At 45.9% G+C, this 57,671-nt stretch carries 50 protein-coding genes (2 of these 50 running past the window's edge); 34 read left to right on the plus strand and 16 right to left on the minus strand.

The genetic code is table 11. The annotated features are described in order from the left end of the window. On the plus strand, nucleotides 1-1,455 hold the end of the coding sequence (locus RJ47_RS19565) for an efflux RND transporter permease subunit (protein WP_039486348.1). It extends 1,662 nt beyond the left edge of the window; only the last 1,455 of its 3,117 coding nucleotides appear in the window; the start codon falls outside the window, past its left edge; its stop codon occupies nucleotides 1,453-1,455. 46 nt (nucleotides 1,456-1,501) lie between these two features. Here the strand turns inward: RJ47_RS19565 and RJ47_RS19570 are convergent, their stop codons facing one another. Continuing rightward, nucleotides 1,502-2,788: a peptidoglycan DD-metalloendopeptidase family protein gene (locus RJ47_RS19570; protein ID WP_039486350.1), complete on the minus strand. Its 1,287-nt coding sequence runs from the start codon at nucleotides 2,786-2,788 to the stop codon at nucleotides 1,502-1,504. A 130-nt stretch (nucleotides 2,789-2,918) separates the two neighbouring features. On the opposite strand from RJ47_RS19570, the gene tyrS reads away from it, so the two are divergent. Together tyrS and RJ47_RS19580 are read left to right on the plus strand one after the other, a co-directional pair. After that, a complete protein-coding gene (gene tyrS / locus RJ47_RS19575; protein ID WP_005474244.1) occupies nucleotides 2,919-4,106 on the plus strand; it encodes a tyrosine--tRNA ligase in 1,188 nt (395 codons plus the stop codon). Nucleotides 4,107-4,535: 429 nt separating this feature from the next. Then, a complete protein-coding gene (locus tag RJ47_RS19580) occupies nucleotides 4,536-5,381 on the plus strand; it encodes a magnesium transporter (protein ID WP_038137547.1) in 846 nt (281 codons plus the stop codon). Here RJ47_RS19580 and dacB read toward each other — a convergent pair. Together dacB and RJ47_RS19590 are read right to left on the minus strand one after the other, a co-directional pair. Continuing rightward, nucleotides 5,360-6,781, minus strand: coding sequence for a serine-type D-Ala-D-Ala carboxypeptidase (gene dacB / locus RJ47_RS19585; protein ID WP_039486352.1), 1,422 nt, complete (start codon nucleotides 6,779-6,781; stop codon nucleotides 5,360-5,362). The two genes, RJ47_RS19580 and dacB, sit on opposite strands and share 22 nt — an antisense overlap. A gap of 102 nt (nucleotides 6,782-6,883) precedes the next feature. After that, complete coding sequence (locus RJ47_RS19590) at nucleotides 6,884-7,879, minus strand: porin (RefSeq protein ID WP_038191267.1); 996 nt, start codon at nucleotides 7,877-7,879, stop codon at nucleotides 6,884-6,886. Between the two features lie 537 nt (nucleotides 7,880-8,416). On the opposite strand from RJ47_RS19590, the gene greA reads away from it, so the two are divergent. Continuing rightward, nucleotides 8,417-8,890 (plus strand): transcription elongation factor GreA, encoded by a 474-nt coding sequence (gene greA / locus RJ47_RS19595; RefSeq protein WP_039486354.1) that lies wholly within the window; start codon nucleotides 8,417-8,419, stop codon nucleotides 8,888-8,890. 70 nt (nucleotides 8,891-8,960) lie between these two features. Here greA and yhbY read toward each other — a convergent pair whose 3' ends face one another. After that, a complete protein-coding gene (gene yhbY / locus RJ47_RS19600) occupies nucleotides 8,961-9,257 on the minus strand; it encodes a ribosome assembly RNA-binding protein YhbY (protein ID WP_005474258.1) in 297 nt (98 codons plus the stop codon). Between the two features lie 138 nt (nucleotides 9,258-9,395). Here yhbY and rlmE point away from each other — a divergent pair, with 138 nt between their 5' ends. From rlmE to rimI, 6 genes are all read left to right on the plus strand, one after another. Further along, nucleotides 9,396-10,025, plus strand: a complete 630-nt coding sequence (rlmE, locus tag RJ47_RS19605) for a 23S rRNA (uridine(2552)-2'-O)-methyltransferase RlmE (RefSeq protein WP_005474337.1) — start codon at nucleotides 9,396-9,398, stop codon at nucleotides 10,023-10,025. A gap of 108 nt (nucleotides 10,026-10,133) precedes the next feature. Then, on the plus strand, nucleotides 10,134-12,101 hold the full coding sequence (ftsH, locus tag RJ47_RS19610; RefSeq protein ID WP_005474276.1) for an ATP-dependent zinc metalloprotease FtsH: 1,968 nt from the start codon (nucleotides 10,134-10,136) through the stop codon (nucleotides 12,099-12,101). A gap of 51 nt (nucleotides 12,102-12,152) precedes the next feature. Next, nucleotides 12,153-12,983, plus strand: coding sequence for a dihydropteroate synthase (gene folP, locus RJ47_RS19615; protein ID WP_005474256.1), 831 nt, complete (start codon nucleotides 12,153-12,155; stop codon nucleotides 12,981-12,983). A 30-nt stretch (nucleotides 12,984-13,013) separates the two neighbouring features. After that, nucleotides 13,014-14,354, plus strand: coding sequence for a phosphoglucosamine mutase (gene glmM, locus RJ47_RS19620; RefSeq protein WP_005474251.1), 1,341 nt, complete (start codon nucleotides 13,014-13,016; stop codon nucleotides 14,352-14,354). Nucleotides 14,355-14,494: 140 nt separating this feature from the next. Continuing rightward, nucleotides 14,495-14,893: a DNA polymerase III subunit psi gene (locus RJ47_RS19625; RefSeq protein WP_039486356.1), complete on the plus strand. Its 399-nt coding sequence runs from the start codon at nucleotides 14,495-14,497 to the stop codon at nucleotides 14,891-14,893. A gap of 5 nt (nucleotides 14,894-14,898) precedes the next feature. After that, on the plus strand, nucleotides 14,899-15,345 hold the full coding sequence (gene rimI / locus RJ47_RS19630; protein ID WP_039486358.1) for a ribosomal protein S18-alanine N-acetyltransferase: 447 nt from the start codon (nucleotides 14,899-14,901) through the stop codon (nucleotides 15,343-15,345). A gap of 6 nt (nucleotides 15,346-15,351) precedes the next feature. On the opposite strand, the gene RJ47_RS19635 is transcribed toward rimI, so the two are convergent. Continuing rightward, nucleotides 15,352-17,403, minus strand: a complete 2,052-nt coding sequence (locus RJ47_RS19635; RefSeq protein WP_039486360.1) for a putative bifunctional diguanylate cyclase/phosphodiesterase — start codon at nucleotides 17,401-17,403, stop codon at nucleotides 15,352-15,354. Nucleotides 17,404-17,623: 220 nt separating this feature from the next. On the opposite strand from RJ47_RS19635, the gene prfC reads away from it, so the two are divergent. Beyond that, on the plus strand, nucleotides 17,624-19,213 hold the full coding sequence (gene prfC, locus RJ47_RS19640; RefSeq protein ID WP_039486362.1) for a peptide chain release factor 3: 1,590 nt from the start codon (nucleotides 17,624-17,626) through the stop codon (nucleotides 19,211-19,213). 308 nt (nucleotides 19,214-19,521) lie between these two features. Here the strand turns inward: prfC and srmB are convergent, their stop codons facing one another. Together srmB and RJ47_RS19650 are read right to left on the minus strand one after the other, a co-directional pair. Next, complete coding sequence (srmB, locus tag RJ47_RS19645; protein WP_039486366.1) at nucleotides 19,522-20,754, minus strand: ATP-dependent RNA helicase SrmB; 1,233 nt, start codon at nucleotides 20,752-20,754, stop codon at nucleotides 19,522-19,524. Nucleotides 20,755-20,844: 90 nt separating this feature from the next. After that, nucleotides 20,845-21,552, minus strand: a complete 708-nt coding sequence (locus tag RJ47_RS19650) for a tRNA1(Val) (adenine(37)-N6)-methyltransferase (protein WP_039486367.1) — start codon at nucleotides 21,550-21,552, stop codon at nucleotides 20,845-20,847. Nucleotides 21,553-21,868: 316 nt separating this feature from the next. On the opposite strand from RJ47_RS19650, the gene brnQ reads away from it, so the two are divergent. The 5 genes from brnQ (at nucleotide 21,869) to RJ47_RS19675 (ending at nucleotide 28,469) form a co-directional block, all read left to right on the plus strand. After that, nucleotides 21,869-23,182: a branched-chain amino acid transport system II carrier protein gene (gene brnQ, locus RJ47_RS19655; protein ID WP_038137519.1), complete on the plus strand. Its 1,314-nt coding sequence runs from the start codon at nucleotides 21,869-21,871 to the stop codon at nucleotides 23,180-23,182. A 162-nt stretch (nucleotides 23,183-23,344) separates the two neighbouring features. Beyond that, a protein-coding gene (gene prfB, locus RJ47_RS19660) for a peptide chain release factor 2 (protein WP_126575070.1) occupies nucleotides 23,345-24,443 on the plus strand; the annotation gives its coding sequence in 2 pieces (ribosomal slippage) (nucleotides 23,345-23,419 and nucleotides 23,421-24,443; 1,098 coding nt in all). Nucleotides 24,444-24,481: 38 nt separating this feature from the next. Further along, on the plus strand, nucleotides 24,482-25,999 hold the full coding sequence (gene lysS / locus RJ47_RS19665) for a lysine--tRNA ligase (protein ID WP_038214642.1): 1,518 nt from the start codon (nucleotides 24,482-24,484) through the stop codon (nucleotides 25,997-25,999). Between the two features lie 380 nt (nucleotides 26,000-26,379). Next, the gene (gene vpsR / locus RJ47_RS19670) at nucleotides 26,380-27,714 is read left to right on the plus strand and encodes a cyclic-di-GMP-binding transcriptional regulator VpsR (RefSeq protein WP_038137515.1); all 1,335 of its coding nucleotides are present in this window, start codon (nucleotides 26,380-26,382) and stop codon (nucleotides 27,712-27,714) included. A gap of 503 nt (nucleotides 27,715-28,217) precedes the next feature. Continuing rightward, complete coding sequence (locus RJ47_RS19675; RefSeq protein WP_038137511.1) at nucleotides 28,218-28,469, plus strand: hypothetical protein; 252 nt, start codon at nucleotides 28,218-28,220, stop codon at nucleotides 28,467-28,469. Between the two features lie 65 nt (nucleotides 28,470-28,534). On the opposite strand, the gene RJ47_RS19680 is transcribed toward RJ47_RS19675, so the two are convergent. Beyond that, nucleotides 28,535-29,569 (minus strand): NADP(H)-dependent aldo-keto reductase, encoded by a 1,035-nt coding sequence (locus tag RJ47_RS19680; protein ID WP_039486370.1) that lies wholly within the window; start codon nucleotides 29,567-29,569, stop codon nucleotides 28,535-28,537. A gap of 127 nt (nucleotides 29,570-29,696) precedes the next feature. Here RJ47_RS19680 and RJ47_RS19685 point away from each other — a divergent pair, with 127 nt between their 5' ends. Beyond that, the gene (locus tag RJ47_RS19685; RefSeq protein WP_038137506.1) at nucleotides 29,697-30,008 is read left to right on the plus strand and encodes a DUF6482 family protein; all 312 of its coding nucleotides are present in this window, start codon (nucleotides 29,697-29,699) and stop codon (nucleotides 30,006-30,008) included. Here the strand turns inward: RJ47_RS19685 and mutH are convergent. Further along, nucleotides 30,005-30,670 carry a DNA mismatch repair endonuclease MutH gene (mutH, locus tag RJ47_RS19690; RefSeq protein ID WP_039486372.1) on the minus strand — a complete coding sequence of 222 codons (666 nt, stop codon included), beginning with the start codon at nucleotides 30,668-30,670 and terminating at the stop codon, nucleotides 30,005-30,007. The genes RJ47_RS19685 and mutH overlap by 4 nt on opposite strands. Nucleotides 30,671-31,287: 617 nt before the next feature. Here mutH and rppH point away from each other — a divergent pair. From rppH to RJ47_RS19720, 6 genes are all read left to right on the plus strand, one after another. Then, on the plus strand, nucleotides 31,288-31,806 hold the full coding sequence (gene rppH / locus RJ47_RS19695) for an RNA pyrophosphohydrolase (RefSeq protein WP_005476957.1): 519 nt from the start codon (nucleotides 31,288-31,290) through the stop codon (nucleotides 31,804-31,806). A 2-nt stretch (nucleotides 31,807-31,808) separates the two neighbouring features. Beyond that, complete coding sequence (ptsP, locus tag RJ47_RS19700) at nucleotides 31,809-34,055, plus strand: phosphoenolpyruvate--protein phosphotransferase (RefSeq protein ID WP_039486375.1); 2,247 nt, start codon at nucleotides 31,809-31,811, stop codon at nucleotides 34,053-34,055. A 5-nt stretch (nucleotides 34,056-34,060) separates the two neighbouring features. Continuing rightward, nucleotides 34,061-34,855 carry a sulfite exporter TauE/SafE family protein gene (locus tag RJ47_RS19705; RefSeq protein WP_039486378.1) on the plus strand — a complete coding sequence of 265 codons (795 nt, stop codon included), beginning with the start codon at nucleotides 34,061-34,063 and terminating at the stop codon, nucleotides 34,853-34,855. A 53-nt stretch (nucleotides 34,856-34,908) separates the two neighbouring features. Then, nucleotides 34,909-35,730, plus strand: a complete 822-nt coding sequence (lgt, locus tag RJ47_RS19710) for a prolipoprotein diacylglyceryl transferase (protein WP_038137498.1) — start codon at nucleotides 34,909-34,911, stop codon at nucleotides 35,728-35,730. 9 nt (nucleotides 35,731-35,739) lie between these two features. After that, nucleotides 35,740-36,591, plus strand: coding sequence for a thymidylate synthase (locus RJ47_RS19715; protein WP_039486380.1), 852 nt, complete (start codon nucleotides 35,740-35,742; stop codon nucleotides 36,589-36,591). A 226-nt stretch (nucleotides 36,592-36,817) separates the two neighbouring features. Further along, on the plus strand, nucleotides 36,818-37,603 hold the full coding sequence (locus tag RJ47_RS19720) for an EAL domain-containing protein (RefSeq protein ID WP_039486383.1): 786 nt from the start codon (nucleotides 36,818-36,820) through the stop codon (nucleotides 37,601-37,603). A 98-nt stretch (nucleotides 37,604-37,701) separates the two neighbouring features. Here RJ47_RS19720 and RJ47_RS19725 read toward each other — a convergent pair whose 3' ends face one another. Beyond that, nucleotides 37,702-38,847: a Na/Pi symporter gene (locus tag RJ47_RS19725; protein ID WP_038137494.1), complete on the minus strand. Its 1,146-nt coding sequence runs from the start codon at nucleotides 38,845-38,847 to the stop codon at nucleotides 37,702-37,704. Between the two features lie 407 nt (nucleotides 38,848-39,254). On the opposite strand from RJ47_RS19725, the gene nhaR reads away from it, so the two are divergent. Next, nucleotides 39,255-40,145, plus strand: a complete 891-nt coding sequence (nhaR, locus tag RJ47_RS19730) for a transcriptional activator NhaR (protein ID WP_038137491.1) — start codon at nucleotides 39,255-39,257, stop codon at nucleotides 40,143-40,145. A gap of 172 nt (nucleotides 40,146-40,317) precedes the next feature. Next, a complete protein-coding gene (locus RJ47_RS19735) occupies nucleotides 40,318-40,614 on the plus strand; it encodes an ArsR/SmtB family transcription factor (RefSeq protein WP_038137489.1) in 297 nt (98 codons plus the stop codon). A gap of 107 nt (nucleotides 40,615-40,721) precedes the next feature. Here the strand turns inward: RJ47_RS19735 and rpsT are convergent, their stop codons facing one another. Next, a complete protein-coding gene (gene rpsT / locus RJ47_RS19740) occupies nucleotides 40,722-40,982 on the minus strand; it encodes a 30S ribosomal protein S20 (RefSeq protein WP_008077153.1) in 261 nt (86 codons plus the stop codon). A gap of 259 nt (nucleotides 40,983-41,241) precedes the next feature. Between rpsT and murJ the strand changes: the two genes are divergently transcribed. The 6 genes from murJ to ispH all read left to right on the plus strand — a co-directional run bounded on the left by murJ (nucleotide 41,242) and on the right by ispH (nucleotide 48,847). Continuing rightward, entirely contained in the window at nucleotides 41,242-42,804 is a 1,563-nt protein-coding gene (gene murJ / locus RJ47_RS19745; RefSeq protein WP_039486385.1) for a murein biosynthesis integral membrane protein MurJ, read from the plus strand. Between the two features lie 70 nt (nucleotides 42,805-42,874). Continuing rightward, the gene (gene ribF, locus RJ47_RS19750; RefSeq protein ID WP_038137483.1) at nucleotides 42,875-43,819 is read left to right on the plus strand and encodes a bifunctional riboflavin kinase/FAD synthetase; all 945 of its coding nucleotides are present in this window, start codon (nucleotides 42,875-42,877) and stop codon (nucleotides 43,817-43,819) included. Between the two features lie 55 nt (nucleotides 43,820-43,874). Beyond that, entirely contained in the window at nucleotides 43,875-46,703 is a 2,829-nt protein-coding gene (ileS, locus tag RJ47_RS19755) for an isoleucine--tRNA ligase (RefSeq protein WP_039486388.1), read from the plus strand. Nucleotides 46,704-46,790: 87 nt separating this feature from the next. Continuing rightward, a complete protein-coding gene (gene lspA / locus RJ47_RS19760; RefSeq protein ID WP_039486389.1) occupies nucleotides 46,791-47,294 on the plus strand; it encodes a signal peptidase II in 504 nt (167 codons plus the stop codon). A gap of 129 nt (nucleotides 47,295-47,423) precedes the next feature. Beyond that, the gene (gene fkpB / locus RJ47_RS19765; protein ID WP_038137478.1) at nucleotides 47,424-47,855 is read left to right on the plus strand and encodes an FKBP-type peptidyl-prolyl cis-trans isomerase; all 432 of its coding nucleotides are present in this window, start codon (nucleotides 47,424-47,426) and stop codon (nucleotides 47,853-47,855) included. Between the two features lie 26 nt (nucleotides 47,856-47,881). Continuing rightward, nucleotides 47,882-48,847, plus strand: coding sequence for a 4-hydroxy-3-methylbut-2-enyl diphosphate reductase (gene ispH, locus RJ47_RS19770; RefSeq protein ID WP_038137477.1), 966 nt, complete (start codon nucleotides 47,882-47,884; stop codon nucleotides 48,845-48,847). A 113-nt stretch (nucleotides 48,848-48,960) separates the two neighbouring features. On the opposite strand, the gene RJ47_RS19775 is transcribed toward ispH, so the two are convergent. Continuing rightward, complete coding sequence (locus tag RJ47_RS19775) at nucleotides 48,961-50,445, minus strand: carbon starvation protein A (RefSeq protein ID WP_005475862.1); 1,485 nt, start codon at nucleotides 50,443-50,445, stop codon at nucleotides 48,961-48,963. A 201-nt stretch (nucleotides 50,446-50,646) separates the two neighbouring features. Here RJ47_RS19775 and RJ47_RS19780 point away from each other — a divergent pair, with 201 nt between their 5' ends. Further along, nucleotides 50,647-50,988, plus strand: coding sequence for a DUF2799 domain-containing protein (locus RJ47_RS19780; protein WP_005475877.1), 342 nt, complete (start codon nucleotides 50,647-50,649; stop codon nucleotides 50,986-50,988). A 38-nt stretch (nucleotides 50,989-51,026) separates the two neighbouring features. On the opposite strand, the gene murQ is transcribed toward RJ47_RS19780, so the two are convergent. Both murQ and RJ47_RS19790 read right to left on the minus strand, forming a co-directional pair. Then, nucleotides 51,027-51,956, minus strand: a complete 930-nt coding sequence (gene murQ / locus RJ47_RS19785; RefSeq protein WP_039486393.1) for an N-acetylmuramic acid 6-phosphate etherase — start codon at nucleotides 51,954-51,956, stop codon at nucleotides 51,027-51,029. Between the two features lie 8 nt (nucleotides 51,957-51,964). After that, a complete protein-coding gene (locus RJ47_RS19790; RefSeq protein WP_039486395.1) occupies nucleotides 51,965-53,080 on the minus strand; it encodes an anhydro-N-acetylmuramic acid kinase in 1,116 nt (371 codons plus the stop codon). Between the two features lie 100 nt (nucleotides 53,081-53,180). On the opposite strand from RJ47_RS19790, the gene nagZ reads away from it, so the two are divergent. After that, a complete protein-coding gene (gene nagZ / locus RJ47_RS19795) occupies nucleotides 53,181-54,167 on the plus strand; it encodes a beta-N-acetylhexosaminidase (RefSeq protein WP_039486397.1) in 987 nt (328 codons plus the stop codon). A 45-nt stretch (nucleotides 54,168-54,212) separates the two neighbouring features. Here the strand turns inward: nagZ and btsR are convergent, their stop codons facing one another. After that, on the minus strand, nucleotides 54,213-54,932 hold the full coding sequence (gene btsR, locus RJ47_RS19800; protein ID WP_005475860.1) for a two-component system response regulator BtsR: 720 nt from the start codon (nucleotides 54,930-54,932) through the stop codon (nucleotides 54,213-54,215). Between the two features lie 9 nt (nucleotides 54,933-54,941). Next, nucleotides 54,942-56,618, minus strand: coding sequence for a sensor histidine kinase (locus RJ47_RS19805; RefSeq protein WP_005475849.1), 1,677 nt, complete (start codon nucleotides 56,616-56,618; stop codon nucleotides 54,942-54,944). A 236-nt stretch (nucleotides 56,619-56,854) separates the two neighbouring features. On the opposite strand from RJ47_RS19805, the gene RJ47_RS19810 reads away from it, so the two are divergent. After that, a protein-coding gene (locus RJ47_RS19810) for a 3-deoxy-7-phosphoheptulonate synthase (RefSeq protein ID WP_038137906.1) crosses the window boundary here: on the plus strand, nucleotides 56,855-57,671 show its 5' portion. 254 nt of this gene lie beyond the right edge of the window; only the first 817 of its 1,071 coding nucleotides appear in the window; it begins with the start codon at nucleotides 56,855-56,857; its stop codon lies beyond the right edge, outside the window.

The raw sequence follows: 57,671 nt of genomic DNA on the forward strand, positions 1-57,671 counted from the left end.
TTAGGCGCGGAGTTTTTCCCAGAGGTAGATCCGCCATTTTTCACGGTAAAAGTGCGTTCTTATGGCGATCTCTCTATCCATGAGAAAGACGTCATCATGCGTGATATTGAGTCGGTAATGCTTGGTCACGATGAATTTGAAAGCGTCTACACTCGCACCGGAGGGGATGATCAAATTGGTCAAATACAGATCACTCCTGTGGATTGGCAATATAGACGTAAAGTCAAAACCATCATTGACGAGTTGAAGCTGACAACCGACCAATACGCAGGTGTCGAAATAGAATACAAGTTCCCAGATGCAGGTCCGCCAGTTGAACATGATCTCGTGATTGAGATGTCGACGCGCGTTCCTGGTGAGCTAGATAGTGCCGCGAAACTGGTGCGTCACTGGGCAGACTCTTATGCCGCATTTACCAATATCAGTGATAACTCGAGTAAAGCGGGGATAGATTGGCAAATAGACATTCGTCGTGATGATGCTGCTCGTTTTGCTGCGGACGCGACGTTAGTGGGCAACACGGTCCAGTTTGTCACCAATGGTTTGAAGTTAGGGGATTACTTGCCAGATGATTCAACCGAAGAGGTAGATATCTTGGTGCGTTACCCAGAAGACAAGCGTGATATTGGCCGTTTCGATCAGCTTAAAGTCAAAACAGCCGCAGGCATGGTACCCATCACCAACTTTGCCAGTATTGTGCCTGATCATAAGCAAGATACAATTCGCCGTATTGATGGTCATCGTGTGCTCAACATTTTTGCTGATATCAAAGAAGGGTATAACTTGGCACTTGAGCTGCCGAAGGTTGAGCAAGAGCTTGCCAAGTTAGATCTGCCTGATGGCGTCGAGTTTAAGATTCGAGGTCAGAATGAAGAGCAAGAAAATTCGTCGGCGTTTCTGCAAAATGCGTTCTTGGTTGCTTTAGTGGTTATGGCGCTTATTCTGATTACTCAGTTTAATAGCTTCTACCAAGCGTTTCTTATTCTCTCTGCCGTTCTGTTTTCGACAGTTGGGGTGTTTGTTGGTTTATTGGTATTCCAAAAACCGTTCGGCATTATTATGTCGGGTATCGGTGTGATTGCTCTTGCGGGGATTGTGGTTAACAACAACATCGTCTTAATTGATACCTACAACCAATTGCGTCGCCGAGGGCTAGACAAGCGAGATGCGATTTTGAGAACTGGCGTGCAGCGTTTACGCCCTGTGATGCTAACTACAGTGACGACCATTCTTGGCCTGTTACCTATGGTACTTGAGATGAATATTGACCTGGTTAACCAAAAGATAGAATTTGGTGCGCCAAGTACCCAGTGGTGGTCCCAACTCGCGACGGCTGTAGCGGGAGGCTTGGCATTTGCGACGGTATTAACCCTAGTTTTAACGCCATGTCTATTGATGTTAGGGCGTGAGCACAAGGTGGAAGATGAGGCCAATACGGTAATTGAAGCGAAATAAGCAAGATAAAAACAAAGCCCCGCGAGTATGCGGGGCTTTGTTATTTTTACTCAGTTGCCAGTAGCTTACTGTAACGCTCTAGTTTCGCTAACCTTAATTCGGCATTGGCGATGAAGGTCGTTTTTGCTTTACCCGTCAATGATTTGGATTGCGGTAGCTTCACCGTTCTAGGGTTTTTATGCACCCCATTGACCAAGAACTCATAGTGTAGGTGCGGACCGGTTACACGACCTGTGCCACCCAAGGTACCTATGGTTTGCCCTTGCTTGACCCTTTGACCTGTTTTTACCGTTCGTTTGGTCAAATGAAGGTACTTGGTAATGTACGTATTGCTGTGTTTGATAAACACATAATTACCGTTGAACTGATTGTAGCTAGATTTTAAAACGGTACCATCGCCAGCGGCCCAAATAGGCGTACCAACAGGCGCTGCATAGTCGGTGCCTCTATGAGCACGAACCTTGCCTGTCACTGGATGACGACGCGTTGGGTTAAAGTTGGATGTTACGCGGCGAAAATCGAGTGGTGAGCGCAAAAAGGCCTTCTTCATTGCTCGACCATTTTCGTCGTAGTAGTTCCCCGTTTTGTCATCTAAGATGGCTTTAAATGTATCGCCTTGGTTGGTAAAAATAGCGGCCATGATCTTGCCTCGGCCAACTACTTCACCCTCGACCACTTTCTCTTGATAAAGAATTTCAAACGAGTCATTTTTACGAATATCTAACGCAAAATCGATATCCCAGCCAAAAATCCCCGCCAGTTCCATGATTTGGTTTGCCGTTAGCCCTGCACCAACCCCAGCGTTCCAAAAGTTAGAAGTAATGACATTGCTCGCGTAGTTATATTGGTAGTGAACTTCCTTCTTATCAAGGCTTGAGGTGAATCCATCACTTGATTTGGTTATTAAGAAGGTTTCGTATGCGCTAAGCTGGCGTTTGATTTGAACAAGTTCATTATCACCGTCAAACCCAAACAAAAATGAATCTCCAGGACGAACCTTAGTTAGCTGATTGGCGATTTCTTTGCTGGTTGATGTGAGCTGGTACAGTAGGCGAGATGACAAACCTGCGCGTTGGAATAGCAGCGCCATACTGTCTCCTGACCCGACAGTATGTTTATCCCAACGCAGCACTGCGAGATTGGAGCGGCGCGTTTCTAACGTGAGTGCCGTTGGGTCGATTGAGAGTGGGTACGCTTTGCCAATTTGATATTGGCGCTCATCTTGGCGTAAGTCTTCAGGCTCGGGCAAAAACAAGGCGATGACGATAACAGCGCTAAAAAGAGCGATAAGGGCACGGTGCATCCATGGAAGCCGAGCGAAAATAGACAACATTTTATTGTTCGTTCTAAAAAATTAAGTAAAAAAGCCTAGCTGTTTAGTCTAACTGGTTTCAAAAAGCATCGCTATTCAAGTAATATGGCAAACTATTAAATTTTTGCCAAATCTGTGGGAGTGAACAAGAATGGCGAGCATTGAAGCTGCACTAGCCGAGATTAAGCGCGGTGTTGACGAACTAATTCCAGAAGAAGAACTGATTGCTAAATTGAAAGAGGGGCGTCCTCTTCGCATCAAATTAGGTGCCGATCCAACTGCACCGGACATCCATCTAGGCCACACAGTAATCCTAAACAAACTGCGTGCTTTCCAAGAGCTAGGTCATGATGTGACATTCTTAATCGGTGACTTCACTGGCATGGTTGGTGACCCAACGGGTAAAAACACAACTCGTCCACCATTGACTCGTGAAGACGTACTGCGTAACGCAGAAACGTATAAAGAGCAGGTGTTTAAGATTCTTGACCCAGCAAAGACTAAGATTCAATTCAACTCTGAGTGGCTTTCTGAGTTAGGTGCAGAGGGCATGATTCGTCTTGCTGCCAACCAGACTGTTGCTCGTATGCTTGAGCGTGATGACTTCAAAAAGCGTTACTCAGGCGGCCAGCCGATTGCTATCCACGAGTTTATGTATCCACTCCTACAAGGCTATGACTCGGTGGCAATGGAAACGGATGTTGAGCTTGGTGGGACGGACCAAAAGTTCAACCTGCTAATGGGTCGTGAATTGCAAAAAGCACATGGTCAGAAGCCACAAGTTGTCCTGACAATGCCACTTCTTGTTGGTCTAGATGGCGAGAAGAAAATGTCTAAGTCAGCGCACAACTACATTGGTATTAGTGAAGCGCCTAGCGAAATGTTCGGTAAGATCATGTCGATCTCTGATGACCTAATGTGGAATTACTATGAGTTGCTTTCATTCCGCCCACTAGAGGAAATTGCCGAGCTCAAAGCTGGTGTAGAATCTGGCAAGAACCCACGAGATGTGAAAGTCGCTTTAGCGAAAGAGATCATCGCGCGTTTCCATAGTGAAGCCGATGCTGATGCGGCAGAGCAAGAGTTCGTTAACCGTTTTGCTAAAAACCAGATCCCTGATGAAATGCCAGAATTTGCATTTGATGCGGGTCTTCCAGTCAGCAACCTACTGAAGGAAGCGGGCTTATGTGCCTCGACTTCAGAAGCGATGCGCATGGTTAAGCAAGGTGCTGCGAAGATTGATGGTGAAAAAGTGGCAGACTCTAAGTTTGCCCCAGAAGCGGGCACTTATGTGTTCCAAGTTGGTAAACGCAAGTTTGCACGTATTACCATCAACTAATTGATAATACTTTGAATTGAAGCGCCTTTTAGGCGCTTTTTTTATATTTAAATGCAGAGTTATAACCATCTCAAATGTTAGGCTTTTTGACTTCAAATTGACTGTTTTTTTGCCTAGGTTTTGTTACTATGCTCGCGCTGTCAGTATGGCAGTTTATTTGGAGACTTTTATGAACAATATCGACCATCCTCCTAGTAGCAAGGGAGAAAAATAAACCACGCCGGTATTGTCGTTTCCGCCTCTACCTGTTTGGTAGAGCAATCCTCTTTTCTTTGATTCCTCATGTTTTTCTCCTCGAAAACTAGAAACTAAATACAGAACACATTTACCTTTCAATACGTTTAGGTTGCTTTTCGTTTCTAAACGTCACCGTTTGTTTACCAATCTGTATTTGATGGTCGTTACCTATTGCCAATCGGGAGATTCGCCATGACGGTAATGAGCAATACGTATATCGAAAACAACACACACTTTTCTCAAGAAGAGATTGGTGCGGCTCGTAATGCATTTTTGCAGTACGAACAAAATCAACAAGTGCATCTGCTAACCGTGATGCCAATAGAAGAGGCGGTGGCGATACTGCATCACTGCTCTGTTGGCTATGTTCAGCAATTACTATCTCTGTTGGAAAATGAAGGGCATGACAAGCGCGCTCGCCATTACGCTCATCAACTCGGGTTTATTCATTCAGAAGTTGAGACGGCTAACGGTTATTTGAGTACCTCTGTCGTAGAGCATGTGAAGCAACGAATTGGTTGGATCATTGCTCTAGCGCTGTTGGGTATCGTCTCAGGGCTTATCATTGCTCAATATGAAGATACACTTAGTCAGCTTGTTTTATTAGCGATCTATATGCCCGTGATCGCCGCAGCTGGTGGTAACACTGGGACGCAAGCGGCAACCTTGGTGATTCGCGCGCTGGCGACGGGAGAGCTCAAGAAGCGGCAGTGGGTCAAGGTTTTTTGGAAAGAGAGCCGAGTGGCGCTGTGCTTGGCGTTTGCTATCTCTTTGGTAATGGTCGGTCGCATTCTATTGTTTAGCGACGGATCCACTACGGGAGGCTTTGAGCTCAACACCATTGCAATGGCGATTGCAGTCGCGCTGTTTATTCAAGTCACGATGTCGACAACGTTAGGAGGGCTATTACCTATCCTTGCGAGAGCGTTCAAACTGGACCCTGCGGTGCTTGTGAGTCCAGTGTTGGCGTCTATCGTCGATATTTCGGGTATGTGGATTTACTTCACCGTGGTGAACTATTTCTTGGGTATTGCCTGACTAAATGAGATCACATCCTTGTAAAACAAGGTCTCGAACTGAGTTATTGGAGCGACGGTAGGTTTACCCTCGCTCTTTTCTTTTGCTTGATGGTAATCCGTAATGAATTGGACAAATAGCGTCTTGGGCTCTCCACTGGCATCGGTACCAAAGCCAGCCATATTATAGCTACCATAGAGTGAGCCACTTTTACCGATAATCGCTCCTTTTACAGGACTTTTTCGCATACTTCGACGATATTTCAGCGTTCCGCTTTCACCAGACTTAGGCAGCAATGCAATCAAATTGAGCTGCTCATCATTTTGCCAAATGTAGCGCAGTATTTTCGCCATGTCCTCGCTGCTAAAACGGTTATTGCGTGATAATCCCGAGCCGTCTGCGAGCGGAGTGTCAGACAAGTCGACTCCGGTATGAGCGAAGATGATCTGTTTGATCGCTTTCGTTCCGTTGGAAAAGCTCCCGGGCTGAATAAAGAACTGGCTGCCTATCGTTTTGGTTAGGTTGTCTGCAATCAAGTTGTCGGATCGTTTTAGCATCTCATCCAACATAGGGAGCAGCGACACTGAATGGTGTTCCGCGAGGATTTGGTTATCAAGTTTTGGCTTGCCAACACGAATATTACCCTCAATCTCGAGATTGAGCTGAGTGAGCAAGGTGTGAAGCATTCGCTGAGTATACAATTCAGGATTTTGTACCGCGAACTTAAGTGGTAGAGGTTTACTCCGTTCGACCAAGCAGCCTTGTAATTGGTAGTGATTGTCTGGCGATGAAATAAGACCTAAATCGCATTGGGTTGCCTCTTGCTCAGTTTTAGTGACGCTGATGGCAGAGGTTGAGGCATAAATAGGAAAATGTTCAGGCACGTAAACGCGAGTCTTTTGATTTGCCTCTGTGTAAATAGAGGCTTGAACGCAGTTTTCATCCAAGGTGATAGCACTCGCTGGCGCACTGTAGCAAACCCCTAGTATGTCCCAAGGCCAGCCCACGGCGCGGTCGTAACCAGTAAACGCACTATTATCGACCCACAGATCGCCTTCAATCTTTTTAAGTCCTTGCTGCTGAGCTGAGAGCAATAGTTGTTTGAGATCGGCGGTGGTCAAGGTTGGATCACCAGAAAACCGAATCACGACATCTTTATCCGCTTTACCTATTGTGGTCGTAAAGCGAAAGTTGTCGCCTAGCTCTAATTTCGCCGCGAGCGCTGTGACGATTTTTAACGTGCTTGCCGGAGGAAAGTATTGAGTATTGTTGTTTGTGGTCAATAGCACTTGTGGTTTGTCTAACCGCTCGACCAGTAAGCCTGCCCTATGCCCTTTCGGTAGTGACTCTAGTGGAGAGTAGGCTAGGCAGGAAAAAGTCGTACAGGCGGAGAGTAGAGTGGCAATACACAAGGTTTTCATGATTCAGTTGTCGGCTATTGGATAGGCATGAGTCAGTATAACCAGTAAAAAAAACGCCCGCTATAGAGCGGGCGTCTTAGATTCATGACTGTTAGTCACAAATTAGAAGTCGTAACGTAGACCGATTGCTAGTTCGTCTTCTGCATCCATAGAGGTTGCTGTACCGTTACCACCAGCTTGACCTAGCTTGTCGCCTTTGTCGATAAGGTTGAAGTTGTAAGATACATAGCCACGGAAGTTAGGCTTGAAGTAGTAAGTCGCGTCAATTGCTACGTTGTCAGCTGATGTTTCGCCGTTAGTTTCAGCGTTGTTGTACGTAGTGCTGAACACAGTTTGGTTTAGCGTGTACGCAGCTGCGAATTCGTAACCAGTGTAGTCCGCGTCTTTCTTGTCTAGCTCACCATTAGTGTAAGTTGTTGCAAGGTATAGGTCTTGGATTGAGTAAGACGCTGCAAGCATGTACTCGTTTTGGTCAGCTTGGTCTGCGTAACCCGCACCCAGTTTTAGACCAGTATCAGCTACTGCGAAGATAGCAGATAGAGAGTAACCGTCTGCGCCGTTGTCACCGTATGCACCAGCGTCAGAAGTTGTACCTTCAGTGCGGTCAGCGAAGCGGTAGCTTGCTTTTAGGCTTAGGTCGTTGAACTGGCCTTTGTAAGAAATCATGTTGTCTACACGGTCAGCAACTGCGATTTTGTGCGCTGCAGAGTTACCGTGGTAAGCCATGATATCTGTGAAATCTGTAATAACGCCTAGAGCACCGTCGTTTTTACCGTAAGTTACTTCACCAAATTGACCGCCAAGACCTGCGTAGATGTAACGGTGGTCGATATCATCTTCGTTTTTGTTGTCTGCGGTAGTGAACTCACCTTCGTAGAAACCAACGCCGTATAGACCGTCAGTGATTTGAGTTGTACCTAGGAAGTTTAGACGTACGCGAGAGTTGTCTTGCGCTTTGCCATCTTTAAGAGAAAGACGTGCTTCAGCACGGCCGCCCATTTCTAGAGACGTACCATCTTGGTTGTAGATTTCTGCCGCGTTTGCGCCAGTAGCCACTGCTGCAGCTGAAACTGCAAGAGCAATCAGAGTTTTGTTCATCTTATAAGTCCTAATTTACTGTCCATAAATAGTTATATGCGAGCGATAACACAGTTTGCATGGGTTATCCTCTAATTATTGCTCCTGTGAATCAATACTCATATTCAAGATTCATGTTAGAAATCTGAAGAAAGTCTTCACTCGATGAGAGCAATCGGTGAGCAATGTTTTAACGTGTAAGTTCCCTGATGGGTTAGTAAAATGATATAAATTCGAATTATGAACACTGTTTTATTTGATATTAAAAAACATCAAGTTAATGATTTATTTGATTTTTTGTAAGTGTTTGACATTGCTCTGACATGGCTGTTTTTTACGTTTTTTTAGTTGAATAAGGACGTTTTTACATTTCACTGAAGGTGCTGATTTAAAAATAATCAGTACCAATGTGAGCAACCTTTTGATGTGTGGGATTTATGGTGATTTAGTTGCCAAGTTTGTTTACACTAGAATAAATTGATTAGTTAACTCACTACCTAATCCCTGCGGTTAGGTAGTTTTGTTTTGTCCAAAGATAGCTTTGGAATGAGGTAAACAATGGAAAAAGTCCCTATGACGGTACGTGGCGAAAAGCAGCTACGTGAAGAACTCGACCGCCTATTAAAACTTCGCCCACAAATTTCTGAAGCCATTGCTGAAGCTCGTGAGCTAGGTGATCTGAAAGAAAACGCGGAATATCATGCTGCACGTGAAGAGCAAGGTATTTGTGAAGCTCAAATTCGTGATATTGAGTACAAGCTTTCAGTGGCGCAAGTTATCGACGTAACCAAAATAGATAATTCAGGTAAAGTTATCTTTGGTTCGACGGTGACATTGATTGACGTCGATACAGATGAAGAGAAGAGATACCAAATCGTTGGTGATGACGAAGCGGATATCAAATCAGGTCGAATCTCGGTAAGTTCGCCAATTGCGCGTGGTCTTATCGGTAAGATGGAAGGTGATGAAGTTGCAATCTCTACACCTGGTGGCGATCGCGACTTTGAGATCGACCGCGTAGAGTACATCTAAGCGTTAGCGTAAACACCAATACTAAAAAAGGTCGCATAGGCGACCTTTTTTGTTGCTAACGTAACTAGAGTTATTTACGTGGTAGCTCGATTTTGCGCTCATCCGTTTGACGGAAAAGAACTAGCGTTTTACCGATTACTTGTACTTTTTCCGCTTCAGTTTCGCGGATAATTGCATCGATAATCAGGTTTTTAGTCTCACGGTCTTCCGATGCGACTTTTACTTTGATTAGCTCGTGGTGGTTTAGAGCAATTTCAATTTCCGCTAGAACAGCTTCAGTGAGTCCGTTTGCGCCCATAAGCACAACAGGTTTTAGACTGTGCGCTAGGCCTTTTAGATGCTGCTTTTGTTTAGTGCTTAGGTTCATTTCGCGGCCAATTTTCTTTAAAATAAGGGTTGAAAAAAGCTATTTTAACGCCATCTATTGCTGAAGACTATAATTTATTGAGTAATAGGTTCAGCCTATTAAAACAATAGCTCCTATTTGTGCCTTATTGGGATTAAAATGAGTAAACAGAAACATTCAGCTAGCTCAGGCCGCTGGTTGAAAGAACACTTTGATGATAAATACGCGAATGAAGCTCGTAAAAAAGGCTACCGTTCTCGTGCTTATTTCAAGATGGAAGAGATCCAAACTAAAGACAAACTACTAAAACCTGGTATGACGGTTGTCGACTTAGGTGCTGCTCCCGGTGGTTGGTCTCAATATGCTGCTAAGATAATAGGAGACAGTGGTCAGATCATTGCCTGTGACTTACTTCCAATGGATCCGATTGCAGGGGTTAGTTTCCTACAAGGTGACTTTCGTGACGATGCTGTCTTAGAAGCGCTGCTTGACCGAATCCAACCTTCAATGGTGGATGTGGTCATGTCAGATATGGCACCTAACATCGCGGGTAATAATTCTGTTGATCAACCGAGAGCGATGTATTTGGTTGAATTGGCTCTAGATATGTGTCGACAAGTTCTAGCCCCTAATGGTAGCTTTGTTGTAAAGGTTTTCCAGGGGGAAGGCTTCGATCAGTTTGTGAAAGAAGTCCGAGACATGTTTAAAGTCGTAAAAATTAGAAAACCTGACTCTTCGCGAGCTCGCTCCCGAGAAGTCTTCGTTGTAGCCACTGGTTACAAAGGTTAACTATTTTGCCTTCTGGGAGGCAAGTTAACACTATAGCTACAGGTTATAAACTGTAGTACCCTACCTTTAATTATAATTAGTTATCGAGAGGCTTACACCTTGAGTGACATGGCAAAAAATTTAATTCTGTGGCTTGTTATCGCTGTCGTATTGATGTCGGTATTCCAGAGCTTTGGCCCTGGAGAGAGCAATGGCAGAGCGGTGGATTACACCACGTTTGTACAGGAAGTTGGCCAAGGCCAGATTCAGGAAGCAACTTTTAAAGACGGTGAGATTACTTTCACTCGTCGTGGCGGCGGCGCGCGTTATGTTACTTACATGCCAGTCTACGACCAGAAGCTCCTTGATGACCTAATTAACCAAAATGTAAAAGTACAAGGCACGCCTCCTGAAGAGCAAAGCTTGCTAGGTACTATCTTCATCTCTTGGTTCCCGATGATTTTGCTAATTGGTGTGTGGATCTTCTTCATGCGTCAAATGCAAGGTGGCGGCGGTAAAGGCGCTATGTCTTTCGGTAAGAGTAAAGCTCGTATGATGAGCGAAGAGCAAATCAAAACAACGTTTGCTGATGTTGCTGGCTGTGATGAAGCAAAAGAAGACGTAAAAGAACTGGTGGACTACCTGCGTGATCCAAGCCGCTTCCAAAAGCTGGGCGGTAAGATCCCTACGGGTGTTCTGATGGTTGGTCCTCCTGGTACTGGTAAAACGCTACTTGCGAAAGCCATTGCTGGTGAAGCGAAAGTACCATTCTTTACTATCTCTGGTTCTGACTTTGTAGAAATGTTCGTAGGTGTCGGTGCATCCCGTGTGCGTGACATGTTTGAGCAAGCGAAGAAAGCGGCACCTTGTATTATCTTTATCGATGAAATCGATGCTGTAGGTCGTCAGCGTGGCGCTGGTGTTGGTGGTGGCCACGATGAGCGTGAACAAACACTGAACCAAATGCTCGTTGAAATGGATGGCTTTGAAGGTAACGAAGGTATCATCGTTATCGCTGCGACTAACCGTCCAGACGTACTTGACCCAGCGCTTCTACGTCCTGGCCGTTTTGACCGTCAAGTGGTGGTTGGTCTACCAGATGTACGTGGTCGTGAGCAGATTCTTAAAGTACACATGCGTAAAGTGCCTCTAGCAGGTGACGTAGAGCCTTCTCTAATCGCACGTGGTACTCCAGGCTTCTCAGGTGCTGACCTTGCTAACCTAGTGAACGAAGCGGCACTATTCGCGGCTCGCGGCAACAAGCGCAACGTTTCTATGGTTGAGTTTGAACTGGCGAAAGACAAGATCATGATGGGTGCAGAGCGCCGTTCTATGGTGATGTCTGAAGAAACTAAAGAGTCAACTGCGTACCACGAAGCAGGTCACGCAATTGTTGGTCGTCTAGTGCCAGAACACGATCCAGTGTACAAGGTATCGATCATTCCACGTGGCCGTGCGCTAGGTGTGACGATGTATCTTCCTGAGCAAGATCGTGTAAGCATGTCTCGCCAACACCTAGAGTCTATGGTTTCCAGCCTTTATGGTGGCCGTTTAGCTGAAGAGCTTATCTACGGTGCAGATAAAGTCTCGACTGGTGCTTCGAACGATATCGAACGTGCGACTGACATTGCTCGTAAGATGGTGACGCAGTGGGGCTTCTCTGAAAAACTGGGTCCTCTGCTATACGCTGAAGAAGAAGGCGAAGTGTTCCTAGGCCGCAGCGTGACGCAGACTAAACATATGTCTGATGACACTGCGAAGCTTATCGATACTGAAATTCGTCAAATCATTGATCGCAACTACGCTCGTGCAAAACAGATCCTAGAAGACAACATGGATATCATGCACGCGATGAAAGACGCGTTGATGAAGTACGAGACGATTGATGCCGGTCAGATTGACGATCTAATGGCACGTAAATCTGAAATTCGCGAACCAGCGGGCTGGGGTGACAACCAAAACAACAAGCCGGAAGCGAAAGAAGAAAAAGTAGACGAAAAGCCTGAAGAGACAACCTCTGAAGCAAAAGCTGAAGAGCAACCAACGTCTCAGGAAAGTTCTTCTACTGAAGCGACAGAGAAAAAAGACTCTGAGTAATTGAGTTTGATTAGATAAACCCCGAGGCAACTCGGGGTTTTTGTATTTATTATGATAATCACTGCAAATAACAAAGTCTTAGACTTATCCACTCCTCAAGTCATGGGGATACTTAACGTCACACCTGATTCCTTCTCGGATGGCGGAAAATACAACTCCTTGGACAATGCGCTCCAACAAGCTCAACGTATGATTGATGCCGGCGTCACTATTATTGATATTGGTGGTGAATCTACACGTCCTGGCGCGCCAGACGTTGAACTGACTGAAGAACTCAATCGTGTTATCCCGGTTATTAAAGCGATTCGAGAAAAGCATGATGTTTGGATTTCTGTTGATACGAGCAAAGCTGAAGTGATGCGCCAAGCCGCGCAAGCTGGAGCAGACATCATTAATGATGTTAGAGCATTGCAAGAGCCCGGAGCGCTGCACGTTGCGGCAGAAACGGGCTTACCAGTGTGTTTGATGCACATGCAAGGTCAACCAAGAACGATGCAAGCAAATCCGCATTATGATGACTTGCTTATTGAAGTTGGCCAGTTTCTGGAGGAGCGAGTAGAGGCTTGTGAGGGCGTTGGGATCAAGCGTGAGCAGCTTATATTAGACCCCGGCTTTGGCTTTGGTAAAACGATAGAGCATAACTATCATATGCTGGCCCACTTAGAGCAGTTTCATCAGTTTGGTTTGCCGATTTTAGCGGGCATGTCCCGTAAATCTATGGTGTTCAAACTCTTGGATAAGACGCCAGCAGAGTGTGTTGCTGCGAGTGTCAGTTGCGCTACAATCGCAGCGATGAAAGGCGCGCAAATCATACGCGTGCATGATTTTGAACAAACGCTTGATGCGATGAAAATAGTTTCAATGGTTAGGCAAAACCGTTAAACGCAAAAACGATTATAAAAAGGATTCATTATGTCTGACAAAAGACGTTATTTTGGTACAGATGGTGTTCGTGGCAAAGTTGGGCAATACCCAATTACACCGGATTTTGTACTAAAGCTTGGCTGGGCTGCTGGTCGCGTACTGGCAAAACAGGGAACAAAGAAAGTCATTATTGGTAAAGATACCCGTATTTCTGGCTACATGCTGGAATCGGCTCTCGAAGCCGGTCTTGCCGCTGCGGGTCTAAAAGCAACGTTTACCGGTCCAATGCCAACGCCTGCAGTGGCTTACTTGACGCAAACTTTCCGTGCCGAAGCGGGCATTGTTATCTCTGCTTCACACAACCCGTACTATGACAACGGCATTAAGTTCTTCTCATCTGAGGGAACTAAACTTCCTGATGATATTGAGCTGGCGATTGAAGCGGAACTGGACAAAGAGATCGAGTGTGTCGAATCGGCGGAACTTGGTAAAGCGACGCGCTTAAATGACGCAGCAGGTCGTTACATTGAGTTTTGTAAGAGTACTTTCCCATCTGAGCTTAGCCTTGCCAATCTTAAGATTGTTGTCGATTGTGCTCATGGTGCGACTTACCACATTGCGCCTAACGTATTCAAAGAACTTGGTGCAGAAGTGGTTGCCATGGGCGTAGAGCCTAACGGCACAAACATTAACCACGAAGTGGGTGCGACTGATGTGCGTGCACTGCAAAAACGCGTGGTTGAAGAGCAGGCACACCTCGGCCTTGCCTTTGATGGTGATGGTGACCGTATCATCATGGTTGACCATTTGGGCAATAAGATTGACGGTGACCAAATCGCTTACATCATCGCACGCGACGCACTTCGCCGTGGTGAGCTAAAAGGTGGGGTCGTTGGTACGCTAATGACTAACCTTGGTATGGAAAATGGCCTTAAGCAACTTGGTATTCCTTTTGTTCGTGCAGCAGTAGGCGATCGCTACGTAATGGAACAACTGCTTGAGAAAGGCTGGAAGATCGGTGCTGAAAACTCGGGTCACGTGATCCTACTGGACAAAGTCACAACGGGTGATGCGATTGTTGCTGCGCTGCAAGTGATTGCTTCGGTTGTGGGGAGTGATATGACACTTCATGATCTATCACAAGGGATGAAGCTATACCCTCAAGTGCTTGAAAATGTCCGTTTCTCTGGCGACTCTAACCCACTTGAAGCCGCTGCGGTGATTACTGCAACCAAAGAAGTGGAAGCAGAGCTTGGTGAAAAGGGACGCGTGCTACTGCGTAAGTCTGGTACTGAGCCGTTGATTCGAGTGATGGTTGAGGGTGAAGATGCAGAGCTAGTTCAATCGTCGGCACTTAAGATTGCAGAGGCAGTGAAAGCTAGCTTCTAAGCCTCTCTTTCCGAGATCAAAGCGCTACCATCGAGTGGCGCTTTTGTTTTTCTGGAAAGCTGAAAGTCGCAGTGAAATGGTTGATTCCGTCCGCTAGATTTGTGGTAGCATGGGCGCGTTTTAAATGGTGGTGGGTCGGTATGACGCAACAAGAGCAACAGTTTTTACATGAGATGGGCATTCAGAGTTATGAGATCGCGCATCCTGAACGATTACTTGGCTACTCGACTCCTGAATGGGTACTGCCCGAGTCATGCCAACTATTGCTAGTCTCTCCTCAGTTACCTCAAGGGGCGACAGCTGTGATGTTTGAGCGCGTTTTAAAAAGCATCAACTTGTCACTTGAGCAGGCATTGCACATCTATCCAGAGCAACTTGGCTTACTTAGCCAACATTCCTTAGAGTGGGTGTGGTTTGCAGGCTGCGATAAGAATGAGGAAGTGACACCCAAAACGCTAACCTCTCCGTTGCTCGAAGAGATCGATGGTAATACCCAACACCGCCGTTCATTGTGGCAGCAAATTTGTACCTACCAATAAACATTATGACTTTACACTGTATTCCACTTGCGCCTGAACACTTAGGCGATGTCTATCGTATCGAATGCTTGGCTCACACTCACCCTTGGTCGGAAACTTTAATCCGCGATATTGATAGTCGAGGAGCTTGCCATCATGTGATGTTCGATGGTGATAAACTTGTTGGCTATTTTTATGCACAGAATATTGTTGGAGAAGTGACTCTACTCAATATTGCTGTCGATCCCAGTTTGCAGGGGAAAGGGTACGGCAAAGCGCTTATTGAACATCTAATCTCGATATGCCAAGAAGGTGGTGCTGAGAGCATTTGGCTTGAAGTTCGAGAAAGCAATGCGCGCGCCTTTAACCTATATGACGCCGTCGGATTTAATGAGGTAGATAGACGACTCAACTATTATCCAACAGACAAAGGAAAAGAAGATGCACTCATTATGAGTTACATCTTCTTTTAAGATGGGCTACTTTTGGATCGCTTTGATGGGCGAACCGTCTTCTATCGCGTAGTAATTTCTCGCAAAGCGCTCAGTGAGCTCACTCGCTGGCAGAGGTTTGTCGAATAAGTAACCTTGGAACTGATCGCAGCCTAACTCTTTGAGGGTATTGAGCTCATTGCAGTCCTCTACGCCCTCGGCAATGACCTCCAAGTTAAGTCGTTTCGCGGTCATGATAATAGTATCAACAATGGCTTGGTCACTTTCATCGAGGTGCAGTTGGGTGACAAACGAGCGGTCGATCTTCAACACATCGACAGCCAGATGTTTGAGGTATTTAAGCGAAGAGTAACCTGTACCGAAGTCATCGATCGATGTCTTCAAATTGTACTCTTTTAACTTCACCATCTTTTGGATGGCACTTTCTACATTTTCTAGCAGTAGATTTTCTGTAATTTCTAGCTCGATTTGATCGCCACTGATGTTGGCTTGTGTCAAAGCGTCATGGATGTGTTCGACAAACGAGTCCTGAGAGAACTGCAAAGGACTAATGTTGATGGCTAAACGGCGGAAGGTCTCCGGCAGTACGCCTTCTTTTTGCCAAGTGGCATATTGATAACACGCCTTCTCGATAATCCAATTGCCGATCTGAAGAATCTGTCCTGTTTCCTCTGCGATAGGCATAAACACCCCAGGTGGCAACAACCCTTTTTCTGGGTGGTTCCAGCGAATGAGCGCTTCTACGCCAATGATTTGATGCTCACTGTTTACTTGAGGCTGGTAGTAAAGTTCAAGGTGACCTTTGTTCAGTGCTTCATGTAGCCCTTTTTCTATTTCAAGGAAGGACTCAACTTGAGCCTGCATTTCAGGCTCATAGAAGGTGTATTTATTGCGACCGCTCACCTTGGCTCTGTACAGCGCAGTATCCGCTTGGCGCAATACATCAATGTTGGTGTTACCCACAGAAGGGAACAGTGCAATGCCGACGCTCATGGAGCAATAGAGCTGATGATCGTCAATGGAATAGGGGTTCGATATCAATGCTAAAAGTTGCTGCGCCAGTTCATGCGCTTTTTCAGCATTTGTGTTGGGTAATAAGATCGCGAATTCATCACCACCAATGCGTGCGGCGGTGTAATCGTCTTTTAACCACGCCTCAATCCTCATCGAAATCGCTTTTAGTAAGTGATCGCCAATGGTGTGGCCGAGTGAGTCATTAATGGTTTTGAAGCGATCCAAGTCGAGGTAGAAGAGTGCACCAGTTTCACTTTTAACGTTGGAGTCATCAATTGCTTTTCCCAATAACTGGAGTAGCAAACTGCGATTGGCGAGCCCAGTTAATGAATCGTAGTAGGCAAGCTGGTTCAACTTAACTTCAGCGGCTTCTCTGTCTTTCCAAAGGCTGTGAAAGGTTTTTGCAAGATGGCCAAGTTCGTCATCTCGATACAGCGTCGGTGGTGGAATGTCGCTTTTGTTGTTCTGCAGTGAACGCACCCAGTCAATAAGCGTGACCAAAGGCTTAGACAGTTTTTGATAGAAAAAGAACAGCAAAATAGACGTAAGAAGTATGTTCCTGAATAAATCAAACAGTAAAATTTTACTGGTTTTGGAAATAAACTCTTTGGCGATATTGGCGCCGTTGACTGAAAAGGCCAGCGTGCCCACCACGACATGTGAATTGGGCTGGTGTAGCTCAGTGGTGTAGACCGGCGTGGTTGGCGTCAAGTAGTTGGAGAGGGCTTCTGTAAAGCCTCCTTGCAGGGATACGCTATTTTCCTTGCGCGTTAGAACATCACCGAAATCATCAATGATCTCCACTCGGTAGATGGCATTATCCATCATTAAACTGGACGCGACTTGTTCTGCAAGTAATTGATTTAAATGATACGCAGCTTGACTGGCGTTGGAGTAGTTTTGCAACAGCTTGAACTGATAGTGTTCTTCGATGCGCTTTTGCTCCTGATGAAGATCCACCAAAATATGATAGAAGCTGAAACAGATTCCTAGCAGCACAGAAACTAGAAAGACGGTTTTGGCTTGTCTGAAGGCTAATGAATTTATCTTTTGGCTTTTCGGCATAGTCGTATCAAGTTCCCTCTACTCCTTTAGTTATAGCCTATATTTATTGATATTTTAATTTGTCCCTTCAATGACTCTGATATTGAGCCATTTTCGTCCTTGAAGTTGCCCCTCAAGAGAATATGAGAGAGAATACCGCGCAAAATTGAATCTAACGGCCGGAACAGTCAGAGTAACTGATTTTTAGGCTTCTGGTAACCAGACAAAAGAAGATCTTTTGATGTCAAATACAGCTTTTCTTGGTGAAGTTTCTAAGCGCAAAACGTTCGCCATTATCTCGCACCCAGATGCGGGTAAAACCACCATTACTGAAAAAGTACTACTTTTCGGACGCGCTATTCAAACTGCTGGTACGGTAAAAGGTCGTGGCTCTGCTCAACACGCTAAGTCAGACTGGATGGAAATGGAAAAAGAGCGTGGTATTTCGGTAACGACGTCGGTCATGCAGTTTCCATACAACGATTGTCTGGTCAATCTACTTGATACTCCTGGACACGAAGACTTTTCGGAAGATACCTACCGTACTCTGACGGCTGTTGACTCTTGCTTGATGGTGATTGACGCGGCGAAAGGTGTCGAGGATCGTACGCGCAAGTTGATGGAAGTGACACGTCTGCGTGACACGCCAATCGTCACCTTCATGAACAAATTGGACCGTGATGTACGTGACCCAATGGAAGTGCTTGATGAAGTTGAAAGCGAATTGGGTATGATGTGTGCCCCCATCTCTTGGCCAATCGGTTGTGGTAAAGAGTTCAAGGGTGTCTACCATATCCACCGTGATGAAACGATCCTGTATGAATCTGGTCATGGTCATGAAATTCAAGAAGTACGCACAATTAAAGGGTTGGATAACCCAGAGCTTGATGAAGCAGTAGGCGCTGATCTTGCTGATAGCGTTCGTGAGGAACTTGAGCTGGTAATGGGTGCATGTCCTGAATTTGATTTGGAGCTGTTCCTGAAAGGTGAGTTGACCCCGGTTTACTTCGGTACGGCACTAGGTAACTTCGGTGTTGACCACATGCTAGACGGTCTAACCAAGTGGGCTCCTGCACCTCAAACACGTGAAGCGAATGAACGCTCTGTTGAAGCGACTGAAGAAAACTTCTCAGGATTCGTATTTAAGATCCAAGCTAACATGGATCCGAAGCACCGCGACCGCATTGCTTTCATGCGTATTGTGTCGGGTACTTATAAGCAAGGCATGAAGATGAACCATGTGCGCATCGGTAAGCAAATCAACATTTCAGATGCGGTTACCTTTATGGCTGGCGATCGTTCGCGAGCTGAAAATGCGTATGCGGGCGACATCATTGGTCTTCACAACCACGGTACGATCCAAATCGGTGATACCTTCACTCAAGGTGAATCTCTGAAATTCTCAGGTATTCCTAACTTTGCACCTGAATTGTTCCGTCGTATTCGCTTGCGTGACCCACTGAAGCAGAAACAATTGCTTAAAGGCCTAGTTCAGCTTTCTGAAGAGGGCGCTGTACAGGTGTTCCGTCCACTACAAAACAATGATTTGATTGTTGGCGCTGTGGGTGTGCTGCAGTTTGATGTGGTTGTTGCGCGCCTTAAAGCCGAATACAACGTAGAAGCCATCTACGAGAGTGTTAACGTAGCAACGGCTCGTTGGGTTGAGTGCTCTGATGGTAAAAAACTGGATGAGTTCCAGCGTAAGAACCAAACCAACCTAGCATTGGATGGTGGTGATAATCTGACGTACATTGCGCCAACGATGGTAAATCTAAATCTGGCAAAAGAGCGTTTCCCAGAAGTGGAGTTCCGCGCGACTCGCGAACATTAATCTTCGTCGTATTTGGGGTGATAACTGCGTTAACTTCGCAAATTCACCCCAATCACATAGTGGACTATGCTCATGGGGCTGAATTTGCTTGTTGCCTTGTTCTAACCCCAACTACTTAGAATCATATTGAAAATCTAAGCTTAAAAGATACCGCTTTATCAAGGCGGTATTTTTTTGTGTGTCATTCCATGGAGCGACGAAGGATTGAGCAAGGAATCTTTCAACGCGCTCTGTAAACCAATTGTTCTGCGCATAAAAAAGGGTTGATGCTTTCACATCAACCCTTGCAGTATTATTGAATCAAGACGTTACTTTTTCTTCTTAGCGACTTTCTTCTTACCTTTCGCGGCTGTTTTCTTTTTGTCGTCTTTTTTCTTCTTCTTAAACACAGGCTTTTTGTGTTTAGGACGCATCTCTTTGATAAAGCGCTCTTTGATGTCTTCTTTTACGTAGCGAGCAACGCGATCTAGCATTGGTTGGTCGTGCGCTTCAACAAGAGATACTGCATTACCTTTCTTACCTGCACGAGCAGTACGACCAATACGGTGTAGGTACACATCCGCACTGCGTGGCATGTCATAGTTAATGACATGGCTTACATCAGGAAGATCGATACCACGAGCCGCAACGTCGGTTGCCAGTAGTACATTCACCGTACCGTCTCGAAAACGCGCGATGGCATTGTTACGACGATCTTGTGGCATTTCACCTTGAATCCATGCACAAGGGATTTGCGCTTTTTCGAGTTCAGTACGCAGCTCGCCAAGACGCTCACGAGTTTTTAAGAACACGATTGAACGCTCAGCTTGATCAGTGATGATCTTCTTCAGCAGCTCAAGTTTGTGGTTCATATCGTCAGCACGATGGTACCACTGGGCGATTTTTTTGCGCTCACGACGAGATGGTTCCGCATCAATATCTGCTGGATTTTTAAGTAGATCTGCAGTGAAGCCTTCAACGCCTTTACCTTCCAGTGTTGCCGAGAACAATAGTGTTTGTTTACGCCAACGACACTCGTTAGACAAACGATCCACTGTTGGGCCAAAGCCCATATCTAGCATGCGATCCGCTTCATCAAGGACCAGCCATTCAATCGCACGACAGTCAAAGCGCTCTGCATTGATGTACTCCATCAAGCGTCCTGGTGTCGCTACTACGATATCTTGGGTTTTACCTAAGATGTCCGCGTGCTCTTGGTACTGAACACCGCCGGTAATGGTGAAGATATTCAGCTTAGTATGCTTAGCCAGTGCGCGAGCTTGGTCTGCGACCTGCATTGCTAACTCACGTGTCGGAGTCAGGATCAGAATACGAGCAGGCCCCGGTTTACGACGAGGAAAGTCTTGTAAATATTGCAGCGCAGGCAAAACAAAAGCGGCTGTTTTACCCGTACCAGTCGGGGCTGAAGCCAAGATATCTCGGCCATCTAACGCTTGCGGAATGGCTTCAGCCTGAATTTGTGTTGGGCGGTCATAACCCATTTCTTCAATGGCGAGGAGTAGGTTAGGGTCTAGCTCCAATTCAGCGAAATTTCTGATCACTATAAGGTCTCCACAAGCGAGTTGATGTGAGCATTAAATTTAAGGGGTCGTATTATAGAGTGTTCGGTGACAAGGATCACACCTTATTTTCTACATCTTTAGATAAAACGCCTTTGTTAGTTGGATAAACGCGTCACTGTAGCCATCTGCGGTACGAATCGTGAGTTCGGATGTTTCACAACCTATAGGCTCTTTTCCTATTTGAATCAAAAGCCTGCTTACTGCTTTCATTTCTGTAGTTTTGACTCGGCACAAGCGCTGCACATGCCAACCTTGATCGATGGCAAGTGAGATAAAGGCTTCTCCTTCAGTGGCAGGGAGGACAAAGCTGGCTTTGCCTTGAGCTGTGAGTCGTTCCCAACAGCGAGTAAGTAACGAAGAGTGATTGAGTGTGTCGGTGTGGCGAGCGATTGCTCGGCTAGTGTCTTGTGCCTTTTCTCCGCTATTGAAGTAAGGCGGGTTGCAAATGATGGCATCAAAGCGATGGCTAAACTCTGCGTTTAGTATGTCACCTTGATGAAGCGTGAGCCTGTCTTGCCAAGGGGAGTTGGAAAAATTACTTATCGCTGCGTCACATGCGTTCTGGTCGATATCAATCGCATCGATGGTTAGAGTGGGTTTTCTCTGCGCGCACATTAATGCCAGTAACCCCGTTCCTGTACCTATATCGAGTAAGAAATCTACCTGGCTGAGGTTAGCCCAGGCGCCAAGCAAAACGCCATCGGTACTGACTGGCATGCCAGAGAGGCCGCCGGTGATTTTGAACTGCTTAAACTCAAAGCTTTTTGTCTTTTTCATGAAATTTTATGTTTGTCGGTATTGGTGTTGTTTTTGAGTTATTTGATCTGTTGTTAATGGTTTGTTTGGTTTTTTGTTCTATTTGTGTTCTGATTGTTTTTGAAAATGATTGGTTAATCTTGCTGCGTTAGTTTTTTAATATAGTGATATGTGCTGCAAATTTGCTGTTGTTATAAATTTATATGGTGTTTTTGGCCTTTCGGTTGCGGATAGATGAGTATTTCGTCATTATGCGCGCCTTAATTTATCGATTGAAAGGCATATTCGACCTTTCAACAAACACAACATCATATTAATAGAAATGTAAGGGTTAGCTGTGAAGCAGACTTTAAAAATATCAGACATTATTGCGGTTGGCTTTATGCTTTTCGCATTCTTTTTAGGTGCAGGTAACATCATCTTTCCACCACTCGCCGGTCAATTAGCTGGTGAAAACTTAATTCCAGCCATGACTGGTTTCCTTTTGACAGCAGTAGGTCTACCTCTTATTACTATCGTTGCTATCGCTGTCGCTGGTGGCTCTTGGGATCACCTGACAAAAGATTTACCGAAGCGCGCTGCGATGACCATCGCTGTACTGATCTTCATTATCATCGGCCCTGCATTTGCAGCACCTCGTACTGGTCTTGTAGCCTATGAAATGGCGATTAAGCCGTTTTTTGCTGACGCAGCTCAGCTACACTTAACGATTTTCTCAATCTTGTTCTTTGTAGTAGCGATGTCTTTCGCATGGTCTCAAGGTAAGTTGATTGACGTTATCGGTAAGGTACTAACGCCAGTCCTTTTCATCGGTTTGATTATTCTTGCTGCTGCTGTATTCATCGATCCTCAAGGTGAGATGATTGCCGCGCAAGGTGAATACCTAACGCACCCACTGCAAAAAGGTTTCCTTGAAGGTTACAACACCATGGATACCTTCGCGTCTTTGATGTTTGGTGGTCTTATCGTTGATGCCCTTCGTAAAAAAGGCGTCCAAGACCAAAGTGCGACAGCCAAATATCTGATCAGCGCAGCACTTGTTGCCGCTGCGGGCTTGGCATTTGTTTACGTTTCACTGTTCTACCTTGGTGCGACCAGTGCTGCTGTTGCTGTAGGTGCTGATAACGGTGGTGCCATTCTTAGCATGTATGTGCAGTCTCTGTTTGGTCCATATGGCCAAATTGTACTGTCAGTGATCGTTCTTCTTGCGTGTTTAACAACGGCGATCGGTATCATTTCTGCGTGTTCTGACTACTTCAGCTCGATCACTCCAATTGCTTACAAAGCGTGGGTTGTCATTATTGGTGTTGCGTGTGCCACGGTGGCAAATGTTGGTTTGTCGCAGCTTATTTCACTTTCTGTGCCAGTTCTGTTCGCTCTTTACCCTGTCGCGATTGCACTGGTTGCATTGACGTTTATTCGCAAAAAGCTACCAAACCCGAAAGTGGCGTACCGTGTGGTTATTCTTGTCTCTTTGATGTTCGCGCTGATTGATGCGGCAAAAGTCGCGGGTGTTGATGTTTCTGCACTAAGCATGCTGCCTCTCTTTGAGGTGGGCATGGGGTGGCTAATGCCGACTGTTGCTGCGATGGTTTGCATGTTGTTCATCGGTAAATCTGAGCAAGTCGAATTAGCGGAAGAAACCGCATAATCACGCAATAAATTTGAATCAAAGATCCCCTGTTACGTAAGGCGTAGCGGGGGATTTTTTATTGCATCGGATTTTTATTCGCTGATAAAAAATTCCTGTATCTTCGTCACACTTTTGAGTACAATTCTTCGGTTAAATTCTACTCATAAATGTTGAGCAAACATGTTTGAAATCAATCCTATTAAAAACCGCCTAAAGGACGTGTCTGAGCGCACCAATGTCCTGAGGGGGTATCTTTGACTATGACGCTAAGCAAGAGCGTCTAGAAGAAGTCAACGCAGAACTGGAACAGCCGGATGTGTGGAACGAACCAGAGCGAGCACAAGCTTTGGGTAAAGAGCGTTCTGCACTCGAAGCGGTTGTTGAAACCATTGATCAACTTGAGCAAGGTGTTGAAGACGTTGATGGTCTTTTAGAGCTTGCCGTTGAAGAAGAAGATCAAGAAACGTTTGACGAAATCGAACCGGAACTGGCAGAGCTAGAAGCGAAGCTAGAGAAGCTTGAATTCCGCCGTATGTTCTCAGGCGACCACGATGCATCAGACTGCTACATCGATTTGCAGTCAGGTTCAGGTGGTACGGAAGCGCAAGACTGGACTTCAATGATGCTACGTATGTACCTTCGTTGGGCTGAAGCGAAAGGCTTTAAGACCGAGGTTATCGAAGTATCAGAAGGTGAAGTGGCAGGTCTTAAAGGCGCAACGGTTAAGATTTCTGGCGAATACGCTTACGGTTGGCTACGCACTGAGACTGGTGTTCACCGTCTGGTTCGTAAATCGCCATTTGACTCGAGCGGTCGTCGTCATACTTCGTTTGCTTCTGCGTTTATCTACCCAGAGATTGATGACAACATCGACATCGACATTAACCCTTCTGACCTACGCATTGACGTGTACCGTGCATCAGGTGCGGGTGGTCAGCACGTTAACACCACGGAGTCGGCGGTACGTATTACCCACGTACCAACAAATACTGTGGTGCAATGTCAGAATGATCGTTCTCAGCATAAGAACAAAGACCAAGCGATGAAGCAGCTTCGTGCAAAACTGTTTGAATTAGAGATTCAAAAGCAGAATGCAGAGAAGCAAGCCAATGAAGATGCAAAATCTGACATCGGTTGGGGTAGCCAAATCCGCTCTTACGTACTTGATGACTCTCGCATCAAAGATCTACGTACAGGCGTTGAAAACCGCAATACTCAAGCGGTTCTTGACGGCGACTTAGACAAATTTATTGAAGCTAGCCTGAAGTCAGGCCTTTAAGCTTTTCACCGACACTTAAGAAACAGGATACATCGAAAATGACTGATGCTGTTCAAAACGAAAACACACAAGAAGAGAATAAGCTGATTGCTGAGCGTCGCGCTAAGCTGGACCATATCCGCCAGTCGTGCAAAGCAAATGGCCACCCAAATGATTTCCGTCGTGAGCACCTAGCAGGTGACTTGCAAGCGGAGTTCGGTGATAAGACTAAAGAAGAGCTTGAAGAGCTAAACCACGTAGTAGCAATCGCTGGTCGTGTAATGGCGAAACGTGGTCCATTCCTAGCGATCCAAGAAACATCTGGCCGTATCCAAGCATACGCAGCAAAAGATGTGCAAAAAGAGCTGAAAGAGAAATACCAAGGCCTAGATATCGGTGACATCATCGGTGTGAAAGGTGCGCTTCACAAGTCAGGTAAGGGCGACCTTTACGTGAACATGGAGTCTTACGAGCTGCTAACGAAAGCACTTCGTCCACTTCCAGAGAAGTTCCACGGTCTGACTGACCAAGAAATGCGTTACCGTCAGCGTTACGTTGACCTAATCGTCAACGAAGACTCTCGTCAAGCGTTTATCATCCGTTCTAAGCTTGTATCGGCTATCCGTAACTTCATGAGCTCAAAAGGCTACCTAGAAGTTGAAACGCCAATGATGCACGTGATCCCAGGTGGTGCAACGGCTCGTCCATTCATCACTCACCACAATGCACTAGACATCGACATGTACCTACGTGTTGCACCAGAGCTTTACCTGAAGCGTCTAGTCGTGGGTGGTTTTGACCGTGTATTCGAGATCAACCGTAACTTCCGTAACGAAGGTCTTTCTCCACGTCACAACCCAGAATTCACCATGATGGAATTCTACCAAGCATACGCTGACTACAAAGACCTAATGGATCTGACTGAAGAGATGCTAAGCACGGTTGCTATGGACGTTCTAGGTTCAACGTCTATGCCTTACGGTGAAGAGACGGTTGAGTTTGGTGGTAAGTACGCTCGCATGAGCATGTTTGAAGCGATCAAACACTACAACCCAGACCACGCTGAAATCCAAGCACTAACAGAAGCGGATCTAACTGACCGTGAAAAGATGGTTGCGATTGCGAAGTCTGTGCACGTTGAAGTAGAGTCTTTCTGGACATGTGGTCAGCTTCTTGAAGAGATCTTTGGTGAGACAGCTGAACCTCAGCTAATCCAACCAACGTTCATCACTGGCTACCCAGCGGATATTTCTCCACTAGCACGTCGTAGCGATGACAACCCGTTCTTCACTGATCGCTTCGAGTTCTTTATCGGTGGTCGTGAAGTAGCAAACGGCTTCTCAGAGCTTAACGATGCAGAAGACCAAGATGCTCGCTTTAAAGCGCAGGTTGACGCGAAAGACGCAGGTGATGATGAAGCAATGTACTACGATGCAGATTACATCACTGCACTAGAGCACGGCCTACCGCCAACAGCGGGTCAAGGTATCGGTATCGACCGTCTAGCGATGTTGTTCACAAACACGCACACAATCCGTGACGTAATCCTATTCCCAGCGATGCGTCCACAAGCGTAATGTAAGCAAAACGTTTACCAAGAAAAGTCACCTTCGGGTGACTTTTTTATTATCTTGTCTCCAAAATAAGACGGTTCATGGTGTTGCGGATTCAGCGAAAAATGAAAAAATGACCTCTTATTAATCGTTTAGAGCTAAATAAAAGCAAAGTCTGATTCATTTATATCGTACTGGTGTTGATATAAATAGATGTCGTTTTCCCATGTAACACGAATATATTCTTTGAAATCACTCCCACAACGGGTGGAAAAAACGCTAACCAACCTATAGTCTTATTAGTGAGACAGATTCTCTGCCTGAGTCTCTATAATGTAACCATCTAAATTGATGTGCCTTCTATGGCACTGCATTGGTGTTATCAATAATAAGGATTAAGCCGTATGGGTAGTCAGTTCCGAATGGATTCCGTTCCTGGGTCTCTTATTGTCGTTGGAGGTACCTACGAACCATGGCTTTCAGTATTAGAACAAGTTGGTTGGAGATGTACACAATGCGCAGACTTGCGTAAGGCAGATGCGTTGTTCGCTGAAACAGGGCCGTGTATTGGTATCGTAGACCTCAGTCATGATGAATTTAGTCTCAATGGTATTGCCAACCTTGTAAGCAATCACAAACAGGTTCGTTGGTTAGCATTTATCCGTGAATCCCAACTGAGCTCCGATACGATTTGCCAGTTTATCGTTAACTTCTGTATCGACTTCTTTACCGCTCCGATTCCTGATGCGCAGTTGCTAAGCACAATTGGCCACCAATTGGGAATGCTCAAATTAGAGAAGAAAGTATGGCCACATTACGGCAACAACAGTGATATGGGGCTCATCGGTGACTCGATTCCAATGAAGCGATTGAGAGACCAAATTAAACGAATTGGTCCAACGGACGTCAGTATTCTTATTTACGGCGAGAGTGGTACTGGGAAGGAGACGGTGGCTCGCGCGGTTCACAAAACGTCTTCTCGAGTGAACAAAGAGTTTATCTCTGTGAACTGTCGTGCGATGTCAGAGCGTCGTATTGAAAGTGATCTGTTTGGTATCAACCGTGAAGATCCAGCGGAACCCTCTATTCTAGAAAAAGCAGACGGTGGCACCATCCTACTCAATGATATTTTGACGCTTCCTAAGTCTCAGCAGGTCAATTTGCTTCGCTTTTTACAAGAAGGCACCGTTGATACGGTGAATGGTCGCCAAGAGGTGGATGTTCGTATTCTTGCTGCTAACTCAGCGGATATCGAAAAAGCCCTCATTGATGGTGACTTCAATGAAGAGCTTTACCACTATATCAATGTGCTGCGTATTAATGTTCCGAGCTTGAAAGAGCGAGCAGGAGACATCGCTATTTTGGCCCGTCACTTCCTGCAGGAATACTCAAAAGAGTACAACGCGCAAGCACGCAGCTTTACTGAAGATGCAGCACGCGCTTTAACTCGTTACCATTGGCCAGGTAATGTTCGTGAACTGATGAACCAGATCAAACGTGTTGTGTTGATGTCTGATACGGTAATGCTTGACGATCAGCACCTCGATTTGCCTAAACGGAGTGATGGCAAACGCAGCCTGAAGAGTATCCGTGAGCGCAGTGAGCGGGATGCATTATTGCTGGTGTTAGAATCTCATTCAGGCCAAGTCTCGATGGCTGCTAAAGAGCTAGGTGTATCGCGTGCAACGATGTACCGTTTGTTAAACAAACACAATCTGATCAGTGATGCCACTGTATAACTGATTGTTTTGTAAATTAAAGCCGCGCGTTTACGTGCGGCTTTTTTGTTAAAGCAGTAAAATTATCCACCGTCATTATGTTATCGATACGATTAATATTTCAAATGATGGCTGTTCACATAGTATTTATAGCTGAAAAGTTTTAATTAAAACTTTTGGTTATAAATTAGTTGAATTAATAATCATGATGTTTAGAATTTAACCATGAGCTAGAGCTCATACCCACTTCACTTTATCGGATTAATACATAGCTAGGAGGCGCACCATGAAACATTTCAATGTTACCCAAATGAATTGTGCGTCTTTCGAACTCGGTGCATTTGCATCTGCGGCTGATCATGCTCGAAAAGCCTCAAACGATCGCAAAGATACACCCAAAATGTAATTAGTCCGTATCCAAATTATCTTTAATTGGCTGCGGGAAAGCAGCGAATTAGAGTACATCCAACATTTTTTTGGATTCGTTGACGTTTCCCCAGCTACAACTCAACTGGAGAAAACTCATGAGTCATTCTGTATACCTTAAATTAGCCACAGTGTTGGTAAAAGCTGATCTACGTCGTGAAGAGCGAGAGTGGAAGCGTCGAGTTAGACGCAGTAGCTTTGATATTCCGTGGGAAAATGCACACTTGTTGCGAGACATCGGTTTAGAGAAAGATGGTCGTCCTGTTGGCCTTCGTGAACCTGAAAGTGTTACAGCAGAACGCCGCGTTCGTCACCTTCGTCGTGTTCTAAGTGCGCGAATACCTACGTAATCTATTGGGCTGGCTTGCTTCACCAGCCCAAAGATATCTTAGCCAGCTACCTAAGTAGCTGGTAATTATGGGCAAGGATTGGAGTATGTCGTCCCAATCTCTTGCAGCCCCTGAAGCAACTCATCTGTCAGTACGACATCAAGACTGTTTATATTCGATTCTAGCTGCTCGATGGTTGTTGCTCCGATAATGTTGGATGCGACAAAAGGACGTTGATTCACAAAGGCGAGTGCCATTTGAGCGGGATCTAATCCATGTTCTCGAGCCAAGTTAACATACGCGGCCGTAGCTTCAATTCCTTGTGGTGTGAAGTAGCGGACAAAGCGTTCAAATAGCGAGCATCGAGCGCCTTCAGGGCGTTGACCGTCCAAGTACTTGCCACTCAATGTACCAAAGGCAAGCGGTGAATATGCGAGTAGCTGAACGCCTTCATAGTGACTAATCTCCGATAGTCCGACCTCAAAGCTACGATTGAGTAAGTTGTATGGGTTCTGAATCGAGACAATTCTTGGTAGCTCATGCTTTTCGGCCAATCTCAATAACGTCATCACGCCCCAAGGTGTTTCGTTAGACACGCCGATATAGCGAACTTTGCCCACTTTAATCAGCTCAGCCAACGCTTCTAGTGTCTCGACTAATGTGACTTCTTCTTGCTCTGTTGGATAAGGGTAGTTTAGTTGACCAAAGCAGTTCGTTTGGCGTTGGGGCCAATGAATTTGATAAAGATCGACATAGTCAGTTTGTAGTCTGCGTAAGCTATCATCGATTGCGAGGTGAATGTTGCGCCTGTCTAGCTTCATATTGTCGCGAATGTGCGGCATGTTTCTTGGCCCTGCTACTTTGGTCGCCAAGACAACTTTTTCTCTTTTGCCTGAGTGCTTTAGCCAATTTCCGATGTGTTGTTCTGTCGCCCCTCGAGTCTGTGGGCTTGGAGGTACTGGGTACATCTCTGCGGTGTCGATAAAGTTCACACCTCTTTCAAGTGCAAAATCGAGCTGACGAAATGCATCTTGCTCAGAGTTCTGCACCCCAAACGTCATTGTGCCAAGGCATATTTGACTCACTTCTAACGTTGAGTGAGGTAACTTGTTGTATTGCATGGGCCTTCCTCAGTTTCATTATTTTTATCCATCCAATATAGGGGATTCCGTTGTGGGAAGGAATTGGCGTTGTTAACAATTTCGCAAAATTATTGGCTTTGGCTAATATGAATAATGGAGGTGAATTATGAACATGACTCAGTTAGATAAGTGGATACATGGTTACCACAAAGATTCTTATCAGCCGCCAAAGGTGTTTGTGATCAGTTGTTCGGACCTTTCTCAATATTTGTTAGCAGTAGAGTATAAGCACAAGTTGGAGCCACTAAAGGTCAATGACGAGCCGATTCACTTTGAATCGTTAGAGCGAGTCAAAGAGGAACTAACTCGTCTGGGGGTTGAGCGTGCCTACTTGCGCTTGCACAATGCTTACGATGAGTGTGGTTCGACTGGTGGTCCGTTGTATCACGATATAGAGTTGTCGCTAGTCACACACTAAGCGTAGTTGCTATCTAGAAGCGCAGCCGTGAACTGGGTTCGCAGATAGAACCCTCTTGGGCGTGTCTTGATGATTCTTCCGCTGGCGCCATACGCTTCGGTCAGTGCTCGGCCATTGGCCGCTTTTGGCCGCAGTTGTAGGACTTCACCATGCCTTGCGGTGATTTGTTCAACATGGCCTGTGACGATGAGGTCCATCAGCTCTTCCCAATCAGTTTTCAGCTGAAGCTCTTCTTCTTGAGTCGGTGACCAGATAAGAGGGGAGCCGACACGTCTTTCTGCCAGTGGGATCTCTCGCTCACCTTCAACGGGTACCCACAGGACTCGAGACAGTTTGTTCCGGACATGGCTGTTTTCCCAACTCAGCCCATGTATGCCAACAAGTGGAGCGACACAAACAAAGGTGGTCTCTAGCGGTTTGCCTGTGTAGCTAATGGGGATGGTTTTAAGCTCAATACCCAGCTTTTCAAAGTCCTGCTGAGGTTTACTGCCTGCGGTAGCGCCTAGGTGCCATTCGAGTAGTTGTCCAACCCATCCTTTATCTCGACGTAAATCAGGTGGAACCGTCATTTGGGCTTCTTGTGCAAGCTCTGCAAATGAAAGTCCGGCAACACTCCATGCGCGCTCTAACAGTTCAGATTCGGATTGTGGTTCTGGTTTCATACTATTCGCTGTTCAATAATTCTGTCTTTATTGTAACGGAAGCGCACCGGGTTGGCTGTGCGAAGTTTGATCATTTCGCGTGAAAGATCGTCTATCAAGTAGTTATCCACAGAAAGAAGGGGATCCTGTTGCCGTTTTCTTGGGTGTGTATGAATAAACAGGGGTTTTAGAGTGATTATTTGCTTGCAGTTTCCCTTAAAACTTGCATTTGCCAATGTGGAGTGTGGATAAAACTATTGGTGGTGGATCTTTGACCGATCTGGTATTTGCCGAACATTACTAGAGTAGGTTGGCTTATTATCTGTAGGTTTGATATTTAAGTTATTGATTTTAATTGTTTTGTTTTTGGAGTTCAGTAGGGGGCTTGTGCTTAAGTGGCCTTGTTGTCGATAAAATGATCACTTTGATGTGGATTTTTCACATAGTTATACACAGAAAAGGTGAATAAATGTGGTCTATGTCTCATTACGTTGTGTATAAGAGGTGTTCTGCTCAAAAGTTATTCATATTGTGTTTGGTGAGCGATATTTTCCGCCTTAGTCACACTAGTAAGTTTGCTCCAATTGGGGATATGTGGAAAAATCACTGTAATTAAAGATTTTATTAGAGGTTGGCCAGTGATAGATGGCGATGGTTACCGCTTAAATGTGGGAATTGTAATTTGTAACAACCATGGTCAGGTCTTCTGGGCTAAACGATACGGGCAACACTCTTGGCAGTTTCCTCAAGGGGGAATTGATGAAGGTGAAACCCCTGAGCAAGCGATGTACCGCGAGCTCTATGAAGAGGTTGGTCTAACGAAGAAGGATGTAAAGATCGTAGCAACAAGTCGTCATTGGTTAAGATATAAGTTACCCAAACGACTGGTTCGCTGGGATTCCAAACCTGTTTGTATCGGTCAAAAACAGAAATGGTTTCTGCTGCGTTTAGATTGTGATGAGTCACGAATCAATATGCTGCGCGGCAGTTCCCCTGAATTCGATGGTTGGCGTTGGGTGAGTTATTGGTATCCTGTACGACAAGTCGTTTCTTTCAAGCGCGATGTGTATCGCCGAGCGATGAAAGAGTTTGCCTCCATGGCAATGCCGTTTAAAGAGCGTAGAAGCAAGAACAAGCGCAAACATAGAAGAGGATAGACATGCTTTCTCAACTAAGGGAAATAGTTGAACAGGTTTCCAAAGTCGAAGATGTACATCAGGCTTTGGATATCTTGGTTAAGCAGACGTGCAGTGCCATGAGCACCGAATGTTGTACTATCTATCTCGCCAATGAAGAAATGCAGCGCCTTGAGTTGATGGCGACGCAAGGTTTACGTTTCAAAGGCGACAAAATTCGCATTGGATTTAATGAGGGTTTGGTTGGTCTGGTAAAGCGCACGGCTGAGCCTCTCAATATTGCAGAAGCTTCTAAGCATCCAAACTTCAAATACTTCTCTGAGCTAGGTGAAGAAATTTACCACAGCTTTCTTGGTACGCCGATTATTCACCGCAAACAGGTGTTAGGGGTCTTGGTCGTTCAGCAAAAGATGCCCCGCCAGTTTGACGAGATGGAAGAGTCTTTTTTAGTCACCTTAGCGGCTCAGCTCGCGGTGATCATCGCGCATGCTCAAACGCAAGGTCAGTGGCGTTTAGAAAAGAAACAGCTTGCGATGAAAGGGGTCCCTGCATCGAGTGGCGTGGCGATTGGGGAGTTTTGGTTAGATGATACTCAGCCAGAACTCACGGATGTGTACCCTGCCTCAACACTAGACATCGAACGCGAGCAGGAAATCTTGCTATTGGCGGTTGAAGCGGCATTGAGTGACTTTCGGCGTATGCGTAAGAAGCTCGACAGTGAGATCAACAAAGATGCGTTGGCCATTTTTGACCTGTTTACGCATTTACTCAATGATCCGATGTTGCGTAAAGATCTTAAAGCGCAAATTCAGAAAGGCGATCGCGCTGACTGGGCATTACGTCAAGTTGTAGAGAGCTATTCGAATCGATTCGCTCGAATGTCAGATGTCTACCTGAGAGAGCGAGCTCAAGATATTCGAGAGTTAGGCCAGCGACTACTTTACTTCCTTCATAACACTGAAAAAGAGCAGCCAGCTTTAGAAAAGCCGGTGATCTTAGTCGTCAGAGAACTTACGGCGACAATTCTAGCCTCTATTCCCAAAGATATGCTGTTGGCCGTGGTGTCGATTGAAGGTGCAGCCAACTCACACGCTGCGATTCTCTCCCGTGCGCTCGGGATACCCGCCGTTATGGGGGCAAACGTCAATTTAAAGAACATCAATGGCAAACAAGGGGTCGTAGATGGCTACAGCGGTAAGATATTAGTCTCGCCGAGCCGCCAGTTACTAAGGGCCTACACGTCGCTGGTCAATGAAGAGCGAGAGCTCGCGACCATGGTCAATCAGCGAATCTTAGAGCCTGCGTGTACTCGAGACGGTCAGCGAATTGAGGTTATGCTTAATGCAGGTTTAAGCGCAGATGCCAATATCGCCGTTAACCAAGGGGTTGATGGGGTCGGGTTATATCGAACGGAAATTTCCTTTTTGCTCCAGCATCGTTTTCCATCAGAAGAAGAACAAACTCAACAATATCAAGCGGTACTCAATACCTATCCGGACAAGCGGGTGGTGATGCGCACCCTCGATGTGGGCGGAGACAAAGCGCTTCCTTACCTTCCTATCGAAGAAGACAATCCATTTTTGGGATGGCGTGGTATTCGTTTTACACTGGATCACCCAGACATTTTCCTCATGCAAATCCGTGCCATGATGAAGGCAAGTGCAAATAGCCAAAACCTGAGTATCTTGTTGCCAATGGTGTCGGGAGCACAGGAACTAGATGATGCTATTGACCTGATTGAGCGCGCCTATCGAGAGGTTGTTGAGCTCGATTCTCGGATCCAAATGCCCGAAATTGGCGTGATGATTGAAGTGCCTTCGATGATCTATCTGTTGCCTCTGATTGCCGAAAAAGTGGATTTTGTTTCCATTGGTACTAACGACTTAACGCAGTATTTGTTGGCGGTTGATCGAAATAATGCACGTGTATCGGATGTGTATGAATCGATGCATCCCGCGGTGGTGATGGCGCTCAATCATATTCAGCAGATGTGTCAACAGCTCAAGCTGCCTGTTTGTATCTGTGGGGAGCTAGCGGGCGATCCGATTGGGGCGCTGTTAATGGTCGGGTTAGGTTATCGAAGCTTAAGCATGAACACCTCCAATGTGGCGAAAGTAAAATACTTATTGCGGCATACTGACAGCCAAGAGCTGAAGCAACTTGCTGACAAAGCTCTGATGCAACCTTATGGCAATGATATTTATAATATGATGCAAACTTTCTTTGAAGATAAAGGCTTTGCAGGCTTTATCCGTGCAGGTAAACGATAGAAATCATGGTAAATATCGAGTTTTTTGCCCTGTTGCTGCTTTTAGGCAGTGTAGTTGGCATCATGGCTGGTCTATTGGGGATTGGCGGCGGGCTGATTGTGGTGCCAGCTTTGATGTTCCTCTTACCCATGGCGGGCATTGACGCGAACATTGCGATGCAGATGGCGCTGGCAACCTCTTTGGCGTCAATCATTGTCACATCGGGATCGTCGGCATATAACCACTTTAAGCTGGGCAACGTGGACATGTTTGTCGTTAAGTGGCTAATGCCGGGAGTTGTCATCGGCGGTTTTCTAGGGGCCAACGTGGCGGAATGGGTTCCTTCGCAGTATTTACCTAAGGTGTTTGGTGTCATTGTGCTGTGCCTATCCATCCAAATGCTGTTCTCAATTCGGGGGAAAACTCAACGCTCCATGCCAAACAGCAGTGTGACGATGGCGATCGGCGCGGGGATCGGCATGGTCTCGAGTCTTGCTGGGATTGGAGGTGGCTCATTGTCGGTTCCGTTTTTGAATCGTCATGGCATTGAGATGCGCAAAGCGGTGGGTTCTTCCTCGGTTTGCGGATGCTTTATCGCGTTATCTGGAATGTTGGGGTTTATTCTTCATGGCTATAAAGCTGAGGTACTGCCAGCTTACAGTTTAGGTTATGTCTATTTGCCAGTTTTGGTCGGCATCACCGCGACCTCTATGTTAACGACTCGATTTGGCGCTCGCCTTGCCTCGAGTATGCCAACGGTGCGGTTGAAGAAAATCTTTGCCCTATTTTTAATCTTTGTCGCAGGAACTATGTTACTGTGATGCACTCTCATCTATACCTATCGTAATTTTGAACATCTAAGAGTAATAATCCTATGTCTCAGGGATATCTTGAATTTCCTAATATAGATCCTGTATTGGTCTCTATTGGTCCTTTATCTATTCGTTGGTACGGACTCATGTACCTCGTTGGTTTTGCTTTTGCGCTTTGGCTTGCGAATCGCCGAGCGGATAAACCTGGTAGCGGCTGGACACGTGAGCAAGTGTCAGACTTGTTGTTTGCGGGCTTTTTAGGCGTCGTTGTTGGTGGTCGAGTAGGGTATGTATTGTTCTACAACTTTGACCTATTTCTGCAAGACCCGCTTTACTTGTTCAAAGTGTGGACGGGAGGCATGTCATTTCACGGTGGATTGTTAGGTGTGATCACCGCGATGTTCTGGTACGCCAAGAAAAACGGTCGAACTTTCTTTGGCGTTGCAGACTTTATTGCACCGTTAGTGCCATTTGGCCTTGGTATGGGTCGACTTGGTAACTTCATGAACAGTGAGCTTTGGGGGCGTGTAACCGATGTCCCTTGGGCGTTTGTCTTCCCGAATGGTGGTCCATTGCCGCGTCACCCTTCACAGCTCTATGAAATGTTCCTAGAAGGGATCGTTCTATTCTTCATCTTGAACTGGTTTATTAAAAAGCCTCGTCCACTGGGCGCTGTTTCAGGGCTATTTTTGGCGGGATATGGTACATTCCGTTTCCTCGTTGAATACGTTCGTGAGCCTGATGCGCACTTAGGTTTGTTCGGTGGTTTTATCTCTATGGGACAAATTCTATCGTTGCCGATGGTGATCATTGGTGGCCTTCTGGTCGCTTGGGCGTATAAACGTGGCTACTACAAAGACGAACTCCCGCAACAAACGAAGTAAGGAATTGGTGTGAAACAGTATTTAGAACTCTGTCAGCGAATTGTCGAACATGGTGAGTGGATTGAAAATGAGCGTACTGGTAAACGCTGTTTGACCGTCATCAACGCTGACTTAACCTATGATGTTGCCAACAACCAGTTTCCTCTCGTCACCACGCGCAAGAGCTTTTGGAAAGCAGCGGTTGCCGAGCTACTAGGTTATATCCGAGGTTATGATAACGCGGAAGACTTCCGTAAGCTTGGAACCAAAACTTGGGATGCAAATGCGAACCTGAATGAAGCATGGTTAAATAATCCGTACCGCAAAGGTGAGGATGATATGGGGCGTGTTTACGGCGTACAAGGGCGTGCTTGGGCTAAGCCTGATGGTGGTCATATTGACCAATTACGCAAGATTGTCGACGACCTCACTCGTGGCGTTGATGACCGTGGTGAGATCCTAAACTTCTACAACCCTGGTGAGTTCCATATGGGTTGCTTACGCCCGTGTATGTACAGTCATCATTTCTCGTTGCTTGGTGATACCTTGTACCTCAACAGCACGCAGCGCTCTTGTGATGTACCCCTTGGCCTTAACTTTAATATGGTTCAAGTGTATGTGTTTTTAGCGATCATGGCTCAGATTACGGGGAAAAAGCCGGGGAAGGCCTACCATAAGATCGTCAACGCTCACATTTATGAAGACCAGCTTGAGTTGATGCGTGATGTGCAGCTTAAGCGCGAGCCACTAAAAGCGCCGACTTTCCACATCAACCCAAATATTAAGTCTCTTGAAGATCTAGAAACCTGGGTAACATTGGATGATTTTTGGGTCGAAGGCTACGAACATCATGATGCAATTAAATATCCGTTTTCTGTTTAATTGACTTAAGAAGTGAATCAATGGCTTGGTTGTTATGATCATACGACCAAGCCATTTTTTATCCCCCCCAACCGCTTGCCCCTTTTTTCCTCGCTACGTCTCATTTCTCTTATAAAGCAGCATGTTATCAATAATGCGACAAGGTTATCCGTCCATTGCTGAGTAATTTGTATGTTAACATGCCTCAAAAAATTAACATGCTGTGTTGTATAAGGTTGTGTGATTGATGGAATGTGATTATCGAAAGCTGAGAGATACCGTCGCCAAGCAGATTCAATGGGATGAATTTGGGTGTGCCTATATTCAACACAATGGTCTGATGTTTCACAGTTTTTTTCAGCCGATTTATGACCGCAGCATGGAGATTTTTGGTGTAGAGGCATTGGCTCGTATCTATGACAACAACGGCGACCTTGTCCGGACGGATCACTACTTTAAATCGCTTGAGCAAGATGATGACGCGTTGCTCTACAGCACCTATATGTGCGCAGCCATTCATGTGATTAACTTCGCACGCTCTATTTACCGCTCTAAGTGTATTTTTATCAACGTTGCTCCTGTTGTATTTGAGCTTATCTCTAATGATTCCTTTGCCATCGAGAGTTTGTTACACAAGTTGGATGCATTACAGCTAAAACCAGAACAGATCATTTATGAGCTGATAGAACTTCAAAGTCACGATTATCAACTGGCGGTGAGCGGGGTAAAGGCGTTAGAGAGTGTGAATATTCGAGTAGCGGTTGACGACTTCGGTGTAAAAAGCTCTACAGAACACAGAGTAAAAATAGTGCAGCCGAGCTTTTTGAAGTTGGACAGAAGTTTAGTTGTGAATGCAGTGGAGAGTGGATGCGATGGTATCGAACAGGCGATAAGTCTTGGCCGCTCGACCCGTTCCTTGATTATCGCGGAAGGAATAGAGAATCAAGCAATGTTGTCCCATTGTCAGTCTTGTGATGTCGATTTTTTTCAAGGGTACTATTTAGCTCGCCCACATAAAACTCCTCTTGCCTAAGTCGTTTTGTCCCTCCACTCCTTTAAGTTTCTAATTGCAAACAGCAGGAACAAAAAAGCCCACGATACTTCGTGGGCTCTAAAGGGAATCGGTGACGCTTAAGTGGTTAGCGCTAGGATTGTTCCTGGCAGTACAACGAAGACTGCTAGAAGGTAACCCGCGACAACTGCTTTGTTCTTCACTGCCATATCAGAGATGAAGTCTGCGCCTTTCACTGGTAGTTCGCGTAGGAACGGAATACCGAAGATGAATACCGTTGCCATGATGTTAAACACTAGGTGAACAAGTGCAATTTGTAATGCGAACACTGCAAACTCACCTGATACCGCTGTCGCAGCTAGAAGTGCTGTAATACATGTACCGATGTTTGCGCCTAGAGTGAATGGGTAAACATCACGTACTTTTAGAACACCTGAGCCGACCAGTGGTACCATCAAACTTGTTGTCGTTGAAGATGACTGAACCAGCACAGTAACGATTGAACCTGACACGATACCGTGAATTGGACCACGACCGATCGCATTCTTTAGAATCTCGCGAGCACGACCAACCATTAGGCTCTTCATCAGTTTGCCCATCACTGTAATCGCAACGAAGATTGTCGCGATACCCAAGACGATAAGCAGCACACCACCGACTTGGTCGCCAAATGTTGATAACGGCTCTTTTACAGCACTAACGACAGGTTTAGTAATTGGTTTAATGAAGTTAAGTCCTTTGATGCTCATGTCACCTGTTGCTAGGAATGGAGAGACTAGCCAGTGTGAGATCTTATCAAGGATGCCAAACATCATTTCTAGAGGTAGGAAGATGATTACCGCAAGAAGGTTAAAGAAGTCATGGATCGTTGCACTTGCAAATGCGCGTTTAAATTCTTCTTTGCAACGTACGTGACCAAGAGATACCAGAGTATTGGTCACTGTTGTACCGATGTTTGCACCCATCACCATAGGGATGGCTGTTTCGACCGGAAGACCGCCGGCAACAAGGCCCACGATAATTGAAGTAACTGTACTTGAAGATTGGATAAGTGCTGTTGCCACTAGACCGATCATCAAACCTGCTACTGGGTGAGACGCGAATTCAAATAAAACCTTGGCTTGATCACCTGTCGCCCATTTAAAACCGCTGCCTACCATTGATACTGCTAAAAGTAGTAGGTACAACATGAATGCCAAGTTAGCCCAGCGTAACCAGCGAGCCGTGCTCGAGATTGGTGCTGCTGTAGTAGTAGCTTGGTTCATAATTTTTCTCCGTGGACCGTTTAAATCTTGTTTGGTCTGTTGTTGAAACTGAGGGCGATGTTAGAGGGGAAATATTTCAGTAATATTACAGTTGTGTGTAATAACACTTTTTTTGCGGCTATGGTCGTTTTTGGGGTGTAGTCAATGTTTTACATTGTCTGTAAGATGTTGATTCTATTGCTTTATTTTTATCTTTATTTTGGTCGGGTTTTATTGGTTTTTTATCAATAGTTTTGTCAGATAGCACTTGTTTATCACTGCTTTATAACAGTTATAAGGCAAAAATGAAGAGCTATTGTTCGGTAAAATCATAATATAATGACGGTGTCTTCGTTTTTGCCGAATCGTTGTTGTCATTGAGTGGATTTGCTATAACCTAAGCATTCACTTTATCTTGAGTTAACACTATGTCCCACCTCAATTATAACCACCTTTATTATTTCTGGATGGTGTGTAAACAAGGCTCTGTTACGAAAGCGGCGGATGCTCTGTTTCTTACCCCACAAACCGTAACGGGTCAGATTAAAGCGTTAGAAGAGCGCATGGATGGAAAGTTGACCAAACGAAATGGTCGTAGTGTCGAGCCAACAGAGCTAGGTCAGCTTGTGTTTAAGTATGCTGATCGAATGTTTGGTCTTAGCTATGAGATGCTGGATATTGTGAACTACAGCCAGCGATCCAATATCTTGTTTGATGTTGGTGTTGCAGATGCGCTCTCTAAACGGTTAGTGAGTAAAATTCTCATGACAACGGTACCGCCTGATAGCAGTATTCACCTTCGCTGTTTTGAATCGACCCACGAAATGTTGCTTGAGCAGTTATCGCAGCACAAGCTGGATATGATTCTGTCTGATTGTCCTGTGGATTCGAGCCAAAGCCCAGGTTTGTACAGTAAGAAGCTTGGAGAGTGTAATATGAGCTTCTTCTGTTCTGGTAATGTGGATGATGTGCAGTTCCCAGCAGTACTTGAACAGAGAAAGCTACTGATTCCTGGCAGCCGAACGGCAATGGGGCGAAAGGTATTGCAGTGGTTTGACAGGCAAGGGCTTAAGCCAAACATTTTAGGTGAGTTTGATGATGTTGCCTTGATGAAGGCCTTTGCGCGATACCATCATGATGTCATTTTCTTAGCGCCTTCGCTTTATATGACAGAAGTTGAAAGCGATCTTCCTCTACAACTGATCGGTCATATCGATGAGTTAAAAGAAGAGTATTATGTCATCTTTGCAGAGCGTATGATCCAGCATCCAGCGGTAAAAAATGTGTGTGACGCGGACTTCATCTCACTGTTTAAATGATGATTTCATTTATAACAAATAGATTACTTGTTACAAATCGATTAATATTGTCAATATTAAATTTTAGTGTGATCCACCAAAGCAAGTCATATGTGCTAATCGTGCCACATTCCGTCGTGGTCATACGCGCGTTATCAGCGACTCCTAGTTTGGCTTCAAGAGGTACTGGCCGATGAATTTACAAGAGATGGAACAAAATTCTGCCAAAGCAGTTGTGCTATTGAAAGCAATGGCGAATGAAAGAAGGCTCCAAATATTATGTTTGCTACATAACAATGAGCTTTCGGTCGGTGAATTGTGCAACAAACTAGAACTGAGTCAGTCAGCATTGTCTCAGCACCTAGCATGGTTAAGACGTGATGGCTTGGTACACACTCGAAAAGAAGCGCAAACGGTGTATTACACATTGAGCAGTGAAGAGGTCAAGTCGATGATCCAACTACTGCATAGTTTGTATTGCAGCCAATAAAACGAAAGAGGAGGCGATAGCCTCTTTTTTTATTTACATGCGTAAATTGCAGACATAAAAAAACCGGCGTTAGCCGGTTTTTTTCTTCACTGGAAATCAGAGTTCTATTAAAGAGCTTTGATTGCAGCAGAGAAGCGAGACTTGTGACGAGCTGCTTTATTCTTGTGAATAAGGCCTTTAGTCGCCATGCGGTCTAGGATTGGTGTAACTGCAGCGAATGCAGCAGTTGCAGCTTCTTTGTCGCCTGCTTCGATAGCAGCAACAGTTTTCTTCATGTAAGTACGCATCATTGAGCGACGGCTAGCGTTGTGCTGACGACGTTTCTCAGCCTGGATAGCGCGCTTCTTAGCAGATTTACTATTTGCCAAGGGTCTAACTCCCAAAAACTTAGTTCGGTGACAATTTAAGGGCGAGGACTATCCCTCATTTGCGCTTAAATGTCAAATAATTTGTGCAAAAACCAATCGAAGCCAAACAAATTTTGGATTAGAAGGGTCTTCACGGTTAAGATGGCGGGGATTCTATCAGTATTTTTTTTTCAATGCTAATACTAATCTGCTCTCGACGAGTTATTCGTGAATAAGATAGGCACATTATTATTAGTATTCGCGATTTTCTGAGGTAACTGTGAGTAAACGTCTTCTAAAGTCAGGCATGATTGTCAGTGCTATGACTTTGATTTCACGCGTGTTGGGTTTAGTGCGTGATGTGGTTGTCGCAAATTTAATGGGAGCGGGTGCTAGCGCTGACGTCTTCTTCTTTGCAAACAAAATCCCCAACTTTCTGCGTCGACTTTTTGCTGAAGGTGCTTTTTCACAGGCCTTTGTTCCCGTTTTAACGGAATATCACGCCAGTGGCGATATGGATAAAACGCGCCAATTGATCGCTCGAGCGGCAGGGACGCTCGGAGTCATTGTCTCAATAGTCACGCTTCTGGGTGTTTTGGGCTCAGGTGTTGTTACCGCGCTGTTTGGTTTTGGTTGGTTTTTGGACTGGATGAATGGCGGTCCATCGGCGGAGAAGTTTGAGCTCGCGAGTTTTATGCTCAAAATTACCTTCCCATATCTCTGGTTTATTACTTTCGTTGCGCTTTCAGGTGCCATTCTCAATACCATGGGTAAGTTTGCGGTCTCTTCTTTTACCCCTGTGTTCCTTAATGTGATGATTATTCTCTCTGCGTGGTTTATCGCTCCGCAGTTACCACAACCTGAAATCGGATTGGCCATCGGGGTATTTCTTGGCGGGTTAGTCCAATTTTTGTTCCAGTTGCCGTTTTTAATCAAAGCGGGTGTCATGGTTAAACCCCAATGGGGCTGGCGAGACCCTGGGGTGGTAAAAATTCGCACCTTGATGATCCCTGCGTTGTTTGGGGTATCAGTTAGCCAAATCAACCTACTGTTTGACACTTTTATTGCCAGTTTTCTGCAAACGGGGTCGATCAGTTGGCTTTACTACTCTGACCGTTTACTCGAGTTTCCGCTTGGATTGTTTGGTATTGCGATTGCGACGGTCATATTGCCAGCCCTGTCTCGTAAACATGTTGATGCACAGAGCCACGGTTTTGCCCACACGATGGACTGGGGGGTGAGGATGGTGACTTTGCTTGGTATTCCAGCCATGTTAGGGCTGATGGTGTTGGCCAAGCCGATGCTGATGGTGTTGTTTATGCGAGGTGAGTTTAGCCCGCAAGATGTGCAGTTTGCGTCGATGTCTTTGGTCGCTTACGCGTCAGGCTTGCTTAACTTTATGTTGATAAAGGTTCTCGCTCCAGGCTACTACTCGCGTCAAGACACCAAAACCCCCGTTAAATACGGAATTATTGCAATGGCAACGAACATGGTCTTCAACGCCATTTTTGCTTGGTTTTATGGCTATGTTGGTTTGGCGATTGCTACTGCGCTTTCTGCGTTCGTAAATATGTCTCTTCTATATAGAGGTTTGCACCTTGCTGGTGTGTACCAGTTGACTCGTAAAACCTTGCTGTTCATTACCAAGCTGGTGATTGCTGGTGGACTGATGGTCGCTGTGATCTTATGGCAACTTGAAGAGATGCAAGTGTGGCTAGAGTGGCATTTTGCCGAGCGTGTTATGTGGCTGACTGCTTTGATCGCTTTAGGTGCCAGTGTCTACCTTATGACTCTCATGATTTTGGGAGTACGTTTAAAAGACTTAAAAGCAGCGACAGACTGAGGTTGATTAGTATATAATCCGTCGGTTTCACGCAACATAAATATCAAATACAGGTTTTTAGCAGCTTCCAATGGAATTGATTCGAGGCATTCACAACATAAAGTCACATCATTCAGGGTGTGTTTTGACGATCGGAAACTTCGATGGTGTGCATTTAGGGCATCAAGCGGTTTTACGCCAAGTATCCGAAAAGGCAAGAGAATTAGGCTTGCCTGCGACGGTGATGACCTTTGACCCACAACCCCTGGAGTTGTTTGCTAAAGAGAATGCGCCAGCTAGGCTGACTCGACTTCGTGACAAGTTTGTCCAACTGAGCAAGTTAGATATTGCGAGATTGCTGTGTGTAAATTTTAATCACCAGTTTGCCAACCAAACCGCTGACGAGTTTATTAGTGACTTGTTGGTAACGCGTTTGGGTGTTAAGTTTCTGGTCGTTGGCGACGATTTTTGTTTCGGGCGTGGAAGAGAAGGCAACTTTGCCATGCTTAAAGAAGCGGGCAAAAAGTTTGGCTTTGAAGTCGTCAGTACCCACAGTTTTTGTCTTCAGAAACTGCGCGTGAGTAGCACGGCGATCCGAGAAGCGCTTGCACAAGATAAGCTTGACGCAGCTGCGCGAATGCTAGGGCGTGATTACAGTATCAGTGGGCGTGTATCTCATGGTCGTAAGCTAGGTCGAACGATTGGCTTCCCTACGGCAAATATCCCCCTGAAACGCAGTGTCTCACCTGTATCAGGCGTGTATGTGGTTCAAGCGCTAGGCTTGGGAGATAGACCTGTCGGCGGCGTGGCAAACATTGGTAATCGACCGACTGTGAATGGCGTGCGCCAACAACTCGAAGTACATTTATTCGACTTTCATGCCAATTTATACGGCAAACAGCTTGAAATAGTGCTTTTACATAAGCTGCGAGATGAGCATAAATTTGACTCTTTCGACGCTTTAAAACAACAAATTGAATTGGATGCTGAGGCAGCAAGGGTGTGGCTGCGTCAGCGTGAAGACCAAGTGGTTTAGTTCGCTGCTTGGCATAATGTCTAACTGTCACCCAACACAACGGAATTAAGAATCGATGAGTGAGTATAAAGATACCCTGAACCTTCCTGAAACAGGGTTTCCGATGCGCGGCAATCTGGCGAATCGCGAGCCAGAAATGCTTAAGCGTTGGTACAAAGAAGATCTTTACGGCGCAATCCGTGAAGCGAAGAAAGGCAAAAAATCTTTCGTTCTACATGATGGCCCTCCATACGCGAATGGCGACATTCACATTGGTCACGCACTAAACAAGATTCTTAAAGACATTATTATTAAATCCAAAACACTTTCTGGTTTTGATGCACCGTACATTCCAGGTTGGGACTGTCACGGCCTACCAATTGAACTAATGGTAGAAAAGAAAAAAGGCAAACCAGGCCAAAAAATCTCTGCGGCTGAATTCCGTGAAGAGTGCCGTAAGTACGCGGCAGGTCAGGTAGAAGGTCAAAAAGAGAGCTTCAAGCGCCTTGGCATCATGGGTGAGTGGGACAAGCCGTACCGCACGATGGATTTTGCGACAGAAGCAAACATCATCCGTGCACTAGGTAAGATTGCTGATAACGGCCACCTACTAAAAGGTTTCAAACCTGTTCACTGGTGTACAGACTGTGGCTCAGCGCTTGCTGAAGCAGAAGTTGAGTACAAAGATAAAGTGTCTCCGTCTATCGACGTACGCTTTAAAGCGACTGATGAAGCCGCGCTTCTATCTAAGTTCTCATTGAACGAAGGTCATGAAGGCGAAGGCGATATCTCTATCGTAATCTGGACGACCACACCGTGGACTCTGCCAGCAAACCGCGCAGTATGTCTACGTGATGATCTAGAGTACGTGTTGATCCAAGTAGAAGGTGAGTCGAAGGAACGTATCATCGTTGCTTCTGAGCTAGCGAAAGACGTGATGGATCGTGCGGGTATCGAGCACTTCCATAACCTTGGTTTTGCAAAAGGTAGTGACCTTGAGCTATCTCAGTTCCAACACCCATTCTACGACTTCACGGTTCCTGCGATCCTTGGTGATCACGTAACCACTGAATCTGGTACAGGTGTGGTTCATACAGCCCCTGGCCACGGTCAAGAAGACTTTGCAGTCGGTAACAAGTATGGTCTTGAAGTGGCTAACCCAGTTGGCTCAAATGGCGTTTACTTGCCAGATACTGAGCTATTCGCTGGCCAGCATGTATTCAAAGCGAACGATGCAGTTGTTGAAACGCTAAAAGAGAAAGGCGCGCTTCTTCACCACCACGCTTATGAGCACAGCTACCCACATTGTTGGAGACACAAAACGCCAATCATCTTCCGCGCAACACCACAGTGGTTCGTCTCTATGGACCAAGCGGGTCTACGTGCAAAAGCACTAGAGTCAATCAAAGGTGTTGAGTGGATGCCTGAGTGGGGCCAAAGCCGAATCGAAGGTATGATTGAAGGTCGCCCAGAATGGTGTATCTCTCGTCAACGTACTTGGGGCGTGCCAATTGCTCTGTTCGTTCACAAAGAGACGGCAGAACTGCATCCAAACACACTAGAGCTTATCGAGAAGGTTGCTCAGCTAGTAGAACAAAAAGGCATTCAAGCTTGGTGGGATCTGGAAATCTCTGACCTACTAGGCGAAGAAGCAGACAACTACGAGAAAGTGCTTGATACGCTAGACGTATGGTTCGACTCAGGTGTGACTCACTACTCAGTGGTTGATGCTCGTGAGGAGTACAACGGCGCGTCGGCAGACCTATACCTAGAAGGTTCTGACCAACACCGTGGTTGGTTCCAGTCTTCTCTGATCTCGTCTATTGCGATGAAAGATGAAGCACCATACAAGCAAGTGCTAACTCACGGCTTCGTGGTTGATGGTCAAGGCCGTAAGATGTCTAAATCTATCGGTAACGTCGTTGCACCAAAAGATGTCACCAACAAGCTAGGTGCAGATATCCTGCGTCTATGGGTTGCTTCAACTGACTACACAGGTGAAGTTGCGGTTTCTGATGAAATCCTAAAACGCTCGGCAGATGCGTACCGTCGTATCCGTAACACAGCGCGTTTCTTCCTAGCCAACCTAAGCGGTTTCAACCCAGCAACGGATCTTGTTCCTGCTGAAGAAATGGTTGCTCTAGACCGCTGGGCAGTAGGTCGCGCTCTAGCTGCGCAAGAAGAGATTGTAAAAGCGTACGGTGAGTACAACACGCACGCTGTAACTCAGCGTCTAATGCAGTTCTGTTCTATCGAAATGGGCTCATTCTACCTAGATGTTATCAAAGACCGTCAATACACAGCGAAACGTGGCGGTCATGCGCAACGTAGCTGTCAGACAGCGCTTTACTACATCGTAGAAGCATTAGTTCGTTGGATGGCGCCAATCATGTCATTCACTGCAGATGAAATCTGGAACGAGATGCCGGGCGAGCGTGATAAGTTCGTATTCACTGGTGAGTGGTTCGAAGGCCTATTCGGTCTTGCTGAAGGCGAAGAGCTGAACAACGAGTTCTGGTCGGACGTTCAATCAGTTCGTGGTAGCGTGAACAAGCTGCTAGAGGATGCTCGTAAAGAGAAGATCATTGGTGGTTCGCTACAGGCAGAAGTGACGCTTTACGCTGATGACGCTCTAGTGGCGAAACTAAGCAAGCTTGAAGATGAGCTACGCTTTGCACTACTGACTTCAGCGGCGGTTGTTAAGCCTCTAAGCGAGAAGTCTGAAGCAGCGCAAGCGACTGACGTTGAAGGTCTGTTTGTTGAAGTTAAAGCGACTGAAAACGAGAAATGTGACCGTTGCTGGCACCATACACCAGACGTAGGCACAATTGCAGGTCATGAGAAGATCTGTGGTCGTTGTGTGTCGAACGTTGATGGTGAAGGTGAAGTTCGCAAATTTGCGTAATTTAGTCACGTAACTGAACTTTATTGTTAATTTATAGCCCCAGTATCTACTGGGGTTATTTTTAGGCTTAATGCTTTAAGGGATAAGATGTCAAACATTCCATTAAAACAATCAGGTGTACGTTGGCTGTGGTTAGCCATTGTGATCTTCTTTGCTGATATAGGTATCAAGTTGTTTGTCATGGACAACATGGGATATGGCTGGGCAAACAGAATTGAGGTATTGCCTTTCTTTAACCTGTTGTATGTTCACAACTACGGTGCGGCTTTCAGCTTTCTGAGTGACCAAACGGGCTGGCAACGTTGGTTGTTTACCGGTATTGCGTTTGTTGTAACCGGTATGCTGACCTATTGGATGAGCAAGCTACCAAGCAAAGAAAAGTGGAACAACATAGCGTATGCGATGATTATTGGCGGAGCTGTGGGTAACGTGTTTGATCGTGTTGTGCATGGTTTTGTCGTGGACTACCTGGATTTCTTCTGGGGAGATTATCATTGGCCTGCTTTCAATTTGGCAGATACGACCATTTGTATTGGTGCTGCCATGATTATTCTTGATGGCTTTCGTAACAAAGAAGAAGCTAAAGCATAATTCGTGATTGAGCGAATAACCTTAAGCGCTGTCGGTTGATTCGGGCAGCGCTTTTCTTTATGTTGAAGCGCTAATCGGTGTGTCTTTCTAGCATCGATAAAATAACAACAACGCCAAGGAAGCAGTAACGTGACGACAATTGCCCAAGACTCCGCAGTAACTCTGCATTTTACTATCAAGATGAATGACGGCGCAGTGGCTGATAGCACTCATAATATGGGTAAGCCCGCTAAATTAGTTATCGGTGATGGCAGCCTCAGTGAAAACTTTGAACAATGTTTAATTGGCTTGAAGGCCGGTGACCAGAAAGTCATTGAGCTTAAAGCCGCAGACGCATTTGGTATGCCAAACCCAGATAATATTCATTATATGGATCGTGCAAAGTTTGTTGGTGATGCCGAAGTGGAAGTCGGTACGATTATGGCCTTCTCTGGCCGTGATGGTATGGAAATCCCTGGAATCATTACAGAAATCGCGGGAGACTCGGTGACGGTTGATTTCAACCACCCTCTTGCAGGGCAAGATGTGACTTTTGAAGTCGAGATTTTGTCAGTAGAATAGCGAGCCAGAGCGAAAACATAAACATCATGAGCAATGAAATGAAAATCCTTTTAGCAAACCCACGCGGTTTTTGTGCCGGTGTTGATCGAGCGATCAGTATCGTTGAGCGTGCGTTAGAAATGTATCAGCCACCGATTTATGTACGCCACGAAGTCGTGCATAACCGCTTCGTTGTCGAGGGGCTTAAACAGCGTGGGGCAATCTTTGTCGAAGAGCTGCATGAAGTGCCGGACGATAACATTGTCATTTTTTCTGCTCATGGTGTGTCTCAAGCTGTACGCAAAGAAGCGAAAGAGCGTGACTTAACCGTCTTTGATGCGACTTGTCCTCTTGTGACCAAAGTTCATATGGAAGTGGCTCGCGCGAGTCGTAAGCATATGGAGGTTGTATTGATTGGTCACGCAGGACACCCAGAAGTTGAAGGAACGATGGGGCAGTATGCTAGTGACCAAGGCGGCATGTATCTGGTTGAGACACCCGCTGACGTCGTAGGGTTGAAAGACAAAGTGAAAGACCCAAGCAACCTTCATTATGTAAGTCAAACCACACTATCTGTAGATGAAACGGCGGATGTGATTGAAGAGCTACGCCGAGTATTTCCAGAGATTCAAGGGCCGCGTAAAGACGATATTTGTTACGCGACACAAAACCGTCAAGATGCGGTGCGTGAAATGGCGACAGATGTTGACGTAGTGATTGTTGTTGGCTCGAAAAACTCATCAAACTCAACACGTTTGAAAGAGCTAGCAGAAAAGCTGGGAACACCGGGCTACTTAACGGACTGCCCAGAAGATATCAAACCTGAGTGGTTCGAAGGTAAAGTGAAAGTCGGCGTAACCGCCGGCGCATCTGCACCAGAAGAGCTTGTGAATCAAATCCTTGAACGCATCAAAGAGTTGGTTGGCACCCGTTCTGTTGAAGAAATCCAAGGCCGTGAAGAAAATATGTTCTTTGAAGTGCCTAAAGAGCTACAAATTAAGCAAGTCGACTAGGTTTGCATTAAAACCCAATAAGCCAGCGTTTATCGCTGGCTTTTTTGGTTTTGTCTCTCTAAAGAAAAGGCTCCCGAAGGAGCCTTAAATGTTTGCAAGCGAAGTGCATTAGCTTAGGCAGTTTCTGTGACTGCTTGTGGTTTCTCTTCATCAGCTAAGTCAGTTTCACCTTTACCTTTCGAGGTTTTGATGACGTATGCTGCGATAGCGATGGCGAAGAGGATACCAGAGACTGTAGACACCTGAATCGGTAGCCCAAAGCCTAGTGTGCTGTTGTTAAGGATGAACGTTGCACATACCGTTGTCATGAATAGAGCCGGAACGGTTGTAATCCAGTGCATTTTGTTATGACGAAGTAAGTAAGCAGAAGCGGTCCAAAGCATCATAACGGCCGTTGATTGGTTTGCGAAGCCGAAGTAGCGCCAGATAATACCGAAATCAACTTGAGTCAAAATACCACCAATGACAAACAGTGGAACGGCCATCATTAGGCGATTACGCAGCGCTTTTTGGTCAACGTTAAAGTACTCAGCTAGGATTAAGCGGCTAGAGCGGAACGCAGTGTCACCCGATGTAATAGGAAGGATCACCACACCTAGGAAAGCAATCACACCACCAAACACACCCAGTAAGCCAAATGAAGCGCTGTAGACGACATTACCAGGGCCACCATTTTTCACGGCTTCAGATAGCGCATCTAAGTTGCCAAAGAACGATAGGGCAATCGCACACCAGATAAGAGCAATCACGCCTTCACCGATCATTGCGCCATAGAATACGAAGCGACCGTTTTTCTCATTTTCCATACAGCGAGCCATCAGTGGAGATTGCGTCGCATGGAAGCCAGAAATCGCACCACAAGCAATGGTGATAAATAGTGCTGGCCACAAAGGCATATCGTTCGGGTTAAGGTTTGTAAACATATCGCTGACTTGGAAATCGCCCATCACAGTATGCTCGCTCGAGAAAGCGACCGCAGTCATCAAGCCAACAGACATGAAAATGAGAAGTGCACCAAACAGTGGGTAGAAGCGGCCAATGATCTTGTCGACAGGAACAATCGTCGCGATGATGTAGTAAGCAAAGATAGCAACAACCATAGTCGTCATGCTAACGCTTAGGCTGGTTTGATCATTGATAAGGTTTGTGATCATACCCGCTGGAGCAGAAACGAAAACAACACCAACAAGCAGTAGGAGGACAATGGCAAAAATGTTCATAAAGTGTTTTGCGCCATTACCTAAGTAGCGACCTGTGATAGTTGGGACTGAAGCGCCGCCATTACGCACGGACAACATCCCTGAGAAGTAGTCATGAACTGCGCCAGCGAAAATACAGCCAATCACAATCCAAAGCATGGCAGCAGGGCCGTATAGTGCGCCCATGATAGGACCGAAGATTGGACCTACACCTGCGATGTTCAGCAACTGGACAAGGTAAACCTTTTTGGTCGACATTGGTACATAGTCGACACCATCCGTTTTCGTATGAGCGGGTGTCTGGCGTTTTTCGTTGATGCCAAACACTTTCTCAACGAAAGCTCCGTAAATAAAGTAGCCGCCAATCAATGCCGCCACACAGGTCAAAAACCACAACATAACACTTGCTCCTTAGTATTTAAGCTCACGATGCATATTACGGAAGGATTAAGAAAGAAACATTCGCTTATGAAGTGAGTGGTCGTATCCAGAATTGAACGGTATCGACGTCAGTTAAGTGGTTTTCATCGTTCGTAAGTGGCAATTTGGGGTGTTTAGTGGTTTAGTTAAATAAGAATCCAAGAAAATGAAGAAAAAACAATGAGAAAACTGATTATCGGCTTACTCTCCATCCTACTGGCAGCGTGCTCGGCCTCTCCAGAAGAGCTTGCCCAACAAGGGGATTGGTATCAAATTGGTTATCAAGATGGCGTGGCAGGTCACACTCAGCGCTCCGTCAAGAACCTCTCCCGTCTTGGTTCTGCCAAATATGGGGAATATGAACAAGGGTATATGGATGGAGTGAACGAATACTGTAACCCTAATTTTGCTTATCAGATTGGCTTATCTGGTCAATACTACGAAGGGGTCTGCGAAGGGACTCAATATGGGCAGAAATTCCGTATGGAATGGCAACGGGGTTGGAACGACTTCAATCAATAGTTGGGATTAAGGGAGAGAGGCTCTCCCTTTCGACTGATCTAGGATTGATTGTGGTGATGCTGCACCGCTTTTCGTAGAAAGCCATCTTGGTGATGCAACTGTTTACGAGCAGAGGGAAGATCCATACCTGTTAGAATCATGAGAATCGCCAGTTTTACATCGTAGTCGGTCTGTTCGAGTGTGCTGGTGGCCTGATTTTTATCGCAGTCGGTGGCTTGCATCACGATTCGAGCAGCACGCGCAACCAACTTCTTATTGGTCGCTTTCACATCGACCATGAGGTTTTGGTAACTTTTGCCCAAACGAATCATACTTGCTGTGGTAAGCATATTAAGCACTAACTTTTGCGCGGTACCGGATTTTAATCGGGTTGAGCCGGTGAGCGCTTCTGGGCCAACCACCGGGCTTATCGCAATGTCGGCGATATCCGCAATGGTGGAATCGGGATTACACGAAAGGGCAATGGTCGTTGCTCCCATCTCATTTGCGTACTCCAGTGCACCAATCACATAAGGCGTTCGTCCACTTGCTGCGATGCCGACGACCACATCTTTCTGACTAAACTGGATTGATTTAAGATCATCGACGCCTAAGGTGAGTGAGTCTTCCGCGCCTTCTTTGGCTTTCAAAATTGCACTTGGCCCCCCTGCGATCAAGCCTATGACCATTTGATCGGAGACGCCAAACGTTGGCGGACATTCAGACGCATCCAAAACGCCCAAGCGCCCACTGGTGCCTGCGCCCATGTAGATAAGCCGACCGCCCACTTTGAAGGCTTCGGTGATTTTGTCTACAGCCAGTGCAATTTCGGGAAGCACCTTTTCTACCGCAAGTGGTACCAATTGATCTTGTTGATTAATTCTTTGCACAATCTCAAGGGAAGGAAGAAGGTCGATGTCCATGGTTTCAGGATTTCGACCTTCTGAGACAAGGTGAGAAAGTGCAGCGATCAGTGCATCGTTAGTCATGTTAGGTCCTAATTGTCAGCAAAATACATCACACCAAGAGATACCGCTTTTGAGGCTCCGGTGACTTCGGGAAGATTACTTGGCAGATTATGCATGCGGCGATAGGCAAGCCAAGCAAAGGCCATTGCTTCCATATTGTCGCCGTCGATACCTCGGCTATCTGTTGTTGCCATCTTCCATTGTGGTAACAAGGCTTGTAAGCGATCCATAAGGAGCGGATTACGTGCGCCGCCACCGCAGACGAGTAGTTCTGGTAACAGGCCAGAGGCAAACGCTTCGACCTGCTGAGAAATGGTTAGTGCGCTAAACTCGCATAAAGTGCGTTGGACATCTTCAGCAGATACAGAGTGCTCTGCCAGCTTGCTGTTTAGCCACTCAAGATTGAATAACTCTCTTCCGGTACTTTTCGGCGCAGGTAGCGCAAAATATGGCTCACTTAGAAGATCATTCAGTAGAGGCTGGTGAATATCTCCTTGTAAAGCGAATTGCGCGCCGCGATCAAACGCTAGGCCCAACTGTTTTTGACACCAAGCGTCTATGAGCATGTTCCCAGGCCCAGTGTCGTAACCTAAGACGGCTTTGCCCGGTTGAAGAACTGAAATATTAGCGATCCCCCCAATATTGAGGATGACCGTGGTGGCCTCTTGTGGTTCAAAGAGCGCTTGGTGAAAAGCGGGCACTAAAGGGGCGCCTTGTCCTCCTAACGCCATATCTTTGCGTCTAAAATCAGCAATCGTCGTGATTCCTGTGCGAGCGGCAATGATATTGGCATCACCCAACTGGATCGTAAATGGGAATGGGGCACTAGGGTTGTGGTAGACCGTTTGCCCGTGATTGCCGATGGCGCAAATTTGATCGGCTTGATAGCCACTTTTATCGAGCAAGGCTTGAATTGCATTGGCGTAGAGAACACCGAGCTCATGATCTAGTTGACCAATGTCGACTAAATTGGTGGCTTGACCGGTACAGACGTTAAGGACGCGCTGCTTAAGTTGTTCGGGGTAAGGGTAGTCATTGGCAGCCAATAGCTTGGGCTGCCCAGAGTCCATTTCAATAATAACAGTATCGACACCATCTAGACTGGTGCCGGACATCACTCCGATATATCGCTCTTTTGTCGTCATACCCAAATTTTACTACGCCTGACAGAGATTCCATTGTAAACAGAGAATAATCCTAATACTCTCGGCAGCATAGCGAAAATTCAGTTTGGCTGGAGCAATTATGGGACCATTATGGCTGGATGTGGAAGGCTGTGAGCTAACCGCAGAAGATAAAGAAATTCTAGAGCACCCGACGGTTGGTGGCGTGATCCTATTTTCACGTAATTATCATGATAATCAACAACTCTTGGCACTCAATCAATCCATTCGTCGAGCGGCAAAACGTCCTATCTTAATCGGTGTTGATCAAGAAGGGGGCCGTGTACAACGTTTTCGTGAGGGCTTTACGATCATTCCTGCAGCGCAAGAGTTTGCAAAGCGAGCTGATGGAGAGGTGCTCGCCCGACAAGCTGGCTGGCTGATGGCGGCAGAGCTGATTGCTCACGATATTGACCTGAGTTTCGCACCTGTGCTGGATAAAGGGCATCAATGTAAGGCGATCGGTAACCGAGCGTTTGGCGATGATGTTGAGTCGATAGTACGTCATAGCACCGCGTATATGCAGGGGATGAAGTCAGTTGGAATGGCAACCACGGGTAAACATTTTCCTGGTCATGGTGGGGTGGTGGCAGATTCTCATTTGGAGACTCCGTACGATCAACGTGACACAATTTTTCATGTTGATATGCAGGTATTTAAGGCTCAAATCGACAGTGGCATCTTAGATGCAATGATGCCCGCGCATGTGATTTACCCTCATTATGACGATCAACCTGCTAGCGGCTCTGCGTATTGGTTGCAGCAAGTACTTCGAGAGCAACTTGGTTTTAAAGGCATTGTTTTTTCTGATGATCTCTCTATGGAAGGCGCTGCGATCATGGGAGGTCCAGCCGAGCGAGCTCACCAAGCGATGGTGGCTGGGTGCGATATGATTCTGGTGTGCAACAATCGACAGGCGCAGGTAGAGGTATTAGATAACCTGCCGATTATGGAAACGCCGGGAGCCGAAGTACTGCTCAAGCAGCAAAGTTTTACCTTGTCGCAGGTTCAATCCAGTGACGAGTGGAAGCAAGCATCAGAAGCGATGAAACGCATTACTGAGCAATAAAAAAACCGCCACATTGAGTGGCTGTTTTTTTAAGAAGTTTATAGCTTAATGGAAGCCCAATAATTCTTTGAGACTTTTGAGGTATCGGCGGCTCACGGGCAACGGGTGATCGCTGGTGGTGACAATCTCAGCAAGTCCATTTTCTAATAGTTTTATCTCTTTAATCGCTTGGACATTGATTAAGAATTGTCGATGGCAGCGCACTAAGTTGGTTTTTTCTTCCAGTACTTTTAGTGTCAGCTGAGAGGTCGCCTTTTGCTGCGCCGTTTGCACATGTACACCACTAATATCGCTGTAGGCGAACTCGACTTCTTTGGTCGGGATGATCACGATGCGATTCAAACCAATACAAGGGATTTGATCCAAACATTGTGGAGAGACGGCGCTGATTTGCTCTAACGTATTTTGCTGAGATTTGAGCAAGCGACGCACCGTTTTGTCTAGGCGTTGGGTATCCACAGGTTTGAGCAGGTAGTCAAAGGCGTTATCTTCGAATGCCTGAATAGCGAACTCGTCATACGCAGTGACAAATACCACCTTAGGCATGGTGTCTGGATCGAGCATTCCAAGCAGTTCAATGCCCGTAATTTGCGGCATTTGGATATCAAGGAACACCACATCTGGCTTGAGTTGGTTGATAAATTTTAGCCCTTCAATGGCATTGCTGGCTTGGGCTATGACTTCAATTTTTCCGGTCTCTTCCAAGAGTTCTGTTAACTCTTCACGAGCAAACAATTCGTCATCAATGACTACTGCAGATAGCATGCGTGTACCTTAATACGTGTTTTCATCGGGAATGATAAAGCTCATTCGGGTCGATTGGTTCGCTTCAACTTCAATTGTGAGAGCCGCCGCACGTCCAAATTTATTGGTAAGACGTTTATCAACAATTTGCATCCCTAGTCCAACGTGCTCGTCATGGGGAGGACGATAGCTCCCCGCATTATCCTCGACTGTGATCTGAACGCCGTGTTCTTTCTGTTGGCTATAAATTTTGATTTGGCCACCTTCAAGTAGATGGGAAATACCATGTTTAATGGCATTTTCGACCAGAGGCTGCAATGTGAAGGTGGGCAGTTTACGTTGCAGCAGGTTTTTATCAATATCGATTTCAACTTCTAGTCGATCGGTGAAGCGGGCTTTTTCTATCGTCAGGTAAGCATTCACATGCGCCAACTCTTCTTCTAGCGTTACCGTCTCGATGCTTTGTTTCAAATTACTGCGAAAGAACTGAGACAAATGTTGGATGAGCTCACGTGCTTTGTTGGGATCTCGCCTGACGACGGCACTGATGGTGTTCAATGCATTAAATAAGAAATGTGGGTTGACCTGAGCATGCAACAACTTAATTTCGGCTTGAGCAAGTAAGGTTCGTTTTTGTTGATAGTCGCCAAACAAGATCTGGCTAGAGAGGAGTTGTGCAATACCTTCAGCCATCGACATATTGATGGTCGAGAAGAGTTTACGTTTAGGTTCATAAAGCTTAATCGTGCCGATGACTTTATCACCCGCTCGCAGCGGAATAATCAATGCAGAGCCGAGTTTGCAGTCTGGATTGAGTGAACATTGGTAAGGCTTTTCTTTTCCATCCAGGTAGATAATGTCATTTTGGCCAATTGCATCTAAAGTGCTTTGTGATGAGATGGGGGTTTCGGGCTTGTGGTGATCATCGCCAATGCCGACAAAAGCCAGAATTTTTTGGTCATCAGTGATTGAGACGGCGCCGACATTGGTCTCTTCATAAATGATTCGAGCGATTTTTTCGGCGTTTTGACTGTTGAATCCAGAAGCGAGTATACCGACGGATCGCTCTGCAATATTTAATGCTCGGCGTGAGAAAGTGGCGGAGTATTCTTCAAAAATGGTTTTTCGATCCAGAAGGATACTCATAAACAGCGCTGCACCAACGGAGTTGGCAATGATCATTGGCGCTGCAATGGCGGAGACCAAGTCATAGGCTTGAATAAAGGGTTTGGCGACGATCAAGATGATCACCATTTGGACGATCTCGGCCACTAGAGTTACAGCAAACACGACGCTGGGGTTAAACAGTTGGTCGCTTTTTCCTTTGCGCACAAAGTAGGTATGGAGTAATCCGCCAATCAGCCCTTCAGCAGTGGTCGATATGGTGCACGCCAAGTCGGTGAAGCCGCCGAGCGTGTAACGATGGATACCTCCGGTTAAGCCGACAAAAAATCCCACCACTGGACCGCCGAATAACCCGCCCATCACGGCACCGATCGCCCTTGTATTGGCGATAGCGTCGTTGATCTGCAATCCAAAGTAAGTGCCCATCACGCAAAATAGTGAAAACAACACATAAACCGTGACTTTGTGCGACAGTCGGTTGGAAATGGTAAACAGTGGCAGAAAAATGGGTGTCTTACTCAGCATGTAGGCAAGAACAAGGTAGACACACATCTGCTGAAGCAGGGAGAGAATTAAGTCCATAACTTTTTCAGTTGTTGGTTTTCAACTATTTTAGAGAACTTTCCCTACAGAAAGTATGTTTGACTCGCGATTTTTATCTTTAGATGTAAAAAACACTGCGTGTAAACTAAAATTTACACATGGTGTTTTTTTAAGTTTACGGTTGAAATCTAAATTTAGCCTGTTATTGTGTCGTTATTCCTCGCTCAATATGAAAGGATAATTGAGTGTAAAATTAAATGTACAGGTTTAAAGTTATGCAGAAAAGTGAACTCAGTAACATCAATATCAGTGAAGAACAAGTTCTTATCACACCGGAAGAGCTAAAAGCCAAAATCCCTCTGAGTGATAATGCACGTCGCTCGATTCAAGAATCACGTCAAACCGTTGCCGATATCATTCATAAAAAAGATCATCGCTTACTTGTGGTATGCGGCCCTTGCTCAATTCATGATATAGACGCAGCAAAGGATTATGCGCGTCGCCTTAAAGCTCTTTCTGCAGAGCTAAATGACCAGCTGTACATTGTTATGCGTGTTTACTTTGAAAAACCACGTACCACTGTCGGGTGGAAAGGTCTCATCAATGACCCACACCTCGATGGTTCATTTGATATTGAGCATGGCCTCCATGTCGGCCGTGAGCTTCTAGTGGATCTGGCAGAGATGGAGATTCCACTTGCGACCGAAGCGCTGGATCCAATCAGTCCTCAATACTTGGCAGATACCTTTAGCTGGGCAGCGATCGGCGCGCGTACGACGGAATCACAAACGCACCGTGAAATGGCGAGTGGTCTATCTATGCCAATCGGCTTTAAAAATGGTACGGATGGTAGCCTTGCTACGGCGATCAATGCGATGCAAGCCGCCTCTTCGAGCCATCGTTTCATGGGGATCAACCGAGAGGGTCAAGTCGCGTTATTAACCACCCAAGGAAACCCTAATGGTCATGTGATTTTACGTGGTGGTAAGCAAACTAACTACGATTCTGTGTCTGTTACTGAGTGTGAGCAAGACATGGCGAAGTCTGGCTTAGATGCGTCTTTGATGGTGGATTGCAGCCACGCTAACTCAC

The sequence above is a fragment of the Vibrio sinaloensis genome (assembly GCF_000808535.1).
Lineage (GTDB): Bacteria > Pseudomonadota > Gammaproteobacteria > Enterobacterales > Vibrionaceae > Vibrio > Vibrio sinaloensis_D.

Bases quoted from the DNA above. Each gene is read 5' to 3' on its own strand.
- RJ47_RS19570 (WP_039486350.1), bottom strand. From the start codon at position 2,788: ATGTTGTCTATTTTCGCTCGGCTTCCATGGATGCACCGTGCCCTTATC.
- tyrS (WP_005474244.1), top strand. From the start codon at position 2,919: ATGGCGAGCATTGAAGCTGCACTAGCCGAGATTAAGCGCGGTGTTGAC.
- RJ47_RS19580 (WP_038137547.1), top strand. From the start codon at position 4,536: ATGACGGTAATGAGCAATACGTATATCGAAAACAACACACACTTTTCT.
- dacB (WP_039486352.1), bottom strand. From the start codon at position 6,781: ATGAAAACCTTGTGTATTGCCACTCTACTCTCCGCCTGTACGACTTTT.
- RJ47_RS19590 (WP_038191267.1), bottom strand. From the start codon at position 7,879: ATGAACAAAACTCTGATTGCTCTTGCAGTTTCAGCTGCAGCAGTGGCT.
- greA (WP_039486354.1), top strand. From the start codon at position 8,417: ATGGAAAAAGTCCCTATGACGGTACGTGGCGAAAAGCAGCTACGTGAA.
- yhbY (WP_005474258.1), bottom strand. From the start codon at position 9,257: ATGAACCTAAGCACTAAACAAAAGCAGCATCTAAAAGGCCTAGCGCAC.
- rlmE (WP_005474337.1), top strand. From the start codon at position 9,396: ATGAGTAAACAGAAACATTCAGCTAGCTCAGGCCGCTGGTTGAAAGAA.
- ftsH (WP_005474276.1), top strand. From the start codon at position 10,134: ATGGCAAAAAATTTAATTCTGTGGCTTGTTATCGCTGTCGTATTGATG.
- folP (WP_005474256.1), top strand. From the start codon at position 12,153: ATGATAATCACTGCAAATAACAAAGTCTTAGACTTATCCACTCCTCAA.
- glmM (WP_005474251.1), top strand. From the start codon at position 13,014: ATGTCTGACAAAAGACGTTATTTTGGTACAGATGGTGTTCGTGGCAAA.
- RJ47_RS19625 (WP_039486356.1), top strand. From the start codon at position 14,495: ATGACGCAACAAGAGCAACAGTTTTTACATGAGATGGGCATTCAGAGT.
- rimI (WP_039486358.1), top strand. From the start codon at position 14,899: ATGACTTTACACTGTATTCCACTTGCGCCTGAACACTTAGGCGATGTC.
- RJ47_RS19635 (WP_039486360.1), bottom strand. From the start codon at position 17,403: ATGCCGAAAAGCCAAAAGATAAATTCATTAGCCTTCAGACAAGCCAAA.
- prfC (WP_039486362.1), top strand. From the start codon at position 17,624: ATGTCAAATACAGCTTTTCTTGGTGAAGTTTCTAAGCGCAAAACGTTC.
- RJ47_RS19650 (WP_039486367.1), bottom strand. From the start codon at position 21,552: ATGAAAAAGACAAAAAGCTTTGAGTTTAAGCAGTTCAAAATCACCGGC.
- lysS (WP_038214642.1), top strand. From the start codon at position 24,482: ATGACTGATGCTGTTCAAAACGAAAACACACAAGAAGAGAATAAGCTG.
- vpsR (WP_038137515.1), top strand. From the start codon at position 26,380: ATGGGTAGTCAGTTCCGAATGGATTCCGTTCCTGGGTCTCTTATTGTC.
- RJ47_RS19675 (WP_038137511.1), top strand. From the start codon at position 28,218: ATGAGTCATTCTGTATACCTTAAATTAGCCACAGTGTTGGTAAAAGCT.
- RJ47_RS19680 (WP_039486370.1), bottom strand. From the start codon at position 29,569: ATGCAATACAACAAGTTACCTCACTCAACGTTAGAAGTGAGTCAAATA.
- RJ47_RS19685 (WP_038137506.1), top strand. From the start codon at position 29,697: ATGAACATGACTCAGTTAGATAAGTGGATACATGGTTACCACAAAGAT.
- mutH (WP_039486372.1), bottom strand. From the start codon at position 30,670: ATGAAACCAGAACCACAATCCGAATCTGAACTGTTAGAGCGCGCATGG.
- ptsP (WP_039486375.1), top strand. From the start codon at position 31,809: ATGCTTTCTCAACTAAGGGAAATAGTTGAACAGGTTTCCAAAGTCGAA.
- RJ47_RS19705 (WP_039486378.1), top strand. From the start codon at position 34,061: ATGGTAAATATCGAGTTTTTTGCCCTGTTGCTGCTTTTAGGCAGTGTA.
- lgt (WP_038137498.1), top strand. From the start codon at position 34,909: ATGTCTCAGGGATATCTTGAATTTCCTAATATAGATCCTGTATTGGTC.
- RJ47_RS19720 (WP_039486383.1), top strand. From the start codon at position 36,818: ATGGAATGTGATTATCGAAAGCTGAGAGATACCGTCGCCAAGCAGATT.
- RJ47_RS19725 (WP_038137494.1), bottom strand. From the start codon at position 38,847: ATGAACCAAGCTACTACTACAGCAGCACCAATCTCGAGCACGGCTCGC.
- nhaR (WP_038137491.1), top strand. From the start codon at position 39,255: ATGTCCCACCTCAATTATAACCACCTTTATTATTTCTGGATGGTGTGT.
- RJ47_RS19735 (WP_038137489.1), top strand. From the start codon at position 40,318: ATGAATTTACAAGAGATGGAACAAAATTCTGCCAAAGCAGTTGTGCTA.
- ribF (WP_038137483.1), top strand. From the start codon at position 42,875: ATGGAATTGATTCGAGGCATTCACAACATAAAGTCACATCATTCAGGG.
- ileS (WP_039486388.1), top strand. From the start codon at position 43,875: ATGAGTGAGTATAAAGATACCCTGAACCTTCCTGAAACAGGGTTTCCG.
- lspA (WP_039486389.1), top strand. From the start codon at position 46,791: ATGTCAAACATTCCATTAAAACAATCAGGTGTACGTTGGCTGTGGTTA.
- ispH (WP_038137477.1), top strand. From the start codon at position 47,882: ATGAGCAATGAAATGAAAATCCTTTTAGCAAACCCACGCGGTTTTTGT.
- RJ47_RS19775 (WP_005475862.1), bottom strand. From the start codon at position 50,445: ATGTTGTGGTTTTTGACCTGTGTGGCGGCATTGATTGGCGGCTACTTT.
- RJ47_RS19780 (WP_005475877.1), top strand. From the start codon at position 50,647: ATGAGAAAACTGATTATCGGCTTACTCTCCATCCTACTGGCAGCGTGC.
- murQ (WP_039486393.1), bottom strand. From the start codon at position 51,956: ATGACTAACGATGCACTGATCGCTGCACTTTCTCACCTTGTCTCAGAA.
- RJ47_RS19790 (WP_039486395.1), bottom strand. From the start codon at position 53,080: ATGACGACAAAAGAGCGATATATCGGAGTGATGTCCGGCACCAGTCTA.
- nagZ (WP_039486397.1), top strand. From the start codon at position 53,181: ATGGGACCATTATGGCTGGATGTGGAAGGCTGTGAGCTAACCGCAGAA.
- btsR (WP_005475860.1), bottom strand. From the start codon at position 54,932: ATGCTATCTGCAGTAGTCATTGATGACGAATTGTTTGCTCGTGAAGAG.
- RJ47_RS19805 (WP_005475849.1), bottom strand. From the start codon at position 56,618: ATGGACTTAATTCTCTCCCTGCTTCAGCAGATGTGTGTCTACCTTGTT.